Origin of the sequence: Streptomyces sp. NPDC058464, from assembly GCF_042721035.1 — a bacterium.
Lineage (GTDB): Bacteria > Actinomycetota > Actinomycetes > Streptomycetales > Streptomycetaceae > Streptomyces.
On record NZ_JBHXMA010000040.1, the window covers coordinates 57672 to 104832 of the forward strand.

Below are 47161 nucleotides of genomic sequence, written 5' to 3' on the forward strand. Positions count from 1 at the left end.
GCGCGGGGCATACAACGTCCTCGCAGGCTAAGCCGAGCAGCCACACCGCCACCAAGGCCAGCCATCCGAGAAGCACCCCGGCCGCCGCGAAATCCACCTCGAAGCCCAAGTCCACGCCGAAGCCGAAGGCGTCCGCAAAGAAGAAGTCGTGCGAGCCAACGAGGGATGTTCTGGTCTGGTACAAGACGCCTGGCGTGCCGAACAGGGCTCAGCGGCTGGGCAACTACAACCTGGCGACCTGCGAGTCGACGTTCAAGTGGTTGCCGTCCACGGCGCCGACGGAGCCGGGCAACTGCACTGAGGCGGCGTGGGCGAGCGACAACCCGGGGTACAACGCCGACGCCGATCCTGCCCCGCGCCTGAAGAAGGTGCAGATGTCCGTCGGACCTGCCTGCTGAGGTCCGGATCGCGCCGGTTACGCTGCCGACGCCCCCGTGTTCGAGCGGCTAGGGCCATGAGAAGCCAGGGGGAACACGTGAACACGTGCACGACCAAGAAGGGTGTTCCGTGCCGGAATCCACTCATGGTTTGGTACGGCATCAGCCCTCACCCGGGCGTCTGCGAGCGCCACGCCACCCCGGAACAGAAGGCCGCGTCAACGGTGGCGCTAGACATCCCTGTCGACTTCGCTCGTGCTGACCCAGCCGTGGTGTTTCCTGGGGTGTCTATTACGCCGCAACGGCTCATCTGCGAGTTCATGATGGGTTGGGTGGCCAAGATCCGTGGCACGAACGAGAAGTACGTGTACGCGCGCACGTTCCTCAGCCGAAGCCGTGATCAACCCCACGGTTGGCCACTTATTGGGAACGGTCTGTACGAGTGCCGCGAGATCGGTGCACACGGCAAGTTCTCGTGCTTCTTCGTGGTCAAGGGCGTGTTCCGCAGCAAGGTGCAGCTGGTGACCCCGGAGGAAGCCGCGCGGATGGCCCGCCGGATGGAACGACAGCCCTCGGAGTGATGCCGGACCGGGCGCACCCATGGCCGTGGAACACTCCCTTCGTGAAACTTCCTCGTGACCCCCGGTCCTGGATCACTCTGGTGACGCTCGCGGTCATAGCCGCTGGTGGTGCTCTCGTCGTAGGCGCCGCCTTCGATGGCTGGACGTTGGGGCTTGGAACTCGTGACCGGGCGGTCACGATGAACACGGCCCTGGTGATCTACACCTGTCTTCTGACCGCCGTAGCCGCCGTCGTGGCACTGTGGGCCTATCGGGCTGCCACCGGTCGTCCCGCCCTGGACATCGAGATCACGTTCAACTTCAGCTCCCCGAACGAGCCCGTCTTCGTAGCGGAACGCGACGAGGACGAGGTCACGGGGTGGCGAAAACTGCGGGGCTTCAAGCAGACCTGGGCGACGGTGACGCTGAACAACGCGAGCGAGTACGCCGGCAAGAACCCGGGTGTCCGGATTCAGCTTGAGGGACTGGGCAGCCTCAAACCGCAAGAGGGCTGGCAAACGGTCACTTTCGTCTCCTCCGTGGGGATCACGGCGATTCAGTGGGACGGCGGAACCGACAGCATCGTTCACGGGCAGTGGTCGCGGGCACTGCCAACACTCGATTTCAGCGATGTCCGTGAGCTCGTGCCTGATGGCACTGCCCTCGTCGTCACCATCGTGGCGGATGGCGTCGCACCCCTTGTCAGAAGGTTTCCTGTCCGCGTTCTGGACGAAGACGAGTACGGCGTTTACACGGAGCAGCGGGCCCAGGGGCTGGTGGCACGGGCGTGAAGCTCCCCTCTCGTCGGCTGCGAGGTTTGGCCCCATGACTCACCGGTCTCGATTACGCGATCGTGTAATCCCTGGCGAACCGTTGCTCAGACGGCAACGGTTACCGGAAACGACTGCGGCCCGCCACCCCGGGGAGGGGCAGCGGGCCGTGCGGGCGGCGTCCAGGAACCGCCTGAGGTTGTTCCAGAGTTAGGGCGCCCCCGGCTGAAACCGGGGACGCCGGGCCTTCCCTCGTCGCCTTGGAGGATCACCTGTGAGCACATTGGTCACCCTGGGCTTTAGTCCGTGTCCCTCCGATAGCAGTCTGGGGAGTTGTCAGATGAGGTGAACTTGGGCAGGTCGTTGCGAAAAAAGCGGACATTCTGACTAGGTGGCTGTGGATTTGTTAGCTCATTTGCGGCTGCCTTTGAAATGATCAGGCAGAACGTCTTGATCAATGGGGAGCGGCCTGCTGTACGGCGCAGCTCAATGGATCCTTCGTAGCGGCCGGCCTGATACAGCCAGTTGCTGGCCAGGAACTTGAATGATGGTTGTTGAGGTTTGTCCTGGCTGACGATAAATGGGGCGGGATCAGCACCCCAAGTGGGATTGACCGTGTCGGAAGTCGGATCGTATGCCCATGTGTCGCTCTCCCGCCAATAGAAAGCTGGTCTCTTCGAAGAAGAGATGGAGCCGGTAGGGGTGAGGTGTAGACGCGCGTCGCGGATTACTTCAACATTCTCGCTCTTGGATCTGGTCGAGATTGTCGGCTGCACGTAGAGGCCAACCTCGTTGCCCTGCTTGTCGAGCCGAATGAGGTGAGGAAGTGTCACATCAACGGTGGGTGGCCAGTGCAGTTCGGTGAAGTTGTAGAGCGAAATGGCGAGGGCGCCGGCAGCAGCAGTCGCCGTGACCCACTTGTGCACAGCCTCGAAGCGTTGCTTTCTGCGAGACTTCGCCTGCCTGTTCGCAGCGTTTTCCATGCACCCACTCTGCCCGGAGCACAATCCTCGGTCCGCTGTGTTACTCCGTATGGAGGGCGAAAGTAGCGCCCGTCCGGGGGGCCACTAATCTCGCGAAGGCGCCCGGGCCGTCAGCTCCGCCGCGAAGCGCTGGGCCCTGCGAGGGGGCCACCCTGTTCAAGGCCCGGCACGTCCTAGGGGTGTTGCTCGCCTCGGCTGGTGGGCTTCCCAACGTTGAGACCGAGACGAGCAGTCCAAGAACCCGCCCGACCCCGTGACGCCTGGGGTGCGGGGCCTGGCGGGCGATTGAAGGGCCGTCGGGGCGCGAGGGTGGTTTCTCAGGCGCGGGCTTGGACGATGAGGGTCCCGATGTGCCCGGCCTTGGGCGCGTCCACCACTGTCGCCTCTGCCGTGGTGAACCCCGCCCGGAGCAGATGCCGCTCCCACACCGCAGGCCGGTAGCTGTACCGGTAGGTGAACATGGCCTTCCCCGCGAAGCCGCCCTTGTACATGCCCTGCGGACCGTAGGCGCCCGGGATGGCCGGCGGCTGGGAGAACACGAAGACACCCCCCGGGACCAGGTGCTGACGGATGAGGGGGAAGAGCCGGGACGGATCGGTGAACCAGACGGCGCCGAAGATGGAGTACACCGCGTCGTACCGGCCGCCGTCGGCGGCGAGCCAGTCCAGGATCTCGCCCTGCGCGATCCGCGCCCCGAGCGGCGCCCACTTCTCGCCCGCCAGCTGCACCATGCGCGGAGACAGGTCCACGCCGGTCGCCTTCACTCCCTGCTGCGCAAGGTGGGCCAGCGCGCGGCCGGTGCCGCATCCGACCTCGAGCACGGATTCGGGCGAGCCCAGGAGTTCCGGGCCGGGGCCGTGGCCGGCGTACTGGGTCCAGCAGAACGACGGCTCGGCGTCGTCCTTGAACGCCGACTCGGCGAAGGCGTCCCACAGTTCGGTCTCGGCGGCGATGTCGTGCGGTACGGGCACAGCGGTTCCTTGGGTCGTCGGGATGCGGGGCCCCCGCCCTCGGGGAGCCGTGAGGGCGGGGGCGACTGTAGCGGGGTCAGTGGCTGTCGGGGACCTTGTCGTCGCACGGCGAGCAGTCCGTGCCGTCGATGGCCCAGAGTTCCTCGTCGATCGCCCAGCCCTGGGAACGGAGGAAGTCACCGGTGCGCAAGCACAGCCCGTCTTGGCGGCGCTGGATGAACGGGGCATGGTGCTTGAACCGGCCGCCGTTGTAGAGGCGGCAGATGCCCCACCAGACGGGCGTGTCGAGGATGAGCTGATGCACGCCGATGTCGACGAGCTTCCCGACTCCGAGGTGCTGATCGGGGTTCTCGATGGACCCCATGACGTACATGACGGCGTTGCTGAGGATCCGTTCGGCCATGTCCCGGACCATGGTGTGGTCGCGGAGGAGTAGGGCGACCTCGCGGTCCCACAGGCTCATGCCGGAGTCGAAGACGTTGATGGTCAGGTCGGTGATGTGCGGGGCGACCGCGTTGAGGAGTTCCTGCGGGTCCCGGGTGCCGGTTGTGGCGGGCTGTTCTAACGCGACGGTCACGTTGTCCTCCTGCTGTGGACGGGCGCCCGGGTCGGGGCGCCTGGCCTCCCGCGCCATCGGCCGGGAGGGGATCTGGAAGCCGGCGCAGGTACGCCAGCAGGACGGGGCGGGCAATCGGGTGGCGGCTACCTCTCGCCGCCGACGGCCGGGACCTCGCCGGACGGCGAACTAACCGGGCCGTTCGAGAGCGGCCTGAGACCGCGCAGCCGGATGTGCGCAGGGCAGGCGTACCGGCTGACCTGCCGGCTCCCCGAGCCCTGGTCTTCCACGTGGATCAGCCGCACGTTCGAGGTGTAGCCCCGGCACCAGGCGCAGAACCCGAACGCCGCCATCACGCGCCGCCCAGGTTCTCGTAGTGGTCGCACAGGGCTTTCACCGACCGGGCCAACTTCATCGCCACCGTCATGTGGCCGGGGCTGTTGAAGCCAGGGCGTAGGCCGAGCCGCATACGGGCCTCCCTGGTGCAGGCCAGCGCGCACGCGCTGGCGACGTCGTCCGCCGGAAGGGTTCGGGTCATCGCCTCGATGGTGGGGATGAGTTCGTCGATCTGCCCGCGCAGCGCGCTGCCCAGGGCCGTCACCTCGTCGGTGGGAATGGGGCGGGCATCCGGGGCGAGGAACCGGTGCGCGGTTCTCCGCATCGTGACGATGTCCGGCGCAAGCTGCTGCTGTACCTCGGTCATGGTCGCGTCCGCGGTCATCCCGGCACCCCCACGTGGTAGCGGTACCCGCCGGGGCCGAGGACGGCGGCGAGGACGGCCGGGTCAGTGAGCTGGCCCGTACCGTCCGGGTGGCACAGCCACATGTACCCGAACAGCATCCGGGCCGAGGGCGGACAGTCCAGCGACCAGCCGTGCGCCTTCACGGACACCGCGCGGACGTAGGCGAGTTCCTCGGCGGCGTCGAGGGGGACCAGCCACCACGCTCGGTCCCCCTGGGTGTCGGCGAGGACCGGACCGTGGTGGCCGTCGGGGATGCGGGTGAGGGCGGGCATCGAGGAGATGAGCCGGGCCTCGGCGACGAGCCAGCGAGCACCGGAATCTATGGGGGCGAGGGTGTCGTCATCCCAGGCCAGACGTACGAGTTTCGGGTCCGCGGAAGACTCGGCGAGCCACGCGTCGCCTTCCTCGTACCGCATGACAGAGCTGGTCGGTTGGGCCATGCCCGGGACGGTATGCAGGGTGATTGCGCGGCGGCAGAGCGATTGCGCCGGATTGCGCGCGCGGGTGCGGCGGTTGCCGCGGGTTGCTACGACAGATGCAGGGCGGCGCTCGCGCGGCCGATCAGCCGGTGTGCCGTCGGCCCGTGGACCGCGGACTCGTCGAGCCAGTTCCACGCCTTCTCGTACAGGGCGATGGACTCCTCGTCCTCCAGCCACATCTCCGTCGACAGGGTCTCGACGATGACGAGCCGCCGGTCGTAGATCCAAAACCCATGGGACGGCGAGCGCTTCAGCTCGGCGGCGAACGGAATGATCCCGAGTTCGACGGTGTCCATGCCGATCATCGAGCGGAGCCGGTCCAGTTGGGCGGCCATGACCTCGCGCGGCGCGTTCAGCGCGTACAGGGCGCCCTCCCACAGCAAAATGCGGAAGGACCGCTCCGGCTCGTACAGGGCCTGTTGGCGGCGCATACGGGCTCGTACGGCGTCCTCGATGTCCGCGTCCGGGACGTCGCGGAAGCGGGCGTTCGAGGCGAACACGGCCCGCGCGTACTCCGGTGTCTGGAGCAGGCCCGGGACACGGATGATCTCGACGGCACGGAGCAGCGTGGTCTGGTCGGTCTCGACGACCCCCTGCTCCTGGCGGGCGCGGTGCCCGTTGGCGTACTGCCGGCGCAGCGACCGGTACCGGGTCTCCAGGCCGGTCAGGCGCCCGGCGAGTTCGGCGGCCACGTCGGGCCGGTCGACGGCCTCGGCCCACTGCTCAAGGTCTTCGCGGCTGGGGGTCTGCTTGCCGTTCTCCAGCCGCGAGACCTTGGAGCGCTGCCAGCCGAGCCGTTCGGCGATGCCCTTGCCGTCGTACCCGGCCTCGGTGCGCAACTCCCGCATGCGTGCGCCGAGGGAGACGCGCCCGGATTGGTAGTCCGTGCTCACACCATGGAACGTACCTGCTCGGCGAAGTCGGCGGCAGGGAGCGCGTGATGCCAGGCGGCGTCCCGGGCCTGGCAGGCGGCGAGCACCTCGGCGGGGTCCTCGGACCGGATCACACCGAGGGTGGTGTCGTCCTCGTCGAACACGAAGCGCAGCAGGGTGCGGGAGTCGATGAGCCAGAAATCGAAGTCGGGGAGGCCAAGCCGTTCGGCGTCCGTACGCCACAGGTAGCGGATCTCGTCGCCGACGGCCACGTTGCCCGGCGCCCGGGTCATCAGGAACCGCTGTCCCTCGGTGGGCGGGTCGTCGACGAGGCGGACGCGGCCGAACGCCTTGCCCTGCGCGGTCTGCTCGGCGACGTTCTGCCGCCACCCGTCGGGGGCGTCGTGGGTGACGTCCTCGCCGGCCTGCCAGCGTGCCCACGTCTCGCTGCGCCGGTCGGTGGCATAGCCGCGGCGCGTTTCCAGGCGCCATGCGGTGTGCTTGAAGTCGGAGAAGACGTGCGCGACGTTGGGGAACGGGATCACGTCCGTCGGCTGGTGGCGCGGGGCGAAGCGGGTGAGGAGGTCGCGGGGGACGCGGACGAACGTCTCGGACGGCTTGACGTCCCGCAGCTGGACGAGGTGGGCGGGGTCGGTCTCGCGGTCGCCCTGGACGAGGATCTCGTCGGTGCCCTCGATCTCGTACAGGGTGGGGCAGTCCCCGCCGTCGCTGGTCGTGCCAAGGAACCTGAGCGTCATCACGCCTCCGTCGCCTGGTGGTTGGACGTCCAGGATGCGCGGGATGGCGCAGGGCTGCCTGAGGATTGCGGCAGATTGCGCACTGAGCGTCCCGCAGCCCGGTTGCGGGCAATCGGCGAGGCAGCAGAAAGCCCCCCAGACGGTCCGTCATGGCCGTACTGGGGGCTTGCGTGGGCGCGGCCGTTGTCAGGGCTTCGGCGGGTTGCCCTCACGGCCCCAACGGGTGGCCCAGTACAGGTCTCGCACGGATATGTAGTCCTGGCTCGCCTTCATGGCCTCGGTCTGTGCGTCGCGATGCTCCTTGGTCAGAACCGGAGGCTCTTCCCCTGGGGCCAGGGGCTTGGGGTCACCCATGATGCTCCACAGCACCTGGTAGGCCTTGCTCATCCGGTTCAGGGCGCTCCTGTACCGGTCTTCGAGTTCCTCGAAGGGCTCACTCATCTCGTTCCCTTTCACCCGCTTGGACGACGTGGAGCGGGAATGTACGACCGCGGTCTGAGATCGGCAAGCGGCATCGGGGCCGGCGAGGGGCGGGAGACAGCTGAGCTGGGCCGGCAATGCCTGTTTCCCATCTCCTCAGGATGCGTCTGAGCTGCTGGTTGGGCCGTAGGGCATGCAGTAGACCCGTAGCTGCTTCACATCGGCAGCGTTGAGCCCCCAATTGCGAGAGGTACTGAGGCGCTTTGTGATGTCGCCGAGATCCGACCACGCCGCGTCATCGTCGGCGATTCGGTCGGCCGTGGCCTGCATGTCCCGACGGATGATGGCGAGTTTGTGGGCATTGACGTTGTTGCTAATAGAAATGTCGCGGCCTTGCGCAAGGGCCGTAGCCGCGTCCCACCAGGTGTCGAGGTCGGTGCAGAAGCGGACGCTGTCGGGGTCTGACTCTGGATCCGAGGGCATGCAGCCGGTGAGCAGGGCGGCAGCGAGAACTATGACCGCCGCGCTCATTGGGATGGTGCGCAAGGTCCCCCCAAAGGTGTGTTGATGCTGTGCGAAATCTAGACGCTGTCGCACGGCTGCAGGGAGGGAGGCAGGGCAGGGGAGGCTGGCACCCCGTTTGCGGCCGTCAGGGTGACGGACGCAAGCTGCCTCCCTTGCCTCCCCGACTGGGCGTTTCCGCAGCTCATGTACAGGGAGGCGGGTAGGGAGAACCCCCTCAGTCTTCGTCGCCTCCCTCGTCGTCCCTGTCGTCACCGCGCGCCGAAATGACCTCCATGATCCGGTCGAGGCTGACGTGCATCTTGCCGCCGTCGGTCTTGTAGTCGCCGTGCCCGGCGTCGTCGAGGACGGCCTTCAGGTTCCGGAACGACCAGTTGCCGTACTCGGCCGGGTTGAGGTCCTGGAGGCCGCGCAGCACGTCCTGTGTCCGCATCTTCGGCTCGTGCCCGAGGACGGCCGCGATGTCGGCGAGGTGGTCGGCCGGCGCGACCGTGGGCGCATCTACGGGGCCCCTGCCGTAGTACAGATCCATCGCCCGCTCGACGACCGGGGTGACCTCGTCGATGCCCTTGTCGGGGTCGCGCTGCACGTAGTGGGCGCGGATGACCTCGAACGGCTTCTTCGTGAACCCGTAGGTGACGGCCGTACCCACATCCTGGCCGGGCACCAACTCGGTCGCACGGATCCCCGCCTTGTACTTGCCGGAGCCGAGCAAACCATCGTTGGCGACCTGGTCGCCGACCGCGAACGCCACCCGATGCGACGTGTTGCGGGTGACGTCCCGAGGGATGCTGTCCGCGGTCGGGGAGACCGTGACCCAGATCAGGGTGATACCGACCTTCCGAGCCTTCTTCATGACGCGAATGGCCAGTTCAGCGGCCTCTTCGCCGTACTCCTTGTGCATGACTCGTGGCACTCGTCGAAGACGACGACCTTCGGGCGCATCCGCGGATCCCGCAGGGCGAGTTCGCACGTCAACTTGGGCGAGTCGCCGCCGAGTTCCTCCAAGAGCCTGCCCCGCTCGGTCACCTCGTTGGTGAGGCCGCGCAGGGCGTCGAGGGCCGCCCTCAGCTGCTCGGGGTCGTCACCCTTGACCAGGGTGCGCAGCCGGGGCTTGAGCGGGTCGTAGTCGATGTTCGTCGCCATCACGTAGACCTCGGCGATGACGAGCGGGTCGAGGATCGCGCCGAGCAGCAGGGCGACCACGATGCTCGTCTTTCCGGAGCCCATGATGCCGCCAACGATCCAGTTCGCCGCCATCAGCTGGCCGATGATGGGCTCGCCGCGCTGCGACACCGCGACCGGAACGCCCTTGAAGTAGTCGGTCGTTCCGTCGTGCAGCAGCGGCCACGGCGGCACCGGCCCGTTCAAAGAGCCCTGGTCGGCAACCCACAGGTCGAGGATGCCCGGCTGGTTCGGGGGCTCGGTCGGCCACGTCTCGACGGGCTTGCGGAGCAGGTTGTGGGCGAGGACCGACTTCTTCTTGTTGACCATCTCGACGGTGACACCCTGCGGAAGCTGCAGCTGCGAGTGATACCCGTTGCCGAGCCGCACGGTGGGCTGCACCCACCGCGGGCGCCATCCTTCCCCTGAGACCGGCCGAGCTACATCAAGGCCCACGGCGGGTAAAGCCGTTGGCCGCTTACGGTGCCGCGGAAGTAGGTTGAGCGGATGTCGACGCTGCCGCTGATCCTTTTGCTGTCGGGGAGCCTGCGGGCCGGGTCCACCAATGAGGCCGTCCTGCGCACCGCGCGCGCCGTGGCGCCGCCCGCGCGGATTCGGTCGGTCATGTACGAGGGCCTGGCGGAGCTTCCGCATTTCAACCCGGATGACGACACCGACTCGTTGTCGGCGCCCGTGGCCGAGCTGCGCGCGGCGATCGAGGGGGCGACCGGCATCCTGATCTGCACGCCGGAGTACGCGGGCACGCTGCCGGGTTCGTTCAAGAACCTGCTGGACTGGACGGTCGGCGGCACCGAGATCTGCGACAAACCGGTTGCCTGGATCAATGCAGCTGCCCCGGGGCGCGGCCAGGGCGCGGAGGCCACGCTGCGGACGGTCCTTGGGTACACCGGCGCGCACATCGTGCAGTCGGCCTGCGTGAAGATCCCGGTGGGCCAGGGGACGACGGGCGAGGACGGCCTCATCGACGACCCGGAGATCCGTCACCAACTCGGCGACGTGCTGGGTATCTTGGCGGCAACGGCGTCCGCTGACCGGGCCGCTGCGCCTGACCAGGCGTAACTCCTTGTTGGGACTGACCCGCTCGCGTACCTAAGAAGGGATCAAGCCGTGCCCCACGTGCTGAACTTGTGGCGTCAGCAGCTGGGCAGAGTACCCGAGTCCGTCTGGCAACGCACCGAACTCCAGGTACTGATCCTCGCGGACAACGGGCTCACGGACCTCCCGCCCGAGATCGGACGGTTGCTCCGGCTGACCACGCTGGACCTCGGCCACAACCACCTCACCTCGGTGCCCGACGAACTCGGTGACCTGGAGGGCCTCAGCGGCTGCCTCTACCTGCACGACAACGACTTGACCGAGATTCCCGACGCTTTGGGAAACCTGACACGGCTGCGCTACCTGAACGTCGGCGAGAACATCCTCACCGCCCTGCCCGAGACCCTGTGCCGGATGGCCGGCCTGATCGAACTCCGAGCGCAGCACAACCGGCTGACCACACTGCCCGACGACATCGGCCACCTGCACAGCCTCCGCGAGCTCTGGCTCCGGGGCAACGCGGTCCAAAGCCTGCCACCGTCCATGGCCGACCTCCGCGAACTGCGCCACCTGGACCTGAGGGAGAACGCCCTCGCCGAACTCCCGGAGATGCTGGCCGGCCTGCCCCGACTGTGCCAGCTCGACGTGCGAAGCAACCGCCTCGCACGACTGCCGGAGTGGGTCGCCGACATGCCTGCGCTGGAGAAGTTGGACCTGCGCTGGAACGCCTGCGAGCCTTCCCCGTCGCTGCTGACCGCACTGGAGCAGCGAGGGTGTGTCGTCCTCTTGTAGGCCGAAAGCCGCTGCTCAGGGGCACGTCGTGCGTGAGCGATGCGTGAGCGGACGATGTGGCAGAGGCCATCACGGCGTGGACTGAGCAGGTGGCAGCACCTGCCCTAACCAGCTGGTTCCGGACCCCGAAGCAGCGTCCGGAACCACCCTGCAAGATCGCGCCAGGACTTTTAATCCATTGGTTGTGGGTTCGAGTCCCACACGGCCTACGGGTGGTGGGCGGGGGATATGACCCCTGACCTGCTGTGCAGCGTCTGGGTCGGCTTTGGCCGCCTCAGACGCTGCTTCGTTTTCAGGCTCGTGCATGCGCGGTTGTGCCCCGGAGTCGGTGGTCGGCCTGCCGGGCTCGCGCATGCACTTGGCATGTCCACAGGATCAGGTGCGGGGGCGCGTGACATGTCGGACCTTAAGAAGGAGGCCGTGTCGCTGCACGCGGCGGCCTCGGGTATGCGCGCACTGGGACACCACACCGCGAAGCCGTTTGCGGCCGCACACGACCTCTCCGCCCTCGGCGCCCTCGGCTCCCTGCTCGGTGCGAAGGGCCAGGTCCAGGAAGGCATGACGACCCTGGCGAAGCTGACCGCGCAGCTGGACGGGGAGTGGCAGGCGGAGGCGAAGCTGATGGGCGAGGTCTCCGACGCCTTCGACCTGCTGGATGTGCTGCTGTCGGTCGCGGCGCGGGCGACGAAGGACTGATCGCGGCGCGGGCGAAGCAGGACTGATCGCGGCGTGGTCGACCTCAACCCGCTGCACTACGTCAACAAGTTCAACCACATGTTCGGCGACAGCGTCGCCAGTGGCCTTGAGTTCCTGGGTATCTCGGACCCGGCGGTGGACCCGGACGGGGTCCGCGAGATCGCCGGGAAATGGCGCCATCTGGCCAAGGGCCTGGAGGACGCGACCGCTCCTTACCGGCGAGAACGAGACCGAGTATTTTCCCGACCTGCCGACGGACAGCCACGGCTTTGATTCCAACGACGAGATTCTTGACTAGCCAGGCCGGCGAAGGGTGATCACTCGGTCAGAATGGCGGGTACATGGAGCTTGTCCCAGGATCTCTTGCCCGGAATGCCGTCCGCGTCATCGCCCGAGAATCCCAGCTTGTGCTGCCACTTGGCGTAGGAGGCTCGGTCGGCGTCGCTCCACTGGTAGTCGGGCCCGCCGGGGTAGGACGAGCAATGCTCCTCGATGAGGCGGTAGCCCATGGCCTCGATGATCGGGCTGGCCGTGTCCGGCACGAAGAAGTCGGCACCCGGGAAGGGCTCGTACTCGCCGGACGGCTCCGGTGCGGAGACGCGCACCCGCTGCCCGATCTGAATCACGTTCTGATTGGTGATCTCCGGATTCCACTCCAGGATTTGGTCCAGTGTCAGACCGTACAAGGCGGCAATCTTGGTCAGGTTGTCACCCTTTTTTACTACGTAGAATTTCGCTGCTGTCTCACTCATATAGTCCATTTTAATGGGCTCCTGACGACATGCAAACGCAGATTCATTTGGTGATTCAGCTATTTACGTATCAACTGCTCGGCGAGGTCTGACGCCAGGGCGGCAGTCTCGGCTTCGTTCTCGTGGCGGCGCGTCAGCGGCCGTTCGGCTGTCTGCCCGTCGCGGCGAGGTCCTGCGCGCCCGGATCGACGCCATGGGCAACCCCGAGTACCAGCGCCTGCTGCGCTGCTCCGCGGACCAGCTGCGCGAGCGCCTGCCCGGCACCGGTTCCGTCGCCGGGCCGATCACCGCACTCGTCGCGTCCCTGGACGACGCCTCGCTGCTCGCCGCACTGCGCAACCTGGGCGGCCACGACCTCGGCGCGCTGACGGAGGCGTACCCCGCCGTGGACGACACCCGTCCGACCGTGATCCTCGCGTACACCGTCAAGGGGCACGGGCTGCCCACCGAGGGCCACCCGCAGAACCACTCCTCCCTGCTCTCCGCCGAGCAGATGAGGGCACTGGCCCAGCGTCTGGGGACGGATCTCGACCGCCCCTGGGCGGGCTTCGCCGACGGCACGCCGGAGGCCGAGCTGTGTGCGGCCGCCGCCCGACGGCTGCGCCGCCCCAGGCCCGGGCCGCAGCAGCCGCCCGCTGTCCCGGCCGACCTCGGCCGCCCCGCGCCGACCGGCACCGGCAATACCCAGCAGGCGCTCGGACGCGTCCTGCTGGACCTCACCCACCGGGCGCCGGAGGCGGCGCGCCGGATCGTCACCGTCAGCCCGGACGTCAGCTCCTCCACCAACCTCGGCGGCTGGCTGAACAAGGTCGGCGTGTGGTCGGCGACCGAGCGCCCCGACTGGTTCGCCGACGACGCCGAGACGATCCCGCACCGGCGGGAGCGGCCGACCGGCCGGCACGTGGAACTCGGCATCGCCGAGACCAACCTGGTCGGCCTGCTCGGCGAGCTGGGCGCCACCTGGAGCCGCTGGGACCAGCCGCTGCCAGACCCTGGCCGCGGTGCCCGCCGATCCCGCCGCCCGCGAACGCCGTCGCCAGCAGGTGACCGCGGGGGGCTACCGGCTGCGCCGGCACGAGAAGCCGGTGGTCACCCTGGCCGCCATGGGCGCGCTGGTCCCGGAGGCACTGGCCGCCGCCGACCGCCTCGCCGCCCTCGGCCACAGCGCCGACGTGGTCTGCGTGACCAGCCCCGACCTGCTCTTCCGGGCCCCGCAGGCCCGCCGCGGACTGTCCGAGGACCCGGCCTGGATCCTCGACCAGGTCTTCCCCGCGGACCGGGCCACCCCGCTCGTCACGGTCCTCGACGGCCACCCGCACACGCCGGCATTTCCCGGCACGATCCGGAACACGCCCGTCACCACCCTCGGCGTGACCCGGTTCGGCCAGTCCGGCACGATCGAGGACGTCCACCGCCGCCATGGCATCGACACCGGCAGCATCATCGCCGCGGCGCTCGACCTCGTTCACTGAAGGACCCGGGAGGAGAGCCGCGGAGGCTCCCTTCACACAACCCCGGGCGACCGCCGGCCGGGGTTGTGCCCTGTCCGCCGTACCCGGCCGGCGGTTCTCACCCGAACGTGAATCCGTAGATCAACCGATAGATCGGTCAGTTCAGCTGATATTCACCAATCCGCAGAGAAGGCCGCTCCGAATCTCCAGGCGTCAGGCAAGTTGGCATGGAGGACGGACGGTATGACACCTATCTCCAGGAGCGGTGCGGGGCGCAGGGGCCTCGCGACCCTCATCGCGGGTGCGCTGGCCGCCGGGGGACTCACAGCCGCCGGTGTGGCCACGCTGGAACCGGGGGCGGCCTCCGCCTCCAGTCACCGGGAGGCGCCGCTGATCTCGGGACAGCCCCGGTACGACAACACGGACGTGTACGCCTTCGTCAGTCCGGACCACCCGGAGACGACGACGGTCATCGCGGACTGGATCCCGTTCGAGGACCCGGCGGGCGGCCCGAACTTCTACACGTTCGCGGACGACGCCCAGTACGACATCCACATCGACAACAACGGCGACGCGCAGGGCGAACTGCTGCTGCGCTACACCTTCACGACGCACACGAAGAACAAGAAGACGTTCCTCTACAACACGGGCCCGGTCACCAGCCTGGACGACCCGGACCTGAACGTCACGCAGACCTACGACATCCAACTGCTCAAGCTGCACAACCAGAAGGTCGTGTCGGAGACGAAGCTCGCCGACGACGTCCCGGTCGCTCCGTCGAACGTCGGCAAGGCGTCGATGCCGGACTACGGCAAACTCCGCCGCCAGGCCGTCCGTCGACTCGCCGACGGCGTCCGGACGTTCGCCGGCCAGGCGGACGACCCGTTCTTCCTGGACCTGCGCGTGTTCGACCTGCTGTACGGCGGGAACCTCTCCGAGGTCGGCAACGACACCCTCAAGGGCTACAACGTCAACTCGGTCGCCCTGCAACTGCCCACCGCCCTGATCACCGAGTCGAAGGACCAGCCGGTCGTCGGCATCTGGTCGACCACCCAGCGAAAGAACGCCCAGGGCAGCTACGAGCAGGTCTCCCGGCTGGGCAACCCGCTGGTCAACGAGGTCGTCAACCCCCAGCGGGACAAGGACAGGTTCAACGCGTCCTCGCCGTGGAACGACGGCCAGTTCCTGAAGAACGTGACCAGTCCGGAGCTGCCGAAGCTCATCGAGTCCGTCTACGGGATCAAGGCGCCCGCGGAACCGCGCAACGATCTCGTCGACGTCTTCCTCAAGGGCGTCAAGGGCCTCAACCAGCCGCCGAACGTGCGGCCGGCGGAGATGCTGCGCCTGAACACCTCCATCGAGCCGGCCGCCGAACCGAAACGGCTCGGTGTGCTCGACGGCGACAACGCGGGCTTCCCGAACGGTCGTCGGCTCACCGACGACGTCGTGGACATCGCGCTGCAGGTCGTCGAGGGCGAACTGGTCGGTTCGAAGAACGACCTGGGCGACGCGGTCGACGCCAACGACCAGAGGTTCGGCGACTCCTTCCCCTACCTGGCCGAGCCCGTGGCGGGTTCGCGGGGCCCACTGGCCAAGGGCGCGACCGGTGGCAATGACGTCCGCAACCAGGTGGGCGACGCACTGCAGCCGGCCGGCTCCGCCGACGGCACGCACAACACCGGGCTGATCGCCGCGTCGGCGGCCTCGGGCGCGGCGGGGATCCTGCTGGTCGGCCTCGGGCTGGCGTGGTGGCGTCGGCGCACCCGGCGGCAGAACTGAGGGACGCCCAACTGAGAGACACGGAGAGGGGGGGCGGGGGTCGGCGAGACGGACTCCCGCCCGCTCAGCGCACCCGGATCCCGCTCAGCGCACCCGGATCCCGGTCAGCACGCCGTCGCCCACCTCGTGCAGGGTGACGGCGAACTCCTGCTCCGCGGTGAGGAGTTCACGGAACGCGGCCACCTGGTCGCGGTGGCTCACCGCGTTGTCGACGGCCACGATGCCGTACGGCGTCAGGATGCGCCGCAGGTGCGGCCAGTAGTCCGCGTAGGCCGGTCGCTCGGCGTCGAGGACGACCAGGTCGACGGAGGCTTCGGGGGTTCCGGCCAGGGTCTCGGCGCCGTCGCCGTGGACGACGTCCGCGTACTCCCTGACTCCCGCCCGGTCCAGGTTGGCCAGTGCGGCGGTGACCCGGTCCGCGTCGATCTCCACCGTCGTCAGGCGGCCGCCGGTGTCGCGGACCGCGTCGGCGAACCAGATCGCCGAGTAGCCGTTGGACGTGCCGATCTCCAGGACGGACGTGGCGCGCCGGGCCCGGATCAGCGTCGAGACCAGCCGGGCCGCGTCCGGGGTCATGTTGCGCAGTCGCAGCAGCCGGTCGGCCAGCGGGCCGTCGTGTGCCCGCCCCTCCTGGTAGAGGTCGTCGAGAACACGCGCCAGCTGGTCGTCCACGGAGGCTCCCGTCGTCTTCGGTGTGCCTGTTGTTGCTAGCACGTCCGGCGGGGCGTCGTACATCGGGAAAGACAGGGGCTCAGCCCGCGTTGAGCTCCGTCAGCTCGGCCAGCGGCAGCGTGTGCTGGGTGTGCAGGACCTTCGCGCGCAGGTAGCGGACGTTGTGGGCGGTGCTGAAGACGCCGGTCGGGACGCGGTCGCGGACGGTGACGCCGAGTCCGCGCAGCTGCTCGGCCTTGTCGGGGTTGTTGGAGAGCAGGTCGAGGTCGGTGATCCCGAGGGCGGCCAGCATCTGGGCGGCGGCGGTGTAGTCGCGGGCGTCCTCGGGGAGGCCGAGGGCGGCGTTCGCCTCGTAGGTGTCGAGGCCCTGGTCCTGGAGGGCGTAGGCGTCGAGCTTGTTGTAGAGGCCGATGCCGCGGCCCTCCTGGCGCAGGTAGAGCAGGACGCCGCCGCGGTCGGCGATGCGCTCGACGGCCTCGCGCAGCTGGGGGCCGCAGTCGCAGCGGGCCGAGCCGAAGACATCGCCGGTCAGGCACTCGGAGTGCAGACGCACCAGCGGGAGGGCACCGGGGGCGGGCTCGCCGATGACGACGGCGACGTGCTCCTGTCCGTCGGTCAGGCCATGGAACGTGACGAGCTCGGTGTTGACGCTGTAGCCGTCGTTGAAGCGCAGCGGGACCCGGACACGGGCGCGCTGGGTGGCGGCGGGGAAGTCGGTCATCGGGGTCTCCAGTGGGACGTCGCGGGTGCCTGCTTCAGATTTGAAGCAGATCCACGGCTGGAACCCTACCTCATGCTTTAAATTTGAAGCAACAGATTTCCGTACGGTTTCGCGAAATCCAGCGCACGGTCCGGGTGCGTGAGCCAGGTGCGAGAGCCGGGTTCAGGGGCCGGGTCCGGGGCCGGGATCCGGGTTCAGGTCCGGGTTCAGGGTCCGGGTTCAGGATCCGGAACAGGGTGACGCCGACCGGCGTCGCCACGGCAGCTCGTCCGCCGTCGGGCGTGGCGTCGACTCGTCGCCCTCCAGGGCCCGGGCGATCACCGAGCCGATCTCCTCCAGCTGCTGCACCTGCTCGGCGGAGAGATGGTCGAAGACCGCCGCCCGTACCGTCTCCACATGCCCCGGCGCGGTGCGCTCCAGCACCGCCATGCCCTCGTCCGTCAGGATCGCGAAGCTGCTCCGCTTGTCCCACTGGCAGTCCTCGCGCCGGATCAGCCCGTCCTTCTCCAGCCGGGTCACGGCGTACGTCAGCCGGCTCCGCGTGATCTTCGACTTCTCGGCGAGATCGGTCATGCGCAGCTTGCGCTCCGGCGCCTCGGAGAGGTTGGCCAGGATGCCGTAGTACAGGTGCGGCATGCCGGCGTCCTGCTGGAGCTGCCGGTCGATCGCGTCCTCCAGGAGGTGCGTCGCCGCCATGTAGGCGCGCCAGGCGCGCTGCTCCTTCGGGGTGAGCCAGCGAGTCGTCATGCGACCAGTGTAGGTTTGTTTCAAACTTTAACCAAGCGTCCAGTTCGCAGACCGCCGTCCCAGCCCGCCCGCCGAGAGTGAGCGCGTCCGATGCCGTACCCCTACGTCCTGCTGTCCGCCGCCGTCTCCCTCGACGGCTACCTCGACGACACCGGCCCCGACCGGCTCCTGCTCTCGTCCCCCGCCGACTTCGACCGCGTCGACGAGGTGCGCGCCTCCGTCGACGCCATTCTGATCGGCGCCGGCACCATCCGCGCGGACAACCCCCGGCTCCTGGTCAACTCCCCCGAGCGGCGCGCGGCCAGGACCGCCGCCGGCCGGCCCGAGTACCCCCTCAAGGTCACGGTCACCGCGACCGGCGACCTCGACCCGGACGCGAAGTTCTGGCACACCGGCGGCGAGAAGATCGTGTACACGACGGACGAGGGCGCGCGGCGGGCCCGCGCCCTCGGGACCGCCGCCGACGTCGTCCCCCTCGGCGCCGACCTCGACTGGCGGCCGCTCCTGGAGCACCTGCACGACGTACGGGGCGTGCGGCGCCTGATGGTCGAGGGCGGCGGCACCGTCCACACCCAGCTCCTCCAGCAGGGCCTGGCCGACGAGGTCCAGCTGGTCCTGGCCCCGCTCTTCGTCGGCGACCCGACGGCACCGCGGCTGTTCGGTCCTGGCGGCTACCAGGCCGGGCGGCTGCGGCTCCTGGACACCCGTCGTATCGAGGACGTCGTCCTGATGCGCTACGAGCCCACGGCCCCCGGCACGGGCGGCACGGCGTCCGCGGCCGACCGGCACTGGCTGCGGCTCGCCTGCGAACTGGCGGCCGAGTGCCCGCCCTCCCGGACCGCGTTCAGCGTGGGCGCGGTGGTGGTCGCCGCCGACGGCACGGAACTGGCCCGCGGCCACTCCCGGGAGGCCGGCGACCCCGTGGTCCACGCGGAGGAGGCGGCCCTGGCCAAGATCCCCCCGGCCGACCCCCGGCTGGCCACGGCCACCGTCTACACCAGCCTCGAACCCTGCACCCATCGCGCCTCCCGCCCGCACCCCTGCGCCGAGCTGATCCTGCGGGCCGGGGTACGGCGGGTGGTGACGGCGTGGCGCGAGCCGGACACGTTCGTGGCGGCGGCCGACGGGACGGGGATGCTGCGGGAGGCCGGGGTGGAGGTACTGGTGCTCGGGGAGTACGAGGGCCTGGCGAAGGCGCCGAACGCGCATCTTCTCGGCTGAAGCCGTCTGCCTGCCTGGGCTCACCCGAGCCGGTGGCGCGGCTGCTCTGCTGTGGCTGCGGCGGAAGTCGTGCCGGTCGAAGCGGTGCCGGTCGAAGCGGTGCCGGCTGAAGTTGTGCCGGTCGAAGCGGTGCCGGCTGAAGTTGTGCCGGTCGAAGCGGTGCCGGCTGAAGTTGTGCCGGCCGATGCCGTGCCGGGCGGTGTCCCCGCCGATGCCGTGCCGGTCGGTGTCCCGGCCGCGGTGAGGCTGGCGAGCAGGGCCAGGCGCTCGGCGGACGGGCTCCCGGGCTCGGCGTGGAAGCACATCATGGTGAGGCTGTTCGTGCCCAGGACCGCCAGCTTCTCGATCCGGAGGTCCAGCTCACCGACCTGCGGGTGCCGCAGCAGGGCCCGCCCGCCCTGCTTCGGGCGGACGTCATGGCGCGCCCACAGATACCGGAAGCGCTCGCTGTGCACGGACAGTTCGCCGACCAGGGCGGAGAGCCGCGGGTCGCCCGGATCCTCCCCGGCCGCCACCCGCAGCGTCGACGCGAGGCCGCCCGTGGCGACGTCCCAGTCGCGGTGCAGGGTGCGCACGGCGTCGTTCAGGAACACCTCCCGGGCCAGGTTCGCCCCCGGCCGGTGCGCGGGGGAGAGTGCGACGGCCAGAGGGGGCGCCGCGCGTACGTCGCAGAGCCGTCCGGCCACCACCACGGGCAGCGCGGACCACGTCTCCAGGAGCATGCGGATGCCCGCCGGCACCTGCTCGCCGCGCGGCCGGGAGCGCCGGGGCGGGGCGGGGGCCGCGAGCTGGTGGAGGTGGGCCGTGCCCTCCGCGTCCAGGTGCAGCGCGCGGGCGAGGGCTTCGACGATCTGCGGGGAGGGATGGCGGTTGCGGCCCTGTTCCAGCCGGGTGTAGTACTCCGTGCTCACCCCGGCCAGCAGCGCCAGCTCATGGCGGCACAGGCCCGGCACCCGCCTGCGGCCCGCGTCCGGCAGCCCGAGCAGCTCCGGGCTCAGCAGGGCCCGGCGCGCACGGAGGTACTCGCCGAGCGGCCCCGGCGCGTGGGTGTCGCTGCCCTGTGCCTGTGCCATGAGGCCAGGCTAGGCGGCGCGGCCGCGGCGAACCTGTCCCCGTGAGTACCACCCTTCACAGGGCGACGACGGATCGGTCCGGCGCTCCTAGTGTCGGCCTGGCCGACCTTCCCTTGGGCCGGCGGGAGTTCCGAGTCAGGAGAGTGCGATGAACAGACACCTTGCGGTACGGATCGGCGCGGCCGTGGCCGCCGTCGCCGCCGCGACGGCACTGGCGACCGGTCCCGCGACGGCCGTGTCCCGGCCCGCCGGACACCCGGGGACCGGGGCCGCCACCGGCTCGGTGTCCGCCCGCGAGACGGCGGCCGACAAGGCGCTGGTCACGTACGTGTACAAGCAGCTGTTCACCTACTACGACACGTCCGTGATCGACAAGTACGTCTCTCCCGACTACATCCAGCACAACCCCACCGTCGCCAACGGCCCGGAAGCGCTGCGCCGGCTGGTGGAGAACCTGAAGGCGACGGCCACCCCCGGCACCGGCTCGGTCACCACGCACGTGATCGCGCAGGGCGACCTGGTCCTGCTCCAGACGCACGCGGGCACCTCCGACACGTTCAGCGGCATCGGGCTCGTCGACGTGTTCCGGGTGGCGAACCACAAGATCGTGGAGCACTGGGACACCATCCAGCCGGTCCCCGCCACCACGGCCAACGGCCACGACATGTTCGCCACGCTCACCGCGCCGCGGACCGACGCCGCCGGCCCGGCCTCGCACACCGCCGCGAGCGAGCGCGTCGTACGCGCCTACGTCCGGCAGCTGACCGGCCGGAAGGACCTCGGCGCGGTCGACCGCTACGTCTCGCCGAAGCTGGTCCAGCACGACCCGACGCTCGCCGACGGCGCGGCCGCGACCAAGCAGGCCTATGCGGACCTCTTCGCCGCGCATCCGCAGTACCAGGCCACCGTCGCCAAGGTCGTCGCCGAGGGTGACCTGGTCGCGGTCCACCTCCACGACCAGAACACCCCCTCCGACCTGGGCACGTCGGTGTACGAGATCTTCCGGGTGCGGGGCGGGAAGATCGTCGAGCACTGGGCGGTCACCCAGGCCGTCCCGGCCACCTCGGCCAACGGAAACAGCATGTTCTGAGCAGTGTTCTGAGCAATGTTCCCGCCTCGCCCCTTGCCCCTCGCCTCGCCCCTCGCCTCGCCCCTCGCCTCGTACGAGAGCAGAACGTCATGAGTCAGTCCCGCTCCCGATCCGCCCGATCCGCCCGATCCGTCCGGCCCGGCGCCGGGCCGGAGGCCGCTCCGGGCGTCGTCCGGCTGGGGGACCCCCTCGTCAACTTCTACCTGGTGGATCACCCCGACGGACTCACCCTTGTCGACGCCGGCCTGCCCGGACAGCGGCGGCGGCTCCTCGACCACCTGGCCGCCGCCGGCCGGAGCCCGGCCGACATCCGGGCCGTCCTGATCACCCACGCGCACCCCGATCACACCGGCCTCACGGTGGAGCTCCAGCAGGCGGGCGCGGAGGTGTGGGTCCACGAGGACGACCGGGCCATGCTCACGGACGGACCGCGCAAGGCGATGCGGCACGCCAGGTCCGAACGCTCCCCGCTGCCGTACCTCGTCCGCCGTCCCGCCGCGCTCGCCACCATGGCGTCCATGGCCCGCCAGGGCGCCTTCACCGCGCCGCCGCCCACCCGGGCACACACCTTCGGCGACGGCGCGCGACTGGACGGCGTGCCCGGTCGGCCGCTGGCGGTCGCGCTGCCCGGTCACACCCCCGGCAGTACCGGCTTCCACTTCCCCGACCAGGGCCTCTTCTTCACCGGCGACGCCCTGGTCACCAAGGAGGCCTTCACCGGGCACACCGGCCCCTGCCTGGTCTGCCGCGCCTTCACCCACGACTCGGCCGCCGCCCTCGCCTCCCTGGACGCCGTCGCCGGACTGTCCCAGGACACCGTCCTGCTGCCGGGGCACGGGCAGCCGTTCGCGGACGGCCCCCGGGAGGCGGTCGCCCTGGCCCGGCGCTTCGGCATCCGCTGACCTCACCGCGACCTCCGTCGTCCCCGCCACGGCCTCCGCCGTCCCCGCGGGTCTCAACCCGTGTGACTCACCCTCTTCGGATGGCGTATGCTGGTGTCACCGACGCGGGGTGGAGCAGCTCGGTAGCTCGCTGGGCTCATAACCCAGAGGTCGCAGGTTCAAATCCTGTCCCCGCTACTGAAACCCAGGGCCGGAATCCAAGTTAGAGGATTCCGGCCCTGAGTCATATCCAGGCACGTGCTCCTCATCACACACGTCCGCACTCATCCGCCCGGCCCACACCATTCGCCCCATCCGCTCGCAGCGGCAAACCTGGACGGGCAGGCATCGAAGACATCGGACGCGTCGAACAGGTCAAGCACATCGAACACGTTGAGCACGTCGGGCATGTGGGACACGTCGGGCACGTCGGGCGCGTGGGACAGCAGGGGGGTCGTGTGGCGAGCCGTGGAGAGGCGGAGCAGCACGGCCAGGAATCCGCCCGCACCCTCGCCCGCTACCTGCCCGCGCTGCTGATCGTCGCGGGCGTCTGCTACGACGTCCTCACCCCCGCCGCCTTCACCGCGGTCCCCTTCTTCACGGCCGCCCCGCTGATCGCCGCCCCCCTCTCCTCGCTGCGCACCACCGTCCTCACCGGCCTGGCCGCGCTCCTCGCCACCTATGCCGTGCACGCGCGGTTCGCCGTGCTCCCGGACGCCGACGCCGTGACCGAGATCGTCACCGTGGCCACCGTCGCCGTCCTCGCCGCCGGCATCAACCGGATCGTCCGCATCGGCGACCAGCGCCTCGCCTCCGCCCGCGAGGTCGCCGAGGCCGCCCAGCGGGCCGTCCTGCCCGAGCCCGCCGAGTGGATCGGCGGCTTCGAGATCGCCGCCCGCTACGAGGCGGCCCAGGAGGGCACCTTCATCGGCGGCGACCTGTACGCCGTCCAGGACACCCCGTACGGCGTGCGCCTGGTCGTCGGCGACGTCCGCGGCAAGGGCATGGGCGCGGTCGCCGCCGTCGCCGTGGTGATCGGCGCGTTCCGGGAGGCCGCCGAGCAGGAGGCCACGCTGGAGGCGGTGGCGGCGCGGCTGGAGCGGGCGCTGGCGCGCGAGGGCGTCCGGCGCGGCGGCATCGACGCCCACGAGGGGTTCACCACCGCCGTACTCGCCGAACTCCGGTACGGCGACGGCACGCTCCGGGTCGTCAACCGCGGCCATCCGCCGCCCCTGCTGCTGCACGGCGACGGCGAGGTGTGCCCGGTGCTGGCGCCGGAGTCCGCGCTGCCGCTCGGGATGGGCGACCTGGGGGCGTGGCCCGACCGGGCGGCCGAGCACGTGTTCCCGAGCGGGGCCACGCTGCTGCTGTACACCGACGGCCTCTCCGAGGCCCGCGACGCGCACGGCCGCTTCTACGACCCCGAGCGGCGGCTGACCGGTCGTACCGCCACCGCCCCCGGCGTGCTGCTGGCCCGGCTCGCGGCCGAGGTGCGCCGACACACGGGCGGCGGCATGACGGACGACATGGCGCTGCTCGCGGTGCGCCGGCCCTGAGCGCCGGTCCTGTGCTATGTCACACATCGTGTTCGGACGGCCGCCCTCCGCATCACAACTGAGTCACCATCAAAACCTGTGTGACTCCTGAGCTGAGCAGCGAGCACGGCCAACTCGACCGTTTTCGACCAGTCGTGGCAGGTAAGTCCAAGCTTTGAAAGCTTAATGATCAAGACGAACGGCTTGGAATCTGATAGCCGGGTCTATTAACGTTCGATAACGCAGCGCGGTCGTCCCAGCCGTCACCCGCGACGGCTCCGTGCGCACGCGCCGAATCCCGCAAGGGAACCGGGGAACCACCACCTTGGGGTGAATCGCACGGCTACCGCCGGGTAGGAAACGGCCGGTATACGCGCGTAGGAGACCTTCCCGCTCCGAACCCGTCAGCTAACCCGGTAGGCGACGGAAGGAAAGGAGTACGCCCGCGTGGCGTCCAACCGGCCTGCTCCGACAGCCCCGTTCGTGCCCAGCCAGCGTCAACCCGACACCTTCGGCTACGGCAGCTACCGCACCGACGAGGGCCCCTGGGAGGAGTGGAACCCCACCGAGGAGTCCCTGGCCTCGGCGCGCGGCCGGCACCGGGTCGCCAAGCAGCGCGGCGGCGGACTCGCCCGCAGCTCCACGGTTCTCGGCGTTGGCGTGATCGCCGCCGTCGGCGCGGGCGGCATGGCCAGCGCCAACACCGGCAAGCCGCCGGTCTCCATCTCCCTGCCCGACCTGCCCGCCTCCGTCGACTCCCTGCTCGGCGAGGGCGCCGGCCACCAGGCCACCCAGACCGCGCTCAGCAGCGTCACCACGACGACCGCCACCGACGGGGACTCCTCCTCGTCCGGCGCCGGCGAGACGCTGCGCAACCGGATCATCGCCCAGGCCGCGCAGCAGCAGAACCAGCTCGACACCAAGGCCAGCGCCAAGGCCGTCGCCGCCGCCGACAAGGCGGTCTCCGACGCCGAGGCCAAGGCGGTGAAGGCGGCCGCCGCCAAGGCCGCCGACGCCAAGGAGCAGGCCGAGGCGTCCGCGAAGCAGAAGGCCGAGCAGGCCCGGCTCGCCGAGCTGGCCAAGCAGTACACGCTGCCCGTCGTGTCGTACACGATCACCGGCACCTTCGGCCAGGCCGGCTCCATGTGGGCCTCCGGCTACCACACCGGCCTCGACTTCGCCGCGCCCACCGGCACGCTGATCAAGGCCGTGCACAGCGGCACGGTCACCGAGGCGGGCTGGGCCGGCTCCTACGGCTACCGCACGATCATCACCCTCGACGACGGCACCGAGCTGTGGTTCTGCCACCAGTCCTCGATCGGCGTCAAGGTCGGCCAGAAGGTCGCCACCGGCGACGTCATCGGCCGCGTCGGCGCCACCGGCAACGTGACCGGCCCGCACCTCCACCTGGAGGTCCACCCGAACGGCCAGGCCACCGCCATCGACCCGATGACCTGGCTGCGCGGCAAGGGCCTCAACCCCTGACGCAACCCCTGACGGAATCCGCGACGCAACCGCCGACGGAATCCGCGACGCAACCCCCGACGGAATCCGCAACGCAACCCCAGACGGAATCCCCGACGGAAACCCACCGCCCCCCGGCGGCCCCGACGACACCCCCCGGCGTCAGGGCCGCCGGTGCGGTCTGCCGGGGTTCCGCTTTTACGAGACCTTCGTAATCACCGGGATGGGTCACCAGGCGGCCCGTGTTGAAGTTGAGCATGACTGCTCTTCGCAAACTCGGCTCCTCCGACCTCGAGGTCTTCCCGCTCGCCCTCGGCGGCAACGTCTTCGGCTGGACCGCCGACGAGGCCACCTCCTTCGCCGTCCTGGACGCCTACGCCGCCGCGGGCGGCAACTTCGTCGACACCGCCGACTCGTACTCGGCGTGGATCGAGGGCAACAAGGGCGGCGAGTCCGAGACGATCATCGGCAAGTGGGTCAGGGCGCGCGGCAACCGCGACGACGTCGTCATCGCGACGAAGGTCAGCCAGCACCCCGAGTACCCCGGCCTGTCCGCCGCCAACATCAAGGCCGCCGCCGACGCGTCCCTGCGCCGCCTCGGCACCGACCACATCGACCTCTACTACACGCACTTCGACAAGCCCGAGATCCCGGTCGAGGAGATCATCGGCGCGCTGGACGAGCTGGTGCGGGCGGGCAAGGTCCGGCACATCGCCGCGTCCAACATCAGCGCCGAACGCCTCCAGGAGTCCCTGGACCTCTCCGACCGCGAGGGCCTCGCCCGGTACGTCGCCCTCCAGCCCCACTACAACCTGGTCTCCCGCGACACCTACGAGGGCCCCCTCCAGGACCTGGCCTCCCGCACCGGCCTCGCGGCCGTCCCCTACTTCGCCCTGGCCGCCGGCTTCCTCACCGGCAAGTACCGCCCCGGTACGACGGTCGACAGCGCGCGGGCGGGCCGCGCCGCCCAGTACGCCGAATCGGAGCGCGGCCAGAAGGTCCTGGCGGCGCTGGACGGGATCGCCGCGGCCCACGAGGCCCCGATCCCCACGGTCGCCCTGGCCTGGCTGGCGGCCCAGCCCACCGTCGCGGCCCCGATCGCCTCGGCCCGCACGCTGGAGCAGCTCCCGCCGCTGCTGGGCGTGGCGGACCTGACGCTGACGGACGAGGAACTGACGAAGCTGACGGCGGCTTCCGCCTGACGGTCTCCTTCGACCGGCCGGCTCCACCCGGTGGCCCCACCGATCTTTTCCGCCGCAACGGTGCTCAGCCCCCATGGTGCATCCCGGCGGTGCCGAACCCTCCGCAACCCGAAGCCCTAACTCCGGTACGGGTTGTAGGCCGGGTACGGCACCGCCGCCCCGTACCACCCCGGCGCCCCGTAGGCCGGCGGCGCGTAGCCGGCGTACCCCGGCCAGCCGCCCGGCGCGGCCGTCCGCGCCGCGTACTCCAGGGCCGGCCGGACCAGCTCCCGCCGGCTCCACAGCTCCGTGAGGAGCTCGCGCTCCCGCACCACGAAGTCGGCGCCCGCCCGCCCCCGCTGCCCCCGGCGCCGCAGCAGCGCCAGCGTCGTCGCGTACCCCTCGTACTCGGCGACCGCCTTCCCCGCCGCCTTCCCGAAGTGGTACGCGGCGTACTCCCTGGCCATCTGCCGCGCCCGCATCGACCCGAGCACGAACGGCTCGGCCGTCCCCAGCCACCCCGCGTAGACGTACGCCGGCAGCTCCTCCCGCACGGTCCGCAGCTCCCGCTGCCGCGTCCAGATCGCCAGCCAGGTCAGCAGCCCGAACGACGGCACCATGAACATGCCGTACACGGCGAAGAACCCGTACTGCCCGAACGTCGAGGACCCGTTCCAGAACGCGTGCATGCTCATCGCGAGCAGCAGCCCGGCGAGCGGCACCAGCACCCGCCGCGCCCGCTGCCGTTCCCCGGAGAGCGCGGCGATGCCGAAGCCGATGCCGGTGAGGACGGTGAAGAGCGGGTGCGCGAACGGGGACAGCACGATGCGCACGAAGAACGTCGCGGCGGTGACGGAGGCGATCCCGCTGTCACCGGTCAGCTGGTCGGTCCCGAAGGCCGTACCGAGGTAGAGGATGTTCTCGGTGAACGCGAACCCGGTGGCGGTGACCCCGGCTATCACCACCCCGTCGACGATCCCGGTGAAGTCCCGTCTGCGGAAGAGGAAGACGAGGAGCACGGCCGCCGCCTTCGCCGACTCCTCGACGACCGGCGCTATCAGGGTCGCCCCGAGCCGGTCCGCGCTGCTCGGATCCGCGGTCGCCGTCGCTATCCACCTCGTCGCGAAACTGTTGGCGACGATGGCTATCAGCGCGGCCGCGCAGGCGCCCCAGGCGAAGGCGAACAGCAGGTTCCGCCAGGGGCCTGGCTGCACCCGGTCGAGCCACCGGAACGCGCCCAGGAGCAGCGGCACGGGCAGCACGGCGAGCCCGAGCCCGACGAGAAAGCCCTCCGTCCCCGTCTGCTCCCGCACCAGCGCGAGGATCACAAGCCCGGAGAGGGCGAGCAGCGTGCCCAGCGCCCCGTACCGCACCCAGCGCCGCTGCCACCAACGGGGATGCCGCAGACCGCCGTCGGCGGGATCCGCCGGATACGACGGTGACGGCGGTGATGACGGATACGACGGGTACGACGGATGCTGCGGGTACGGCGAGTACGGCGGCGGGGAGGTGGCCACGGCATCGACCCTAACGAGGTGACTCCTGACGGTGCTGCTCGCTCTGCGGCACCCGGTGCTGTACGCGACGGAAGAGCAGATCGTTCACCACATGTCCCTTGTCCAGTCCCTGGCCCTCGAAACGGGTCAGCGGCCGGTGCGCCGGACGTGGCGCGAAACCGCCGTCGGCCTGCGTGTTCTCGAACTCCGGGTGCGCGTCCAGCACTTCGAGCATCTGCTCGGCGTACGGCTCCCAGTCGGTCGCGCAGTGCACGATCGCCCCGGGTCGCAGCCGGGTCGCGGCGAGATCGAGGAACTCGGCCTGGATCAGCCGCCGCTTGTGGTGCCGCTTCTTCGGCCAGGGGTCCGGGAAGTACACGCGCAGCCCGTCCAGCGAGTCCGGCGTCAGCATCTCCCGGAGCAGGATGATCGCGTCGCCGTTCCCGACGCGGACGTTGGACAGCCCGCTCTGGTCGGCGAGGTTGAGCAGGTTCCCCTGCCCCGGCGTGTGCACGTCGACGGCGAGGATGTTGACGCCCGGCTCCTCGGCGGCCATCTGCGCGGTCGCCTCGCCCATCCCGAACCCGATCTCCAGCACCACCGGGTCGTCGTTCCCGAACAGCTCGCCGAGGTCGATGACCTGCTGCCCGTCGATGTCCAGGCCCCACTTGGGCCACAGCCGCTGCAGCGCGTCGGCCTGCCCGGCGGTGACGCGGCTGCGGCGCGGCTGGAAGCTGCGGATCCGCCGCTCGAAGTGCGACCCGGCGGGATCGGCCCTCGGCCCGTCCGGGAACCGCGGCTCCCCCTTGGCCCGGGTGTGCCGGACGGACACCCCGGGGGTGTGGTCGGGGTGCGCACCGGGGACGTGCCCGGCGGGGCCGGTCTCGGCGGGCTGGGGGGCTTCGGGGGCATTGAGGGAGTCAGACACAGTGGGTCGATTTTACGACCCCCACGGGCCGGCCAGCGGGGTGTCACACCGAGCCGTCACACCGAGCCCAGCGTCTCCAGCGCCCGCCGCGCCACCTCACGCCCGATCGGCAGCGAGGCGGTCGCCGCGGGCGAGGGCGCGTTCAGCACGTGGACCGCGCGCGGCGCCTCCTTGATCAGGAAGTCGTCGACGAGCGTCCCGTCCCGCAGCACGGCCTGCGCCCGCACCCCCGCGGCCGCCCGCACCAGGTCTCCCTCCTCGGCGACGGGTAGCAGCCGCCGTACGGCCGTCGTGAACGCCTTCTTCGACACCGACCGGAGCAGCTCCCCGCCCCCGTACCGCCAGTGCCGCCGCGCCAGCGCCCAGGACCCCGGCCAGGCCAGCGTCCCGGCGACCTCCCGCGGCCGTACGACGCCCCACCCGTACCCCTCCCGGGCCAGCGCCGGCACCGCGTTGGGCCCGATGTGCACGCCTCCGTCGATCCCGCGCGTGAGATGCACCCCGAGGAACGGGAACGCCGGGTCCGGCACCGGGTACACCAGCCCCCGCACCAGCTCGGGGCGCGCCAGCTCGTAGTACTCCCCGCGGAACGGCACGATCCGCATCCCCGGTTCGTCCCCGGTCAGCCGCGCGACCTCGTCGCAGTACAGCCCCGCGCAGTTGACCAGCACGCGGGCGCGTACGACGTCACCGCGCGAGGTGAGCACGGCCACGCCCCGCTCCGGCCGCCGGTCCACGCGGACCACCTGGGCGCCGTACCGGATCTCCGCCCCCGAGGCCTCCCCGAGCTGCCGGGCGACCCCCACGAAGTCGCACACCCCGGTCGTCCCGACGTGTATGGCGGCGAGTCCCCGCACCTCGGGCTCGTACTCCTCGATCTGGGCGGCCCCGAGCTCCCGCACCGGTATGCCGTTCTCCCGGCCGCGCTGCACCAGGGCGTGCAGCCGGGGCAGCTCCTCCCGCTCGGTGGCGACGATCAGCTTGCCGGTGACGGCGTGCGCGATGCCGTACTCCGCGCAGAACTTGACCATCTCCGCGGCGCCCTTGACGCCGTACCGCGCCTTCAGCGACCCGGGCCGGTAGTAGATCCCGCTGTGGATGACCCCGCTGTTCCGGCCCGTCTGGTGCCTCGCTGGCCCGGCCTCCTTCTCCAGCACGACGACCCGGGTCCCGGGCGCGGCGCGGGTGATCGCATAGGCGGTGGACAGCCCGACGATCCCACCCCCGACGACGAGCACATCACAGTCGTACCCGACAGACACCTGCACCACCTCCCGCATCCGATAGTGCACTGCGCCACTGACAGCCACTTCAAACGTACGGTTGGTGAAGCGCCCCGTCAGGGGCGCGGGGCTGTGTCGATTTGCGGCTTCCGCCGCGTGAGCGCGACCAGCCCCCACGCACCCGCACCCGCCCACGGACAGAACCCGGCAGACGGCTAGGCGATCCTCACGCCGGCGCCATCAGCAACGGCCGTGCCCGTTCCCGCAGCTCCACCACCCTCGGCTCGTCCCCGTACGGCTCCAGCCGGTGCAGCAGATCCTTCACGTACTCCGTCGTCCGCGCCGACGAGATCCGCCCGGCCACCTCCACGGCCCGCACCCCCTGCTCGCACGCCGCGTCGAGGTTCCCCGACTCCAGTTCGGCGACCGCCGAGACGACGAGCCGCAGCCCGTGCGACCGCACGAACTCCTCTGTCGGCTTGGAAAGGGCCTGCTCCGTGAAGCGCCGTACCTGCCGCGGGGCCTTCAGGTCCCGGTAGCACTCGGCCGCGTCGGCGGCGAACCGGTCGTATCCGTAGAAACCGAGCCAGGAGGGGTCGTTGTCGCCCTCCCGCGCCCGCTCCAGCCATCCCTCCGCCGCCTTCAGCGCGGCCCCCGCGGCCTGCGCGTCCCCCGCACGCGCGTGGGCCCGCGCCTCGACCAGCCGGAAGAAGCTCATGGTCCGCGCGGTCGCCAGCCCCCGGTTCCGCTCCACCGCGGCCTGTGCGAGGTCGACGCCCTCGTCGCCGAAGCCCCGGTACGTCGCCTGGAGGGACATCGATGCCAGGACGTACCCGCCGAGCGGCACGTCGGCCGCCGCGCGGGCGAGCCGCAGCGCCTGGATGTAGTACCGCTGCGCGGCCTCCTGCTGGCCGGTGTCGAAGGCCATCCACCCGGCAAGGCGCGTCAGTTCGGCACTCGCCCCGAACAGCGCCCGCCCGACCTCGTCGGAGTACGCGCCGAGCAGCAGCGGTGCCGCCTCCACACGTAGACACTCCGGCACCATCGACGACCGCCAGTCGCCGCCGCCGTACTTGGAGTCCCAGCGCCTGGCGTCCTCGGCGGCCTCCCGCAGCTTCTGGACGTCGCTGTGGCCGACTTTGAGCGCTGCGCCCGCACCGTCCACGGCGTTCGCCTCGCGCGCGACCGAACTGTCGGCGGGGGTTATCAGCCAACGCGAGGCGGGCGTTGCGTATGCGCTTACCGCGAACGATCCGGCCAGCGACTGCCAGATGCCGCCGGAACCGGCCCGGCGGCCGGCGAGGTCGAGGCGGTACAGCTCCGTCGCCGACCGCACCGCCTGCCCGACGTCCCTGGGGAAGGCGAGGCCCACTTCGGGGGCGGGATCCGCGTCCGCCAGGCCGATCTCGTGGAGCGGCACCGGGCGGCCGAGCTTCTGGCCGATCGCGGCGGCGATGAGGTGCGGGGCGGCACCCTGCGGCACCATGCCCTTCGACACCCAGCGCGCCACCGACGTCTTGTCGTAGCGAAGAGTCAACCCGCGTTGAGCGCCAAGATCGTTGACGCGTCGCGCGAGTCCTGCGTTGCTGATTCCCGCGAGGGCGAGAACGGCGCCGAGCTTTTCGTTCGGCCCGCGTTGCTCCCTGGACATGCGCCACCCCTCGACACAGACGGCTGCCGCGCTGGCATAACCACGCGGCATTCGTAAACCCAGCGTAGTTCGCCGCATCCCAAGCGTTAAGAGGCATTGTTCCGGATGGCGGGATTGTGGTCCGTACGCGAGTGCGGCCCATATACGCACCGTGCACGGCCGGTCGCGACGTGCCCCCGCCGTGTGGCCGTGCGCCCGTCCGTGCGCTCTTCTCCGGCCAACGGGGGAGCGGTTCCATGGCTAGTGCGTGGGTCGGCCCGCTGTACTGGATCCAGTGGGCTGGGGGACACCGCCACCTTCATCCCCGCGGGTGGCGGACCGGTCCGGGAGGCGATGCCCGCCTCCCGGACTGTGCGCGTTCGAGCACACGCGCGTGCGATGCGCAAAGCATGTACGGAGCGTGCGCAAGCCCGGGTGGTCATCGGCGATTTGGCCGAAAATCGACCCCACCTTTCGCGGGCGTCCAACGCTCCTACCACGGGAATTGAGGGCGCGAAGGGCGTTCTTGGGGAGCGTACAGGGGGCGCATTCACGTCGCAGTCGCCCCCTGCCGTAAGGCGGTCGGCCCCCGCGGAGACTCTTCCACAGCGCGCACGCGTGGCCGGTCCTGCGGCAACTCCGTGAAATCTTCCAGGGATCAAAGGCGGCCCCACCGCCCCTCCGGAGCGCGTCCTTCATGGCAGCATGGGGACCCGGTTCGTACCGTGCATGGTTGTCCACAGCCTGTGGAGGCGTCGATGCGGTGGTTGGTGGGATGGAGCAGCACCGCCTCCGGTGCCGCCACGCTCGGCTCCGCCGGCGCCATGGGTTACGACGGCGAGACCGTCCACCCCGTCGGCTCCCAGCTCCTGTGGGGCGACCCCGACCCGCTCTGGGCGGTCGGCGACTGGCGCCCCGACGAGGTGCGCGTCATCAAGGCGGACGCGCAGAACCGCATCGCCGTCCTCGGCACCTGCGGCGCCACCGACGAGGAGCTGCGTCTCGGCCTCTTCACGGCGCGCGGGGGCGCACTCCGGCATCTGACCGCCTGGCCCGGCAGCTACACCGCCGTCGTCCAGGTCGGCCGCCGGGTCACCGTCTGCGGCGACCTCGCGGGCGCCCGCCCGGTCTTCCACACCCCCTGGGCAGGCGGTACGGCCTACGCCACGGCCGCGCTCCCGCTCGCCGACCTCATCGAGGCCAACCTCGACTACGGCCACCTCGCGGCCCTCCTCGCCGTCCCCGACGTACCGGCCGCGCTGCACGACTCGACCCCGTACGAGGGCGTGCGGCGCATTCCGCCGGGGCATGCGCTGATCCTGCGCACCGGGGCGCGCGAGGTCGCCGGGTACGAGCAGGTCGCCTCGCTCGCGGTCGCGGCACCCTCCGCCGACCCCGACCGCGCGGTGGACGCCGTCCGGGACGCACTCGTAGACGCGGTACGCGCGCGGCTGTCGGCACCCCGGCACGTCCCGGACATCGACCCCGGTCCGGTACCCGGCATGGGCCCCGCGGAGCGTCGCGCGGCGCGCGGGATGCCGGTCCCGGGCATCGGCGCCGACCTCTCCGGCGGCCCGGCGTCGGGGACGCTCGCGCTGCTCGCGGCGGGCCTGCCCGGCATGCCCGGCACGGTCCTCGGCCACGGCACGGGCGCCGGCGAGCGCCTCCTCGCCGTCACCTTCAACGACCTGGCCGTGGGCGGCCGCGAGGCCGAACTCCAGCGTGCCGGAACCCTCGCCGCCAACCCGCGCCTGCACCACGTGGTGGTCACCGGCGGCGAGGAGATCCTGCCGTACGCCGACCTCGACGGCCCCCTGACCGACGAACCGGGCCCGTCCCTGATCTCCGCGGCCCGGCACCGCGCCCGGCTCGCCGCGGGCAGCGCCGACCACTTCACCGGCTACGGCGCCCGCCAGGTCCTCGACGCCCACCCCGCGCGCCTCGCCGACCTGCTGATGGACCGCAAGCGCCGGCACCTCGTCCGCCCGGTCGCCGCGCTCGCCAAGGCCGACGGCTCGGTGATGGTCCCCGCGCGCGTGTACGGCGCGGCGCGGCGCCTGGCGCGTACGCCGTACCGCGCGGGCGTCGAGTCCCTCGCCGAGCGCCTGCTGCGGCGCCGGTTCGACGACCCCGGGGGCGCGGTGGGCGCGTCCCTCGCGGCGCTCACCTGGGCGAGACCGGGCCCGGCGGCGCGCTGGCTGACCGGCGAGGCCCTCGCTGAAGTATCGGTTCTGCTCCAGGGGGCGGCGAACCGCTCCGGCGTCGGCCCCGCGCAGCGCCCCGGAGACTACCGCGCGCGTGCGGTGCTGGCCCGGCACGCGGCCGACATCCGAGTCCTGGAGCAGGCGGCCGAGATCCGCTCCCAGCGCCTCCACACGCCCTTCCTCGACAACCAGGTGGTCCGCGCCTGCCGCGACCTCCCCGAGGCACTGCGCGTCCAGCCGGGCGCCCGCGCCGCGATCCTCCGCACGGTCCTGGAGGGCGCCGGCGTCACCGACCTCCCGCCGGGCTGGGGCGCCCCCTCCCACGCCTCCTCGGCGGCCGCCACCCGCACGGGGCTGCGCGTCGCGGCCGACGACCTGATCTCCCTCTTCGCCACGCCGCTGCTGGCGCAGGCGGGCCTGGTGGAGGCGAGGGTGGTCCGCAAGGCGCTGCGCGCGGCGGCCGCGGGGGAGCCGTTGCCGCTGGACGGGCTGGCCGACCTGGTCTCCCTGGAGCTGTGGCTGCGCCGGCTGCTGTCCCGCCGGGGCACGTGCTGGACGGGGACGCCGGCACGGGCACGTGCGGTCCCTGCGGGGGTGACGCCGATGAGGGGGGCGTTGGCGTCGGGGGCGTGAGGAAGGTGCCGGATCTGGGGGCTGCCGCCCCCAGGCCCCCGCATCGGGGTGGAACCCTCGCGCTTCGGCCGCGGGCCGGTGGGGGTTGCTCGCGCAGTTCCCCGCGCCCCTAAAAGACCAAAGACATAGCTGCGGGCAGGCGTGCCGCAGGGCGGCACGGGTGGGCGCAGCGGCAACCGGCCAGCGCCGGTAAGCGTCCCCACGCCCCGCCCCCACCCCGGGCGCCCCGAAACCCCCGGCGTCGAAACTCCGTGCCCCTCCCCCCACCCCCCGGCGACAATGACCCGGTGCGGTACCGAATCCTGGGCGTGGCCCAAGCCAGCGACGACCAGGGCACCCCCATACCCGTCGGCGGCCCCCGCCTGCGCGCCCTGCTCACCGTCCTCGCCCTGCACCCCACCCGCACCCTCACCCCCGAAACCCTCATCGAGGAGATCTGGGCGGCGGACGACGACCCGCCCCAGGACGCCCCGGCCGCCCTCCAGGCCCTCGTCGGCCGGCTCCGCCGCAGTCTCGGGAAGGGCGCCATCACCTCCGGCCCCGGCGGCTACCGCCTGACGGCGGCCGAGGACGACATCGACCTGTACGTCTTCGAGCGGCAGGTACGCGAAGGCGCCCGAGCCCTGGCCGTCGGCGACCCGGCGGCAGCCCACCGCCTCCTCACCGCGGCCCTCGCCCTCTGGCGCGGCCCCGCCCTCGCCGACCTCCCCGACCGCACCGCGGCCGCCGCCCGCCCCGAGGCGCTCCGGCTGGAAGCCACCCGTGCCCGCGCCGACGCGGCCCTCCGCCTCGGCCGTGCCGTCGACGCCGTACCGGAGCTGACCGAGCTCACCACCGTCCACCCGTACGACGAGCCGCTGCACGCCCTGCTCATCCGCGCCCTGCGCGACACCGGCCGCCCGGCGGACGCCCTCGCCGCGTACGAGACCGCCCGCCGCACCCTCGCCGAAGGCCTCGGTACCGACCCCGGCCCGGAACTCCAGGCGCTGCACGCGTCGTTGCTCACTCAGGAACCCAATCCCCTCGGCGCGCCCTCACCCCGCACCGGCAACCTCCGTCCGCGGCTTACCTCTTTCGTGGGGCGGGAACCCGAACTCGAAGCCGTTCGTTCCGAATTGCACAGGGCCCGTCTCGTCACCCTCACCGGACCGGGCGGCTCCGGAAAGACCCGTCTCGCCGAGGAGGCCGCCGCCGGGCTCCCGCAGGCGTGGCTCGTCGAGCTCGCCCCGCTCGACCGGCCGGAGGCGGTGCCTGGCGCGGTGGTCAGCGCCCTCGGCCTGCGCGAGACCGTGCTCATGACCAACGAGCTGGCGACCGTGCCGAAGGACCCCACGGCCCTGCTCGTCGAGTACTGCGCCCCACGCAGCCAACTCCTGATCCTTGACAATTGCGAACATGTCATCGAAGCGGCGGCCGCCCTCGCCGAGACCCTGCTCACCCACTGCCCGGGGCTCACGGTCCTCGCCACCAGCCGTGAACCCCTGGGCGTCCCCGGTGAGTCGGTGCGCCCGGTCGAACCCCTCGCCCCCGAGCAGGCCCACCGCCTCTTCGAGGAGCGCGCCGCCGCCGTCCGCCCCGGTACCGGCGCGAGCGACGCGGCGGCGGTCGACGAGATCTGCCGCCGCCTGGACGGACTGCCCCTTGCGATCGAGCTCGCGGCGGCCCGGCTGCGGTTGCTCACGCCCCGGCAGATCGCCGACCGGCTCGACGACCGCTTCCGCCTGCTCACCGCCGGCAGCCGCACGGTCCTGCCCCGCCAGCAGACCCTGCGCGCGGTCGTCGACTGGTCCTGGGACCTGCTCGACGAGCGGGAGCGGACGATGCTGCGCGAGGTGTCCGTCTTCGCCGGCGGCTGGGACCTCGCTGCGGCGGAGGCCGTGTGCACCGGACCGGCCGCCGACCTCGTCGGCGCGCTCGTCGACAAGTCCCTGATCGTCGCCACCCCGGACGGCGCGCACGGCGTCGGCGGGATGCGCTACCGCATGCTGGAGACCATCCACGAGTACGCCGTCGAGCGCGCCGCGGAGGCCCCCGGGCTGCGCACGGCGGTCGAGCGGCGGCACGGCGCGTGGGTGCGGGCGCTCGTGGAGGAGGCGGAGCCGAGACTGCGCTCCGGGGAGCAGCTCCCCTGGATCCGCCGGCTGGAGACCGACCTCGACAACATCCGGGCCGCCCTGGACCGTGCGGTCCGCGCGGGCGACGAGGTGCAGGCGGGCCGGATCGTCCTCGCCGTCGGCTGGTTCTGGTGGCTGCGCAACTACCGCCAGGAGGCGACGGCCTCGGTGCGCGCGGTACTGCGGCTGGGCGTCGCCCGGGACGCCCTGCCCGAGGACGCAGGTCCGGAGGAGCTGCGCGCGGTCGCCGACGCGGCGGATCCCGTCGGCGTACTCCTGGCCGCCCCCGACGCCGAGGCCGGGCATCCGCTGTACGAACTGCGCATGGACCTCAGGCTGCTCGACCTGTTCCTGGCAGCCGAGTCCGGCCAGCGGGACCTGGTGACGGACGAGCGGACGCCGCGGTACGTCGCGCTCGTCCGGGCCTCCTTCGAACCGGGCGGTCCGCGGGCCGCCCGGCTGCCGGGCATCGTCTGGCCGCTCACCGCGTGGACCCTGGGCGGCCCCGCCGTGGACATCGCCCCGGACATGTCCGCCGTGCTCGCCAACTGCCGGGTGCACGGCGGTGACTGGGAGGTCGGCGTCACCCTGATGTACCGCACCCACATCCTGGTCGACTCACCCGGCAACCTGCGGGGCGTCGACGAGGACCTGGCCGAGCTGCGCGTCCTCAGCCGGCGGGTCGGGGACCGCTGGATGGGCGCGCAGGTGTGCAGCGCGGCCGGCGAGGCGGACATGGCGCGCGGCCGGTTCGCGGCGGCGGAGAGCGAGTACCGGGAGGCGCTGCGGCTCGCCCACGAGGTCGGCGCCCACGCGGAGACGCCGTTCCTGCTCGCGCGGCTCGCCGAGACCGCCTTCCGCGCCGGGGACCGGGCGGCTGCCCGGGCCACCCTCGACCGGGCGGGCGAGATCTCCGACCGGTACGGGGTGACCGAGTCGAAGGCGTACGTGGCGCTGCTGCGGGCGGTCCTGGCCCATGACGACGGGGACCTGCCCCGAGCGCGCGAGTACTACGAGACCGCCCGTGCCATGACGGCGGCCGGCGGCGCGCCCCCGCAGTTCATGGCCGCGATCCATGCCGTCGACGCCATGCTCACGGCCCTGGAGCACGGCCCCGCGCGGGCGCTGCCGGTCGTGGCGCAGGGGCTGCGCGACGCGGTGGAGTACCGGTGCGCCGAGGTGATCACGGCGGCCCTGGCGGACGTCGGCGCCGACCTGCTGGCCCGGCTCGGCGATCTGGCGGGGGCGGTACGGCTGTACGCCGCCGCCGACCACTGGCGCGCCGGGTGTGTCCGCCCCGAGCCGGAGCGCACCCGCGCCGAGGAGGTCGACACGGCCGCCCGTGCGGCGCTGACCCCGCAGCACTACGCGGCCGAGCGCTCGCGCGGCGCCTCCCTCACCGAGGAGGACGCCCTGCGCGAACTGAGCAGCGCACCGACCGCTACCGGCAGGTGAACCTCGACTCGGCCCAGTCGGCGAGTGCTGCCCTGTCGAAGGTGGTCTGCGGCTCGACCACCAGTCGCACGGTCCGGTGCCCGGTCAGGTCCACATGGACGGGTACGGCGGCCTGTCCGCCCTCGACCACCCCGGACTGCCACAGCTGCACCCCGTCCGCGTAGACGGCGAAGGTGACCTTGCCGAGGCCGAGGGTCATGTCGTCGACGCCGGCCATCGCGTCGTAGGCGGTGCACTGCCGGTTGAGGTCGATGGTGACGGAGGACCGGCCGTGCACGGTGACGCCGTGCGTGTACTCCTTGCCGGCGACCGTCATGCCGTACCGCTGCCACACCCAGCTGCTCTCGTGGAGCCGCATCTCGGGCCGGGTGCCGTCGCCGTTGACGTCGAAGCTCAGCTCGCTCCACTCGTAGACGACCGGGGCGGGCGGCGGAGTGGGCGTCGGGGTGGGGCTGGGGGTCGGGCTCGGGGTCGGGGTCGGCGTGGGTGCCGGAGTGGGGGTCGGCTTCGGGCTCGGGGTGTGCCTGGGACTCGGGGACGGCGTCGGCGTCGGGGCCGGTTCGGGGGCGAGGGCGACCGGTTCGGGTTCCGGTTTCTTCTTCGTGGGGGTGGGGGTCGGTGCCCCGGGCTGCACGACCGGCGTGGACGGGGCGGGTTTCACGGCCTCCTTGACCGGGTGGCTGTCGTTCGTCAGGGCGAGGGCCACCACGGCGATCGCCGTCGCGACCACTCCGGCGGCGATACCGGCCTTCACCGGCCCCGCGAGCCCCTCCGAGGCCGCGGCACCACCCCCGGCCCCGCCGCCCGCCCCGCCGCCCGCACCGCTCGCCGCGGCGGCCGCACCCGCGGCCCCCACCCCGGCGCCCCCTGCGATGATCCCGAGCGCCTTGGCGTACCCGGCGGCCCCGAACCAGCCGATGACCGCGACCGGTACGACGGCCGGGATACCGCTCGCGACCTCCTCGATCTGGGCGGCGGCCAGCCGGCACCTGGCGCACTCCTCCAGGTGCTTGCGCAGCCCCCGCTCGGCGCGGACCCGCAGCTTGCGGCGCGCGTAGCCGCCGAGCTGGTCGGCGTAGCGGGCGCACTCCTCGTCGTCGATGAGGGAGGCGCTCACATGGGCCTGGAGGTAGGCCTGCTTGAGGCCCTCGCGGGCCCGGCTGGCAAGGACCCGGGTGCCGTTGGCGTCCAGCCCGAAGAGGGTGGCCACCTCGCTCGGCGACTCGTCCTCGACCTCGGTGTGCCACAGCACGGCCTGCCAGCGCTCCGGCAGCGAACGGAAGGCCTGCATCGCCAAAGACTGCTCGGCCTCGTGCATCGCCCGCACGTCCGCGCCGAGGTCCAGGCCCGCTCCGAAGGAGCGAAGGGATGCGGTGTCGTCGGACACCTCGGAGCCGCGCACGGCCTGCGCCGTGAACAGCGCGAAGTCGTCGACGAGTTGCTCCCGCCGGGCCGACTTGATCCACTGCGCGGCGACCCGCCGTACCGAGGTGAGCAGGTAGGCGCGCACGGCGTACTCGGGTCCCGACCCGCCGCGCACCGCCTGCAGCATGCGGGCGAACACCTCGGCGGTCAGGTCGTCGGCGGTGTGCCCGTCCCGGCAGCAGGTCCGCGCGTAGCGCCGTACCGCGTCCGCGTGCCGCCGGTACAGCTCCTCGTACGCCGAGTCGTCGCCGGCCCGCATCCGCTCGATCAACTGACTGTCGGGATGGGGCAGTTCCCGGCGCGGCGGCAGCACACTCCCGTCCCGCTGTGCCGGAACGTTCCCCTCCGGCGGTTCGCCGGCCGGCGGTACCCCGGCCCGCCCGCCCTGGCTGGGCACCTGCGGCGAGGCCGTCCCCTCACCGACGGACTCGTCCCACCCGTCAACGCTCATCGCGGAACGCCCCCGATGCCTGCCCACCCGACCGAATCACCGGCCCAGACTGCCACACCGGCTTTCCCCCGGACCCCCGAGCGACGAGACGGTCACCCGGAAGAGGAAACGTCGAGTACCGTGCCCCGAAGGGGCGCGGGGCTGTGTTTGATCTGCGGCTGCCGCCGGGCGGGCGCGACCAGCCACAGTCAACCCGCACCCGCCCGCGGTCATCGCACGTCACATCCTCCTGCGGAGGTCACCCGCCCGGCCAAGCACAGGGCACCGTCACTACCGGGACCTCAACCCCTCCAGCAGGATGTCCAGCAGCCGAGCCGAAGCCGCCGCCTGCTGCGCCGCATCCGGCAGGGACGGCGCCGCCGTGGCGATCACCAGCAGCACGTCGGACACCGAGACGTCCGGCCGCAACTCACCGGCCGCCCGCGCCCGTTCCACCAGCCGCCCCACGACGTCGAGCAGCGCGGCCGCGCCCGCGTCGTCGGCGGCGTCGGCCACCGGCTCCCGCTCCTCCGGCACCAGCCGCAACTCCCCGGCCCCCGGCTGCGTCCGCTGCTGCGGCACCCGGGCCTCTTCGGCCCCGGAGCCGGCCACGGCACTGCCGCCGACCTCCTCCGGCACCCCGACCCGCAGCACCTGCGGCGGCAGCAACCGGCCCGCCCCCGACGCCACCGACGTCCGCAGGAAGCGCGACAGCGCCGACCACGGCTCGTCCTCCTGCCCGAGCGCGGCCCGCGCCTGGTCGGTCAGCCGGGAGGTCTCCTCCTCGGCTATCCGCCGTACCAGCACGTCCTTGCTCGGGAAGCGCCGGTACACGGTGCCGACCCCGACCCGCGCCCGCCGCGCCACGTCCTCCATCGGCGCGCCGTATCCCAGCTCGCCGAAGACCTCACGCGCCGCACGCAGCACGTGCTCCAGATTGCGCTGTGCGTCCACCCGCAACGGCGTCGTACGCGGCCCGTCACCGCGTCCGTTGCCCGCCGTCGCGCTCACCGTTCCGCCACCGGCCGCCAGAGCGGAGGCCGATGCCCAATGTGTGTCCTGAATGTGCATTTGTATTCCCCCGGTTAACGACGTCTCCCCCCGGAGACTCTCCCCGTCACTGATGGCCGGAGCGAGCGGAAATGCGACCGACCCATGACCGATCCATGGACCCCGGGCCGGGCGGACCGCCCGTCGCGGACCCTTCGGCCACATCCCCTACACCCCGTCGACACACGAACATAGTTGAGAGGCTGTCAATTCAGAAGGGGGACGTTCCGCACGGTGCGCCCCTCGATCGGAGTACGGGTCGTTTACCTCCCGATTCGGTGCCTTCGCGCCCCCCTGCCCGCCCCCGCTGACCTGGCCCCTTTCGTCTGGCCCGGCGCGCGCGCCCGACGCCCGGCACACGCGCCGTCCGGTCACACAAATTGCCGGGGCTGTGGACAAACAACAGTCACGGGTGCGTCATGGGATGGTGAAGGAACGTGCGCGCATTCTCGTTGTCGGCGGCGGCTACGTCGGGATGTACACGGCCCTGAGGCTGCAGCGGAGGCTGAAGCGGGAGCTCAGGCAGGGTGAGGTCGACATCACTGTCGTCGCCCCGGATCCCTACATGACGTACCAGCCGTTCCTTCCCGAAGCGGCCGCGGGTTCGATTTCACCTCGGCACGTCGTCGTACCCCTGCGGCGCGTTCTGGACCGATGTCATGTGGTCATCGGCGAGGTGACGTCCGTCGAACACGCCAAGCGCACCGCCGAAGTCGCCACCCTCGCCACCGCCGAGGAGCGCAAGGGCCCCACTTTCCTGGAGTACGACGAACTGGTCCTCGCCCCCGGCTCGATCGCCCGCACGCTGCCCATCCCCGGTCTCGCCGAGCACGGCATCGGCTTCAAGACCGTCGAGGAGGCGATCGGCCTGCGCAACCACGTCATCGAGCAGATGGACATCGCCTCCTCCACCCGCGACCCCGCGATCCGCGACGCGGCCCTCACCTTCGTCTTCGTCGGCGGCGGCTACGCGGGCGTGGAGGCCCTCGGCGAACTGGAGGACATGGCCCGCTACGCCTCGCGGTACTACCACAACGTCCAGCCCGAGGACATGAAATGGATCCTCGTCGAGGCCACCGACCGGATCCTCCCCGAGGTCGGCCCCGAGCTGGGCCGCTACACCGTCACCGAACTGCGCCGCCGCAACATCCAGGTACTGCTCGACACCCGCCTGGAGTCCTGCGTCGACCGCGTCGTCGCCCTCAGCGACGGCCAGCGCTTCCCGACCCGAACGCTGGTCTGGACGGCCGGCGTCAGACCGCACCCCCTGATCGCCGCCACCGACCTGCCGCGCACCCCGCGCGGACGGCTGAAATGCACCGCCGAACTGACGATCGACGGCGTCGACCACGCATGGGCCGCGGGCGACGCCGCCGCCGTCCCCGACGTCACCGCCGCCGAACCCGGCACCGAGACCGCCCCCAACGCCCAGCACGCGGTCCGCCAGGCCAGGGTCCTCGGCGACAACATCGTCCACGCACTGCGCGGCGAACCCCTCGACACCTATGCCCACCAGTACGTCGGCTCGGTCGCCTCCCTCGGCTTCCACAAGGGCGTCGCCCAGGTCTACGGGCGCAGGCTGAAGGGCTACCCTGCCTGGTTCATGCACCGCGTCTACCACCTGAGCAGGGTGCCCACCTTCAACCGCAAGGCCCGTGTCCTCGCCGAATGGACCCTCTCGGGGCTCTTCAAACGGGAGATCGTCTCGCTCGGATCACTCGAACATCCCCGAGCGGAGTTCGAACTCGCGGCCGGTGGAAAGCCTCCTCACAGTCCCTCCGACGACTCGAACGGGTCGTCCTGACGGAACTCAGGAACTCCACGGCCCGCCCCGGCGTCTGACGGATGTCGTCGCCGACGGCCACCCTGCCAGACTGCCACCCGACCGAGCACAAGGCTTCTCCCCACCCTTTCCCAAGAACTGCACCGGGGGACCTCCCCCGGCCCCCGGCCGCTCCCCGAGCCGGCCGGAGACGACGACACGAGGCAAGGTTTCGTGAACTTCACGCGCTGGAGCGCCCGGCTCCCCGGAACGCAGCGCCGCGCCGCAGCGCGGACCGAGCACGCGGTCCCCGCGGACCGACGGGGGGACGGCTCCGTGCCCGCGGCCCGCGCCGAACAACTGACCGACAACCCGCCCTGTGTACCCGCGGTCGACGAACTGCCCGCCCGGGGCGTCCTCGACCACGTCCCGGCCCTGGTCGCCCTCGTCCACGGCCCCGACCACCACATCGCGTACGTCAACGACGCCTATACGACCGCCTTCGGCGCACGCCCCCCGGGCGCCCCCGCCCGCGAGGCCCTGCCCGAACTCGCCGAACTGGGCCTCCTCCCCCTCCTCGACCAGGTCCTGCGCAGCGGCAAGCCCCGCACGCTCAAGTCCCGCAAGGCGCTCGACGGCCGCACCTACACCTTCACCTGCACCCCGGTCGCCGAGAACGGCGACCGCGACGGCGGCGTCCTCCTCTTCGCCACCGACGTCACCGACCACGCGGAGGCGGCGGAGCGGCTGCGCGCCAGCGAACGCCGCCAGCGCGAGACGGCCGTGACCCTCCAGCGCAGCCTCCTCCCCCAGGAACTCGAACAACCGGACGACCTGCGCATCGCCGCCACCTACCAGCCCGGCGGCACCGAGGCCGCGGTCGGCGGCGACTGGTACGACGTCATCACCCTCGGCGGCGGCCGCACCGCCCTCGTCATCGGCGACGTGATGGGCCGGGGCGTCCGCGCGGCGGCGGTCATGGGCCAGCTCCGTACGGCGGTCCGCGCCTACGCCCGCCTGGACCTCCCCCCGCACGAGGTCCTCCAGCTCCTCGACGGCCTCGCCACCGAGATCGACCCGAACCAGATCGCCACCTGCGTCTACGCCGTCCACGACCCCAACGAGGGCCGGCTGGTGTACGCCTCCGCCGGCCACCTCCCGATCCTGGTCCGTGACGAGAACGGCAGCGTGCTGCGCACCGAGGAACCGACCGGACCGCCGCTCGGCACCGGCGGCTGGGTCCACACGTCCGGCTCGGTACCGCTGGGCCCCGGCTCGACGGCCGTCCTCTACACGGACGGCCTGGTCGAACGCCGTGACAAGGACCTGGACGAGGGCATCGAGGCACTGGAGCGCGCCCTGGCGGGAGCCACCGGCACCCCCCAGGTCGTCTGCGACCGACTGGTCCGCTCGGCCGGCGTCACGGCCGACCACGACGACGACGTCGCCGTCCTGGTCCTCCAGCATCCGGCCCGTACGGGCCCGGACAGCGACCTGTTCCGCAACGCAGCGCTGGAACTGCTCGGTGGCATCGAGGCGGCGCCACGCGCCCGTGCGTTCGCCTCCGGCGTGCTGACCAGCTGGCGGTTCCCGGCCGATCTCCACGACCTGGGCGTACTCGCCACGAGCGAGCTGGTCGCCAACTCCCTCCAGCACGGCACCCCGCCCATGCGGCTGCGGCTTCGCCGCACCGACCGCCGACTGATCATCGAGGTGACGGACGGCGACGACCACCTACCGCGCCGGAGGCGCGCGGAACCGGGCGACGAGTCCGGGAGGGGCATCGCGATCGTGGCGACGATCGCTTCGGGGTGGGGGTCTAGAAGGACGCCCGGGGGTGGGAAGGCGGTGTGGTGCGAGTTCGTACTGCCGAAGGGGTAGGGGGAGCGCCGTAGGGGGCGCCCTTGTGGTTCGGCTGCGGGCGGGTGGGGGCTGGTCGCGCAGTTCCCCGCGCCCCTGACGGGGCGCTCTCGCTTCGCGGCGGCACCCTGCAAGCGCCGGTAAGCGTCCGCACCCCCGCCCCCACTAAGCCGACACGGACTCCGAAGTCGCCCCGCCCCGCGCCACGACCCTGCTCCTCGCAGCGAGCCACGGCCGGTCCTGGACGTCGGTCAGCCGCTTCCCCAGCCGCACCGCCAGCACACTGATCCCCAGCGAGAACAGCAGGAACGTCACGACGTACGGCGCATGCAGCGAGGCCCCCATCGGCCCGCCCACCGCCGGCCCCACCGCCAGCGCCAGCTGCTTGACCAGCGCGAACGCCGAGTTGTACTGCCCGGCCATCCCCTCCGGCGCGAGGTCGGCCACCAGCGGAGCCACCGTCGGCGACAGCATCGCCTCACCCAGCCCGAACAGCGCGTACGTCGACACGAACGCCGCCGTCGCCATCTCCTGGCTGCCATGCCCCAGCCCGGCGTACCCGGCGACGACCCACGCCACGGCCCAGATCAGTCCGACCCCGGCGATCACCCGCGACCGCCGCCGCCGCTCGACGAACCTGAGTACGGCGAACTGCGCGACGACGATCATCAGCGTGTTCGCGGCCAGCGCGGTCCCCAGCGCGGACGTGGATATCCCCGCGGCCTCCACGCCGTACGCGCTCAGCCCGGACTCGAACTGCCCATAGCAGGCGAAGAACAGCACGAAGCCCAGCACGGACAGCTGCACCATCGCCCGGTTCCCGAGCAGCTGCTTCCAGCTGCCCTGCGCCGACGACGAGGCCGGTGCGTCCCCGATCCTCGGCGAGTGCGGCATCCGCACCGTCGACATCACGACGGCCAGCAGCAGGAACATCGCCGCCTCGATCGCGAAGAGGAGGGTGAAGGAGGAGACCCGGGTCGTGTCGACGAGGTGGCCGCCTATGAGGCCACCGACGCCCAGCCCCAGGTTCTGCAGGAAGAACTGCGTCGCGAAGGCCCGGGACCGGGTCTCCGCCGTCGAGCAGTCCACGATCATCGTCGCCAGCGCCGGCTGCATCACGGCCTGCCCGGCCCCGAGCAGCGCCGCCGCGGCCAGCACCGTCGGCCCGCTCCCCGCCAGCCCCAGGCTCAGCGCACCGATCGCGGCCGTCACCAGGGCGGTGAGAAGGACCGGCAGTGGGCCGCGCCGCACGATCGCCCGGCCGGCGAACGGCAGCACGATCAGCGCGGCCACGGCGAAGACGGCGAGCATGAACCCCGCCGTCATGGCACCGAGCCCCCGCACCTGCGCCACATAGACGTACAGGTAGGGGACGGTGAAGCCGAGCCCGAACGCGCTGAGTGCGTTGCCCACGTGGATCCGGCGCATCGCTGCGCCCATCGCCCTGGTCACGTTCACCTCTCTCAGGTCGTCAAGTCATGGACTACTGAAGTCTCAAGACTTTGAAGCTAAAGTTCGAAGCTAAAGACTACATCGCGAAGGACTTCAACGCCAAGCGCACCCATGCGATACTTCAGCCCATGGCCGACACCACCGGCGCCGGCGAGCCGACACTCGACGAACAGATCGCCGCCTACCAGCGCGAATTCCGGGACCTCGACCCCCAGGTCGAGAAGATCGTCTCGGCGCTCTCCCGGCTCAACCGCCGCATGAACGTCGCCTACGGCCGCCAGACCGGAGCCCTCGGCATCAGCAACGCGGAGTGGGAGGTCCTCAAGGCCCTCGTCCTCTCCGGGGTCCCCTACCGCTTGGGCCCCAGCGAACTGGCCAAGCGCCTCGGCCTCACTCCCGCAGCGATGACCCACCGCATCGACCGGATGGTCGCCGAAGGGCTCGTCACCCGGGAGAGGGACGAATCCAACCGCGTACGGGTGATCGTCGAGCTGACTCCCGAAGGACGCGAGAAGTGGCTGGAGGCCATGCGCCTCGCCTCCGTCTTCGAGGAGGATCTGCTCCAGGACCTCTCCCCGGCGGAGCGTGCGGTGCTCGGCGAGGTGCTCACCAGGCTGCTGCGTCGCGTCGAGCACGCCCAGCCCGATGCCGGCGGTCGGCTCTCTGACCTGGACTGACGCCGGGACACGCGGGCCGCGGAAAAAATCTTGACAGGGGAGGGTTGACACCCCCTTCCCCGCCCCGTAATGTTCTTCGGGTTGCCACGGAGCCGTAACGGTTCTGCGACAGCACCTCTGCCGCATGAGCGGCAACCCAAACCACCAGCACGATCTCCCGACCGGGTTGATTTCGGCGTGCCCGAATTCAATTCGATTTGGAGTCTCAGTGGTGCCCGATCGGACCGCGAGGCCCGATTGGGAATCGCGGAGCGGATCCGCTAAGGTTTGGGACGTCGGAACGGCCCAACAGCCGCGAAGACAACTCCCGCTGACTGGGAATCAGACGCCGAAAGGATCTGATAGAGTCGGAACCGCCGGAAAGGGAAACGCGAGAGCGGAAACCTGGAAAGCACCGAGGAAATCGGGTCGAGAAAAGATCTGATAGAGTCGGAAACGCAAGACCGAAGGGAAGCCCGGAGGAAAGCCCGAGAGGGTGAGTACAAAGGAAGCGACCGTTCCTTGAGAACTCAACAGCGTGCCAAAAGTCAACGCCAG

The 47161-nt window shown here is 71.2% G+C and carries 45 protein-coding genes, 1 tRNA gene, 1 pseudogene and 1 riboswitch (1 of these 48 running past the window's edge); of the genes and pseudogenes, 21 read left to right on the top strand and 26 right to left on the bottom strand.

What is annotated here, in order from left to right; all coding sequences use genetic code 11:
• Window positions 1–184: the 5' portion of a hypothetical protein gene (locus ACFWPQ_RS39525; RefSeq protein ID WP_384046122.1), read on the bottom strand. 50 nt of this gene lie to the left of the window's left edge; 184 of the gene's 234 nt are visible here — the first part of the coding sequence; the start codon lies at window positions 182–184; its stop codon lies beyond the left edge, outside the window.
• A gap of 10 nt (window positions 185–194) precedes the next feature.
• Here ACFWPQ_RS39525 and ACFWPQ_RS39530 point away from each other — a divergent pair, with 10 nt between their 5' ends.
• The 3 genes from ACFWPQ_RS39530 (at window position 195) to ACFWPQ_RS39540 (ending at window position 1728) form a co-directional block, all read left to right on the top strand.
• A complete protein-coding gene (locus ACFWPQ_RS39530; RefSeq protein ID WP_384046125.1) occupies window positions 195–398 on the top strand; it encodes a hypothetical protein in 204 nt (67 codons plus the stop codon).
• A 125-nt stretch (window positions 399–523) separates the two neighbouring features.
• Entirely contained in the window at window positions 524–958 is a 435-nt protein-coding gene (locus tag ACFWPQ_RS39535; RefSeq protein WP_384046128.1) for a hypothetical protein, read from the top strand.
• 80 nt (window positions 959–1038) lie between these two features.
• Window positions 1039–1728, top strand: a complete 690-nt coding sequence (locus ACFWPQ_RS39540) for a hypothetical protein (RefSeq protein WP_384046132.1) — start codon at window positions 1039–1041, stop codon at window positions 1726–1728.
• Window positions 1729–2006: 278 nt separating this feature from the next.
• On the opposite strand, the gene ACFWPQ_RS39545 is transcribed toward ACFWPQ_RS39540, so the two are convergent.
• The 11 genes from ACFWPQ_RS39545 to ACFWPQ_RS39595 all read right to left on the bottom strand — a co-directional run bounded on the left by ACFWPQ_RS39545 (window position 2007) and on the right by ACFWPQ_RS39595 (window position 9576).
• Entirely contained in the window at window positions 2007–2690 is a 684-nt protein-coding gene (locus ACFWPQ_RS39545) for a hypothetical protein (RefSeq protein ID WP_384046136.1), read from the bottom strand.
• 317 nt (window positions 2691–3007) lie between these two features.
• On the bottom strand, window positions 3008–3661 hold the full coding sequence (locus tag ACFWPQ_RS39550; RefSeq protein WP_384046139.1) for a class I SAM-dependent methyltransferase: 654 nt from the start codon (window positions 3659–3661) through the stop codon (window positions 3008–3010).
• Between the two features lie 76 nt (window positions 3662–3737).
• A complete protein-coding gene (locus tag ACFWPQ_RS39555) occupies window positions 3738–4238 on the bottom strand; it encodes a hypothetical protein (protein WP_384046142.1) in 501 nt (166 codons plus the stop codon).
• Between the two features lie 331 nt (window positions 4239–4569).
• Window positions 4570–4938 (bottom strand): DUF6415 family natural product biosynthesis protein, encoded by a 369-nt coding sequence (locus tag ACFWPQ_RS39560; protein WP_384046145.1) that lies wholly within the window; start codon window positions 4936–4938, stop codon window positions 4570–4572.
• A complete protein-coding gene (locus ACFWPQ_RS39565; protein WP_384046148.1) occupies window positions 4935–5399 on the bottom strand; it encodes a hypothetical protein in 465 nt (154 codons plus the stop codon). Before ACFWPQ_RS39565 ends, ACFWPQ_RS39560 begins: the two co-directional genes overlap by 4 nt.
• 86 nt (window positions 5400–5485) lie before the next feature.
• Window positions 5486–6331 (bottom strand): helix-turn-helix domain-containing protein, encoded by an 846-nt coding sequence (locus ACFWPQ_RS39570; RefSeq protein WP_384046150.1) that lies wholly within the window; start codon window positions 6329–6331, stop codon window positions 5486–5488.
• The gene (locus tag ACFWPQ_RS39575; RefSeq protein WP_384046153.1) at window positions 6328–7068 is read right to left on the bottom strand and encodes a DUF6879 family protein; all 741 of its coding nucleotides are present in this window, start codon (window positions 7066–7068) and stop codon (window positions 6328–6330) included. The genes ACFWPQ_RS39570 and ACFWPQ_RS39575 overlap by 4 nt, the downstream gene beginning before the upstream one ends.
• Window positions 7069–7254: 186 nt before the next feature.
• Window positions 7255–7509 (bottom strand): hypothetical protein, encoded by a 255-nt coding sequence (locus ACFWPQ_RS39580; RefSeq protein ID WP_384046155.1) that lies wholly within the window; start codon window positions 7507–7509, stop codon window positions 7255–7257.
• Between the two features lie 135 nt (window positions 7510–7644).
• Window positions 7645–8019, bottom strand: a complete 375-nt coding sequence (locus tag ACFWPQ_RS39585) for a hypothetical protein (RefSeq protein WP_384046158.1) — start codon at window positions 8017–8019, stop codon at window positions 7645–7647.
• Between the two features lie 208 nt (window positions 8020–8227).
• Window positions 8228–8866 (bottom strand): hypothetical protein, encoded by a 639-nt coding sequence (locus ACFWPQ_RS39590; protein ID WP_384046161.1) that lies wholly within the window; start codon window positions 8864–8866, stop codon window positions 8228–8230.
• Window positions 8863–9576, bottom strand: coding sequence for a DEAD/DEAH box helicase family protein (locus tag ACFWPQ_RS39595; protein WP_384046164.1), 714 nt, complete (start codon window positions 9574–9576; stop codon window positions 8863–8865). Before ACFWPQ_RS39595 ends, ACFWPQ_RS39590 begins: the two co-directional genes overlap by 4 nt.
• Before the next feature lie 105 nt (window positions 9577–9681).
• Here ACFWPQ_RS39595 and ACFWPQ_RS39600 point away from each other — a divergent pair, with 105 nt between their 5' ends.
• The 4 genes from ACFWPQ_RS39600 (at window position 9682) to ACFWPQ_RS39615 (ending at window position 11991) form a co-directional block, all read left to right on the top strand.
• Window positions 9682–10254 carry an NADPH-dependent FMN reductase gene (locus tag ACFWPQ_RS39600; protein ID WP_384046166.1) on the top strand — a complete coding sequence of 191 codons (573 nt, stop codon included), beginning with the start codon at window positions 9682–9684 and terminating at the stop codon, window positions 10252–10254.
• A gap of 48 nt (window positions 10255–10302) precedes the next feature.
• Window positions 10303–11022, top strand: a complete 720-nt coding sequence (locus ACFWPQ_RS39605; protein WP_384046170.1) for a leucine-rich repeat domain-containing protein — start codon at window positions 10303–10305, stop codon at window positions 11020–11022.
• A gap of 396 nt (window positions 11023–11418) precedes the next feature.
• The gene (locus tag ACFWPQ_RS39610; protein ID WP_384046173.1) at window positions 11419–11718 is read left to right on the top strand and encodes a hypothetical protein; all 300 of its coding nucleotides are present in this window, start codon (window positions 11419–11421) and stop codon (window positions 11716–11718) included.
• A gap of 33 nt (window positions 11719–11751) precedes the next feature.
• Window positions 11752–11991 carry a hypothetical protein gene (locus ACFWPQ_RS39615; protein WP_384046176.1) on the top strand — a complete coding sequence of 80 codons (240 nt, stop codon included), beginning with the start codon at window positions 11752–11754 and terminating at the stop codon, window positions 11989–11991.
• A 44-nt stretch (window positions 11992–12035) separates the two neighbouring features.
• Here ACFWPQ_RS39615 and ACFWPQ_RS39620 read toward each other — a convergent pair whose 3' ends face one another.
• Window positions 12036–12470: a peptidoglycan-binding protein gene (locus ACFWPQ_RS39620; RefSeq protein WP_384046179.1), complete on the bottom strand. Its 435-nt coding sequence runs from the start codon at window positions 12468–12470 to the stop codon at window positions 12036–12038.
• Window positions 12471–12633: 163 nt separating this feature from the next.
• On the opposite strand from ACFWPQ_RS39620, the pseudogene ACFWPQ_RS39625 reads away from it, so the two are divergent.
• Together ACFWPQ_RS39625 and ACFWPQ_RS39630 are read left to right on the top strand one after the other, a co-directional pair.
• Window positions 12634–13942, top strand: a pseudogene (locus ACFWPQ_RS39625) (pyruvate dehydrogenase); the annotation flags it as partial.
• Window positions 13943–14164: 222 nt separating this feature from the next.
• Window positions 14165–15700, top strand: a complete 1536-nt coding sequence (locus ACFWPQ_RS39630) for a DUF4331 domain-containing protein (protein ID WP_384046181.1) — start codon at window positions 14165–14167, stop codon at window positions 15698–15700.
• 84 nt (window positions 15701–15784) lie between these two features.
• Here ACFWPQ_RS39630 and ACFWPQ_RS39635 read toward each other — a convergent pair whose 3' ends face one another.
• The 3 genes from ACFWPQ_RS39635 to ACFWPQ_RS39645 all read right to left on the bottom strand — a co-directional run bounded on the left by ACFWPQ_RS39635 (window position 15785) and on the right by ACFWPQ_RS39645 (window position 17840).
• Window positions 15785–16372: an O-methyltransferase gene (locus tag ACFWPQ_RS39635; RefSeq protein ID WP_384046184.1), complete on the bottom strand. Its 588-nt coding sequence runs from the start codon at window positions 16370–16372 to the stop codon at window positions 15785–15787.
• 79 nt (window positions 16373–16451) lie between these two features.
• A complete protein-coding gene (gene ribA / locus ACFWPQ_RS39640) occupies window positions 16452–17093 on the bottom strand; it encodes a GTP cyclohydrolase II (protein ID WP_361284712.1) in 642 nt (213 codons plus the stop codon).
• Between the two features lie 219 nt (window positions 17094–17312).
• Window positions 17313–17840, bottom strand: coding sequence for a MarR family winged helix-turn-helix transcriptional regulator (locus ACFWPQ_RS39645; protein ID WP_384046188.1), 528 nt, complete (start codon window positions 17838–17840; stop codon window positions 17313–17315).
• A gap of 90 nt (window positions 17841–17930) precedes the next feature.
• Here ACFWPQ_RS39645 and ACFWPQ_RS39650 point away from each other — a divergent pair, with 90 nt between their 5' ends.
• A complete protein-coding gene (locus ACFWPQ_RS39650) occupies window positions 17931–19061 on the top strand; it encodes a dihydrofolate reductase family protein (RefSeq protein WP_384046190.1) in 1131 nt (376 codons plus the stop codon).
• Window positions 19062–19081: 20 nt separating this feature from the next.
• Here the strand turns inward: ACFWPQ_RS39650 and ACFWPQ_RS39655 are convergent, their stop codons facing one another.
• The gene (locus ACFWPQ_RS39655) at window positions 19082–20134 is read right to left on the bottom strand and encodes a helix-turn-helix domain-containing protein (protein ID WP_384046193.1); all 1053 of its coding nucleotides are present in this window, start codon (window positions 20132–20134) and stop codon (window positions 19082–19084) included.
• Between the two features lie 148 nt (window positions 20135–20282).
• Between ACFWPQ_RS39655 and ACFWPQ_RS39660 the strand changes: the two genes are divergently transcribed.
• From ACFWPQ_RS39660 to ACFWPQ_RS39670, 3 genes are all read left to right on the top strand, one after another.
• Window positions 20283–21224: a nuclear transport factor 2 family protein gene (locus tag ACFWPQ_RS39660; protein ID WP_384046196.1), complete on the top strand. Its 942-nt coding sequence runs from the start codon at window positions 20283–20285 to the stop codon at window positions 21222–21224.
• An 89-nt stretch (window positions 21225–21313) separates the two neighbouring features.
• Window positions 21314–22126, top strand: coding sequence for an MBL fold metallo-hydrolase (locus ACFWPQ_RS39665; protein WP_384046199.1), 813 nt, complete (start codon window positions 21314–21316; stop codon window positions 22124–22126).
• A 103-nt stretch (window positions 22127–22229) separates the two neighbouring features.
• Window positions 22230–22303: transfer RNA gene (locus ACFWPQ_RS39670), tRNA-Met, on the top strand.
• A gap of 86 nt (window positions 22304–22389) precedes the next feature.
• Here the strand turns inward: ACFWPQ_RS39670 and ACFWPQ_RS39675 are convergent.
• Window positions 22390–22515 carry a hypothetical protein gene (locus ACFWPQ_RS39675; protein WP_384046202.1) on the bottom strand — a complete coding sequence of 42 codons (126 nt, stop codon included), beginning with the start codon at window positions 22513–22515 and terminating at the stop codon, window positions 22390–22392.
• 48 nt (window positions 22516–22563) lie between these two features.
• On the opposite strand from ACFWPQ_RS39675, the gene ACFWPQ_RS39680 reads away from it, so the two are divergent.
• The 3 genes from ACFWPQ_RS39680 to ACFWPQ_RS39690 all read left to right on the top strand — a co-directional run bounded on the left by ACFWPQ_RS39680 (window position 22564) and on the right by ACFWPQ_RS39690 (window position 26306).
• Entirely contained in the window at window positions 22564–23661 is a 1098-nt protein-coding gene (locus ACFWPQ_RS39680; protein WP_384046205.1) for a PP2C family protein-serine/threonine phosphatase, read from the top strand.
• Between the two features lie 258 nt (window positions 23662–23919).
• A riboswitch (cyclic di-AMP (ydaO/yuaA leader) is annotated at window positions 23920–24080 on the top strand.
• 7 nt (window positions 24081–24087) lie between these two features.
• The gene (locus tag ACFWPQ_RS39685) at window positions 24088–25125 is read left to right on the top strand and encodes a M23 family metallopeptidase (protein WP_384046208.1); all 1038 of its coding nucleotides are present in this window, start codon (window positions 24088–24090) and stop codon (window positions 25123–25125) included.
• Between the two features lie 236 nt (window positions 25126–25361).
• Window positions 25362–26306 carry an aldo/keto reductase gene (locus ACFWPQ_RS39690; RefSeq protein WP_384046211.1) on the top strand — a complete coding sequence of 315 codons (945 nt, stop codon included), beginning with the start codon at window positions 25362–25364 and terminating at the stop codon, window positions 26304–26306.
• Between the two features lie 116 nt (window positions 26307–26422).
• Here the strand turns inward: ACFWPQ_RS39690 and ACFWPQ_RS39695 are convergent, their stop codons facing one another.
• The 4 genes from ACFWPQ_RS39695 to ACFWPQ_RS39710 form a co-directional block, all read right to left on the bottom strand.
• Window positions 26423–27802 carry a PrsW family intramembrane metalloprotease gene (locus ACFWPQ_RS39695; protein ID WP_384046214.1) on the bottom strand — a complete coding sequence of 460 codons (1380 nt, stop codon included), beginning with the start codon at window positions 27800–27802 and terminating at the stop codon, window positions 26423–26425.
• Between the two features lie 10 nt (window positions 27803–27812).
• A complete protein-coding gene (trmB, locus tag ACFWPQ_RS39700; RefSeq protein ID WP_384046216.1) occupies window positions 27813–28709 on the bottom strand; it encodes a tRNA (guanosine(46)-N7)-methyltransferase TrmB in 897 nt (298 codons plus the stop codon).
• A 56-nt stretch (window positions 28710–28765) separates the two neighbouring features.
• Window positions 28766–29989 carry an L-2-hydroxyglutarate oxidase gene (gene lhgO / locus ACFWPQ_RS39705; protein ID WP_384046219.1) on the bottom strand — a complete coding sequence of 408 codons (1224 nt, stop codon included), beginning with the start codon at window positions 29987–29989 and terminating at the stop codon, window positions 28766–28768.
• A gap of 169 nt (window positions 29990–30158) precedes the next feature.
• Window positions 30159–31583, bottom strand: a complete 1425-nt coding sequence (locus ACFWPQ_RS39710) for an MFS transporter (RefSeq protein ID WP_361284679.1) — start codon at window positions 31581–31583, stop codon at window positions 30159–30161.
• A 737-nt stretch (window positions 31584–32320) separates the two neighbouring features.
• Between ACFWPQ_RS39710 and ACFWPQ_RS39715 the strand changes: the two genes are divergently transcribed.
• Together ACFWPQ_RS39715 and ACFWPQ_RS39720 are read left to right on the top strand one after the other, a co-directional pair.
• Window positions 32321–34399, top strand: coding sequence for an asparagine synthase-related protein (locus tag ACFWPQ_RS39715; RefSeq protein ID WP_384046224.1), 2079 nt, complete (start codon window positions 32321–32323; stop codon window positions 34397–34399).
• A gap of 287 nt (window positions 34400–34686) precedes the next feature.
• Window positions 34687–37968, top strand: coding sequence for a BTAD domain-containing putative transcriptional regulator (locus ACFWPQ_RS39720; protein ID WP_384046227.1), 3282 nt, complete (start codon window positions 34687–34689; stop codon window positions 37966–37968).
• Here ACFWPQ_RS39720 and ACFWPQ_RS39725 read toward each other — a convergent pair.
• Both ACFWPQ_RS39725 and ACFWPQ_RS39730 read right to left on the bottom strand, forming a co-directional pair.
• A complete protein-coding gene (locus ACFWPQ_RS39725; RefSeq protein ID WP_384046230.1) occupies window positions 37955–39844 on the bottom strand; it encodes a sigma-70 family RNA polymerase sigma factor in 1890 nt (629 codons plus the stop codon). The genes ACFWPQ_RS39720 and ACFWPQ_RS39725 overlap by 14 nt on opposite strands.
• Before the next feature lie 270 nt (window positions 39845–40114).
• Window positions 40115–40894 (bottom strand): TetR/AcrR family transcriptional regulator, encoded by a 780-nt coding sequence (locus ACFWPQ_RS39730; protein WP_384046233.1) that lies wholly within the window; start codon window positions 40892–40894, stop codon window positions 40115–40117.
• A 403-nt stretch (window positions 40895–41297) separates the two neighbouring features.
• On the opposite strand from ACFWPQ_RS39730, the gene ACFWPQ_RS39735 reads away from it, so the two are divergent.
• Window positions 41298–42677 (top strand): NAD(P)/FAD-dependent oxidoreductase, encoded by a 1380-nt coding sequence (locus tag ACFWPQ_RS39735; RefSeq protein ID WP_384046236.1) that lies wholly within the window; start codon window positions 41298–41300, stop codon window positions 42675–42677.
• 192 nt (window positions 42678–42869) lie between these two features.
• Window positions 42870–44516: a SpoIIE family protein phosphatase gene (locus ACFWPQ_RS39740; RefSeq protein WP_384046240.1), complete on the top strand. Its 1647-nt coding sequence runs from the start codon at window positions 42870–42872 to the stop codon at window positions 44514–44516.
• A 144-nt stretch (window positions 44517–44660) separates the two neighbouring features.
• Here ACFWPQ_RS39740 and ACFWPQ_RS39745 read toward each other — a convergent pair whose 3' ends face one another.
• Entirely contained in the window at window positions 44661–45947 is a 1287-nt protein-coding gene (locus ACFWPQ_RS39745) for an MFS transporter (protein WP_384046243.1), read from the bottom strand.
• A gap of 128 nt (window positions 45948–46075) precedes the next feature.
• Here ACFWPQ_RS39745 and ACFWPQ_RS39750 point away from each other — a divergent pair, with 128 nt between their 5' ends.
• Window positions 46076–46624: a MarR family winged helix-turn-helix transcriptional regulator gene (locus tag ACFWPQ_RS39750; RefSeq protein ID WP_384046246.1), complete on the top strand. Its 549-nt coding sequence runs from the start codon at window positions 46076–46078 to the stop codon at window positions 46622–46624.
• 321 nt (window positions 46625–46945) lie between these two features.
• Here the strand turns inward: ACFWPQ_RS39750 and ACFWPQ_RS39755 are convergent.
• Window positions 46946–47161: hypothetical protein (locus tag ACFWPQ_RS39755; RefSeq protein WP_352094450.1), on the bottom strand; the 216-nt coding region annotated here is incomplete at its 5' end.

What these genes read in the sequence shown, in the direction of transcription:
- ACFWPQ_RS39535 (WP_384046128.1), top strand. Translation starts at nt 524, where the DNA reads ATGGTTTGGTACGGCATCAGCCCTCACCCGGGCGTCTGCGAGCGCCAC.
- ACFWPQ_RS39545 (WP_384046136.1), bottom strand. Translation starts at nt 2,690, where the DNA reads ATGGAAAACGCTGCGAACAGGCAGGCGAAGTCTCGCAGAAAGCAACGC.
- ACFWPQ_RS39560 (WP_384046145.1), bottom strand. Translation starts at nt 4,938, where the DNA reads ATGACCGCGGACGCGACCATGACCGAGGTACAGCAGCAGCTTGCGCCG.
- ACFWPQ_RS39565 (WP_384046148.1), bottom strand. Translation starts at nt 5,399, where the DNA reads ATGGCCCAACCGACCAGCTCTGTCATGCGGTACGAGGAAGGCGACGCG.
- ACFWPQ_RS39575 (WP_384046153.1), bottom strand. Translation starts at nt 7,068, where the DNA reads ATGACGCTCAGGTTCCTTGGCACGACCAGCGACGGCGGGGACTGCCCC.
- ACFWPQ_RS39580 (WP_384046155.1), bottom strand. Translation starts at nt 7,509, where the DNA reads ATGAGTGAGCCCTTCGAGGAACTCGAAGACCGGTACAGGAGCGCCCTG.
- ACFWPQ_RS39585 (WP_384046158.1), bottom strand. Translation starts at nt 8,019, where the DNA reads ATGAGCGCGGCGGTCATAGTTCTCGCTGCCGCCCTGCTCACCGGCTGC.
- ACFWPQ_RS39590 (WP_384046161.1), bottom strand. Translation starts at nt 8,866, where the DNA reads ATGAAGAAGGCTCGGAAGGTCGGTATCACCCTGATCTGGGTCACGGTC.
- ACFWPQ_RS39600 (WP_384046166.1), top strand. Translation starts at nt 9,682, where the DNA reads ATGTCGACGCTGCCGCTGATCCTTTTGCTGTCGGGGAGCCTGCGGGCC.
- ACFWPQ_RS39610 (WP_384046173.1), top strand. Translation starts at nt 11,419, where the DNA reads ATGTCGGACCTTAAGAAGGAGGCCGTGTCGCTGCACGCGGCGGCCTCG.
- ACFWPQ_RS39620 (WP_384046179.1), bottom strand. Translation starts at nt 12,470, where the DNA reads ATGAGTGAGACAGCAGCGAAATTCTACGTAGTAAAAAAGGGTGACAAC.
- ACFWPQ_RS39630 (WP_384046181.1), top strand. Translation starts at nt 14,165, where the DNA reads ATGACACCTATCTCCAGGAGCGGTGCGGGGCGCAGGGGCCTCGCGACC.
- ribA (WP_361284712.1), bottom strand. Translation starts at nt 17,093, where the DNA reads ATGACCGACTTCCCCGCCGCCACCCAGCGCGCCCGTGTCCGGGTCCCG.
- ACFWPQ_RS39645 (WP_384046188.1), bottom strand. Translation starts at nt 17,840, where the DNA reads ATGACGACTCGCTGGCTCACCCCGAAGGAGCAGCGCGCCTGGCGCGCC.
- ACFWPQ_RS39650 (WP_384046190.1), top strand. Translation starts at nt 17,931, where the DNA reads ATGCCGTACCCCTACGTCCTGCTGTCCGCCGCCGTCTCCCTCGACGGC.
- ACFWPQ_RS39655 (WP_384046193.1), bottom strand. Translation starts at nt 20,134, where the DNA reads ATGGCACAGGCACAGGGCAGCGACACCCACGCGCCGGGGCCGCTCGGC.
- ACFWPQ_RS39660 (WP_384046196.1), top strand. Translation starts at nt 20,283, where the DNA reads ATGAACAGACACCTTGCGGTACGGATCGGCGCGGCCGTGGCCGCCGTC.
- ACFWPQ_RS39665 (WP_384046199.1), top strand. Translation starts at nt 21,314, where the DNA reads ATGAGTCAGTCCCGCTCCCGATCCGCCCGATCCGCCCGATCCGTCCGG.
- ACFWPQ_RS39675 (WP_384046202.1), bottom strand. Translation starts at nt 22,515, where the DNA reads ATGCCCGACGTGCTCAACGTGTTCGATGTGCTTGACCTGTTCGACGCG.
- ACFWPQ_RS39690 (WP_384046211.1), top strand. Translation starts at nt 25,362, where the DNA reads ATGACTGCTCTTCGCAAACTCGGCTCCTCCGACCTCGAGGTCTTCCCG.
- lhgO (WP_384046219.1), bottom strand. Translation starts at nt 29,989, where the DNA reads ATGCGGGAGGTGGTGCAGGTGTCTGTCGGGTACGACTGTGATGTGCTC.
- ACFWPQ_RS39710 (WP_361284679.1), bottom strand. Translation starts at nt 31,583, where the DNA reads ATGTCCAGGGAGCAACGCGGGCCGAACGAAAAGCTCGGCGCCGTTCTC.
- ACFWPQ_RS39715 (WP_384046224.1), top strand. Translation starts at nt 32,321, where the DNA reads ATGCGGTGGTTGGTGGGATGGAGCAGCACCGCCTCCGGTGCCGCCACG.
- ACFWPQ_RS39725 (WP_384046230.1), bottom strand. Translation starts at nt 39,844, where the DNA reads ATGAGCGTTGACGGGTGGGACGAGTCCGTCGGTGAGGGGACGGCCTCG.
- ACFWPQ_RS39730 (WP_384046233.1), bottom strand. Translation starts at nt 40,894, where the DNA reads ATGCACATTCAGGACACACATTGGGCATCGGCCTCCGCTCTGGCGGCC.
- ACFWPQ_RS39735 (WP_384046236.1), top strand. Translation starts at nt 41,298, where the DNA reads ATGGTGAAGGAACGTGCGCGCATTCTCGTTGTCGGCGGCGGCTACGTC.
- ACFWPQ_RS39750 (WP_384046246.1), top strand. Translation starts at nt 46,076, where the DNA reads ATGGCCGACACCACCGGCGCCGGCGAGCCGACACTCGACGAACAGATC.